Here is a 56,352-nt window from a genome sequence, read left to right on the forward strand (position 1 = left end):
GCGCAGATCCGTTCCCGAAGGTCCAAAGAATAGGGGTTGCCCATGATCCACCTCCCAGAAGAAGTGAATCAGAAAATCGGCACCATGTGAATCTCCGTCCGATTCAGATCAAACGCAAAACGCTTTAGTGTGACGCGTATCCGGCAGCGTTGAAGTATTCCCAGAACTCTTGCGGATCGTAGAGGTTGCAGATTTCGCCGATGGCTGCGAAGGCGGCGCCGTCCATGGCCCGCTTGATGACCGACGGCGCGATCGGGGCGTCATGGCTCAGCCGCTCGTTACATGGAACCCAACCTCGCAAACCCCTCACGGGGTTCCCTTGGCAACGGTGCTGGCATGACTTGGTCCTCCCGAACAGGGTGAACCAAAATTCTCGCGTCGGGGAAAGCGTCCGATCCAAACTGTCATCGAAACGCTGTCGCGATGATGATTTGCGCCCGCCCCGACAACTTGAAGCGAGTTCGGCGATGATCGGCGTTCGCCTTGCTGCTGTTCCCGCCTAGGCTTCGGCGCATCGCAAGGACAGACAGCCTGTCGATGCGCTCATGTGGAATATCCGGAATTCATCACGATTCCGAACACCGGATCAGCCGCGATGGCAGTCAGCCCGCTGCAGAATCCGACATCATCCGGCCGGTTCAGCGCGTGAATTTCTTGTATTTCACGCGCTTCGGCTCGATCGAATCCGGGCCCAGACGGCGGACCTTGTCGGCCTCGTAATCCTCGAAATTGCCCTCGAACCATTCGACATGGGCATCGCCCTCGAAGGCAAGGATATGGGTGCAGAGCCGGTCGAGGAAGAAGCGGTCGTGGCTGATGATCACCGCGCAGCCGGCGAAATCCTCAAGCGCGGCTTCCAGCGCCTGCAGGGTTTCCACGTCCAGATCGTTGGTCGGTTCGTCCAGCAGCAACACGTTGCCGCCCGATTTCAACAGCTTGGCCATGTGGACGCGGTTGCGTTCACCGCCCGACAGGAGCCCGACCTTTTTCTGCTGATCGCCGCCCTTGAAGTTGAAGGCGGAACAATAGGCGCGGCTGTTCAGTGTCGCATCGCCCAGTTCGATCTGCTCGGCGCCGCCGCTGATTTCCTCCCAGACGGTCTTGTTGGCGTCCAGCGCGTCGCGGGACTGATCGACATAGGACAGTTTCACCGTATCGCCAAGGGTGATCTCGCCGGCATCGGGTTTCTCGTTGCCGGTCAGCATGCGAAACAGCGTCGATTTGCCGGCGCCGTTCGGGCCGATCACGCCGACGATGCCCCCCGGCGGCAGGCTGAAGCTGAGATCCTCGATCAGCAGCTTGTCGCCCATCGCCTTTTTCAGGCCGGCGACCTCGATCACCTTGCTGCCAAGGCGCTCGCCATTGGGGATGATGATCTGGGCGCGGGACAGTTTTTCCCGCTCGGACTGGCCGGCCAGTTCGTTATAGGCGTTGATCCGGGCCTTTTGCTTGGCCTGACGGGCCTTGGCACCGGCGCGGATCCATTCCAGTTCCCGCTCAAGCGTTTTCTGCTTGGCCTTGTCCTCGCGCGCTTCCTGCTCCAGCCGCTTGGCCTTTTGCTCCAGCCAGCTTGAGTAGTTGCCCTCATAGGGGATGCCGCGGCCGCGATCCAGTTCCAGGATCCAGCCGGTGATATCGTCAAGGAAATAGCGGTCATGGGTCACGACCAGGATGGTGCCGGGATATTCGATCAGGTGCTTTTGCAGCCAGGCGATGGTTTCGGCATCCAGATGGTTTGTCGGCTCGTCCAGAAGCAGCATGTCGGGCGCCTCAAGCAGCAGCTTGCACAGCGCCACGCGGCGGCGTTCGCCGCCCGAAAGCGACGCGACATCGGCATCGTCTGGCGGGCAGCGCAGGGCCTCCATCGCGATGTCGATCTGGCTGTCCAGATCCCACAGGTTCTCGGCGTCGATCTGGTCCTGAAGCGCGGCCATCTCCTCGGCGGTTTCGTCCGAGTAATTCATCGCCAACTCGTTGAAGCGGTCGAGCTTGGCCTTTTTCGCGGCGACGCCCAGCATGACGTTTTCGCGCACGTTCAGCGATTCATCAAGCTGCGGTTCCTGCGGCAGATAGCCGACCTTGGCGCCTTTCGCGGCCCAAGCCTCGCCCGAGAAATCCCTGTCCATCCCGGCCATGATCTTCAGCAACGTGGACTTACCCGCACCATTGACGCCGACGACGCCGATCTTGACGCCGGGCAGAAAGTTCAGGCGGATATTTTCAAAGACCTTCTTGCCGCCGGGATAGGTCTTGGACACGCCATCCATATGATAGACGAATTCATAGGCTGCCATCGGACGCTCCTGTCAGGGAAAGAGATTTTGGCCGTGTTTAGGCGATCACGCGGCGAAGTTGAAGCGTTGCCGTGCGCGCAGCCTCGACAATCTTGCTTGCGGGCCGGTCGCGCGCCTTGTCACGCCCGCATGGAAAAGCGCCCCGGAAAGACCGGGGCGCACGATCTTGGGCGGGACATGGCCCCCCTCACTTCGGGTTATTCGGTTTCCCAGTCGCGCAACTCGCCATTCGGGGCATATTCCGCCTCGACCCAGTTACCCTGGGCGTCCACACCCTCGAACTCGAAACCATCGCTTTCCAGTTCGATCTTTTCAAAGCGGCCATCGACCGGAAAGCGCTCTGCATTCAGCAGGATATCGGGAAGTATCGCCCTGACTTCCGACACCGGGGCAAGATCGCTTCCCCCGACCTCGATTTCCTCCAGCGTGCCGTCGCGGTGAAAGTCGATTTCGACCATGGTGCCGCCGGGCAGGCGTCCCCTCAGATCCGGTCCCCGCCGGCGATCGCTGGTTCTGGGATCGGCATCGGTCAGCGCCAATGTCTCGATCGTCTTGTCCAGCGTCGCCCGATCGATCAGGGCGCGATCGCCCTGCGCAACGGCCGGCGCGGCAAGAAGGCTGCCGAGAATCAGCGGGTAAACAATCTTCATGACATCAACTCCTGAAGGGGAACCGACCGGCATGGAATTCCATGCGGTCTGTCGTTCATGGTTACCGGCCCCGAACGCGGCGGATTGGCAGAAGTTCCGGGCTGTCTTGGCCAGGACGGCGCGACCGGCTTGCCGGTCAGAGCCGTCCCCACAGGTCGTATTCGCCGGCCTCGTCCACCGTCACGGTGACGATATCGCCGGGGGCCAGCGCCTCGAATCCCTCGTCGATGAACAGGTTGCCGTCGATTTCGGGGGCATCGGCCCGGGTGCGGCAGGTGGCACCGCCCGCGTCCACCTCGTCCACGATCACCTCGATCTTTTGCCCGACCTTGGCGGCCAGTTTCGCCTCGGATATCGCCTGCGCCTTTTCCATGAAGCGGTTCCAGCGCTCCTGCTTGACCTCATCGGGGATGTGATCGGGCAGATCGTTGGCCCGCGCGCCGCGCACGTTTTCGTATTGAAAGCAGCCGACGCGATCCAGTTGCGCCTCGTCCAGCCAGTCCAGCAGGGTCTGGAATTCGGCCTCGGTCTCGCCCGGATAACCCACGATGAAGGTCGAGCGCAGGGTGATATCCGGGCATGCCGCGCGCCATGCGGCGATCTCGTCCAGCGTCTTTGCGGCCGCCGCAGGGCGGGCCATGCGTTTCAGCGTATCGGGGTGCGCGTGCTGGAACGGGATATCCAGATAGGGCAGCACGAGGCCATCAGCCATCAGCGGGATCAGATCGCGCACATGCGGATAGGGATAGACGTAGTGCAGCCGCACCCATGCGCCCAGCCCGCCCAGATCGCGGGCCAGATCGGTGATATGGGCGCGGTGGCCGCGTTCGGTCGCGAATTTGCGGTCCAGACCATAGGCGCTGGTATCCTGGCTGATTACCAGCAGTTCGCGCACGCCTGCCTCGACCAGCTTTTCGGCCTCGCGCATTACCGCATGGGCGGGGCGGCTGACCAGCTTGCCGCGCATGTCGGGGATGATGCAGAACCTGCAGGCGTGATTGCAGCCCTCGGAGATTTTCAGATAGCTGTAATGGCGCGGCGTCAGCTTGACGCCCGAGGCCGGCAGCAGGTCGATGAACGGGTCCGGGCTGGGCGGCACGGCGCCATGGACGGCATCCAGCACCTGCTCATATTGCTGCGGCCCGGTCACCGCCAGCACCGAGGGATGCGCGCCGGTGATATATTCCGGCTCGGCCCCCAGACAGCCGGTGACGATCACCTTGCCGTTCTCGGACAGCGCCTCGCCAATGGCCTGCAGCGATTCCGCCTTGGCGCTGTCCAGAAAACCGCAGGTATTCACGATCACCGCGCCCGCGCCCTTGTAATCGGGGCTGATCGCATAGCCCTCGGCCCGCAGGCGGGTCAGGATGCGTTCGCTGTCGACCAGCGCCTTGGGGCAGCCAAGGCTGACCATGCCGATGGTCGGCTGCCCGTCCCTTCGCGTGGTGTCGAAGACGGGGGCCGGGGCTAGATCGGGGCGCAGCAGGGGCGGGTTCTGGCTCATGGCCGGCATATAATGCGATCCGGGCGGCTTGTTAAGCATCCATGCACGCAAGCTACACCGGAACTTCATTTTGCTTTCGGCGTTGCCCCGTGCAATCTGCGCGCCATGACGACCAGGACGACCATGACCCGAGTGACCGCCGCCATCGGCCTGACCCTGACCCTGATGCTGGCGGCCTGCGTCGCCACCTCCAGCGCCCCGCCGGCCGAGGCCGCGCCGCGCGGCAAGCCCATCGTGATCCGCGACAATCGCGGCGGCAATGTGCTGGAGACGGTGAGATACCGCAACAAGCTGGCCGCCAGCGGCCGCCCGGTGCAGATCCGCGGCTATTGCCGTTCGGCCTGCACCATGCTGATCACCCTGCCGAATGCCTGCCTTGGCCGCGGCGCGACGATCGGCTTTCACGCGCCGCGCATCCCGAATACGACGATCATCCCGCCGCTGGTCGATCAGATCATGGCCAGCTATTACCGCAACGGCATCCGCGCCCGCTGGGATGCCGAGTGGAAATATTCGCTGGAGATGCAGAAGATCTCGGCCCGGGAATATGTGAAACTCGACCCGCAGACGCGGCTCTGCGGCGCATGATCGCCTTCATCGCAGGAGAATGACATGAAAGGTTTTCACTGGGCCGCCGCGCTGCTGCTTGGGTTTTCCACGCCGGCGCTGGCCGGCGCCCAGCTGAGCATATCGCTGGAAACCGGCGCCGGGGCCGAGATCGTCACCGCGAATTACGACTGCAGCGGCGCGGCGCCGCTGGAGGTGCAATATATCAACGCCGGCGAGAACAGCCTGGCGCTGGTGCCGGTCGAGGGCGAAGCGCTGGTCTTTGTCCAGGTGCCCAGCGGCTCGGGCGCGCGCTATGTGTCGGGGATCCATGAATGGTGGGACGATGGCGAGGGCGCGACGCTGAAAAACTCCCTGAACGAAGAAGAGATGTCGCTTTCCTGCTCCGTGATCCCGGCCGAGGGCGGGGGCGCGGCGGATCAGGAGGGTTAGCCCGCCACCACCCGCGCCCGGTCACGACCGGCCCGACGAGATCGATACGGCCCGCCCTGATCCGGCGGGCCGTCTTGTCCTTGCGTGATCTGGCCGGCGTTCAGCGCGCCGCCAGCAGTTCGGGCACCGACAGCAGGATGAATTCGTTATCCGCCGCGCGGCCGATCTCGCGCCCGCCCGAGAAGGGCAGGTTGTTGTCATTGGCAACGATGATATGGCTCTCGTCCAGCCGTGCCACATCCTCGATGGTGAAGAAGGGAAAGCTGAAATTCGCGCCCTCGGCGCTTGTGCCCGGCAGCGCCTTGCCGTCCGGGTCGGCGATATCCAGCAGGTTCACATGGCCGATGCGGCGGATATAGCCCTGCTCGTCCCGGCTGGCGGTATCGACCAGAACGATGTTCTTGACCCGCGCGGGCGCCGGGTAGCAGCCCGCCGGGTCGGCGCCCTCGGCGCAGGATTTCGCCGCATCGCCCTCGCCGTTGTCGCGCTCGATCACCAGCGCGCGGGTGCCGTCGATGAAGTTGAAATCCCCGATCGCGGTCGCCCCTTCGGTCAGGCGAAAGCGATAGCTGTCGCCGGTCCAGTCGCCGGCCCCGGTGTCAAAGGTCATCACGCGCAGGAAATCGCCCTCGGGCTGGCCGTCCTCGCCCAGCAGGGGCTTTTCCAGCATCGCCCAGAGCAGGCCGGTTTCGGGTTGCAGCGCCATGCCCTCGTAGCCGCCCGAGCGCTGGACCCGGAAATCCGTGCCGGGCTGGGCGGGCACCAGCATGCCGTCGGTATCGGGACCGGCCAGGATCTCGCCGTCCAGCCGGGTCGGAAACACCTCGAGCAGGCGACCGTCGCGGGCCACGCGCAGGATATAGGGGCCGAATTCCTCGCCGATCCAGAATTCGTCGTTCAGATACTGGATGCTTTCGGGGTCGAAATCCGCGCCGGTCAGATAGCGGCTGTCGGTCGCCTCATTGGCGATGCGAAAGGGCGCCTTGTGATCGGGGTCGCGCAGAAAGATGGTCTCGGCCCGGGTGACCGTGCCGGTCTGGAAATCGGGCTGCATGCGGTGCAGGAACAGCATCGCGTCGGGGCTGTTCACCTTGCGGCCGAAACCGTTATCGGTCAGCGTGAACCAGCTGCCATCCGCGGCCCGGTTCATGGCCAGGCCCGACATGCCCTGCAGCGGCTGGCCAAGAAAGGGCAGCGAGATGCCGGTCTTGTGGCTGCCATAGGTGGCGCCGGTATCGCCCTCGACGCTCATCGGGGTTTCGTTGCGGCTCTGGCCGGTGAACTTGCCCGAGATCCACAGATCGCGCGGCGCATCGGCGGGCGGCGCGATCAGCGAAAAGGCGGGCAGGACGGCATGGCCGGCCAGGGTGGCGGGGAACAGCTGTTCCTGTGGCGCTTCCTGCGGGGCCGCCTGTTCCTGCGCAAAGGCGGGGGCGGCGACGGCGCAGGCCAGCAGGGCGATGGAAAGACGCATGACGTGGCTCCTGTGCAAGCGATCGTCACACCCTGCTAATCGCCCGCCGTGACAGTTCCGCTGCAAAAGGGTGGCGAAACCGTGACGCGCCGGCCGTCACTCGCGCAGACGCCAGCCGGTCAGGAAGATCCGGCGGATCGCCGCCATGCAGATGGCGATGGTCAGCGCCACCGCGAACAGCGACAGCCCCACCGGCACATCGGCCAGCCCGAAAAACGACCAGCGAAAGCCCGAGATCAGGTAAAGCACCGGGTTCAGCTTGGCCACCCCCTCCCAGAAGGGCGGCAGCATCGAGGCCGAATAGAAGGCCCCGCCCAGAAACACCAGCGGCGTGATCACCATCATCGGAACGATCTGCAACTGCTCGAAATTCTTTGCCCAGAGCCCGATGATGAAGCCCAGCAGCGAAAAGGCCAGCGCCGTCAGGAACAGGAAGGCCAGCATCCAGACCGGATGCGCGATATGGACGCCGTTGAACCAGAAACTGGTCAGAAGGATCACCAGCGCGATCAGCACGGCCTTGGTCGCGGCGGCGCCGACAAAGCCCAGGGTGACCTCGACCCAGCCGGTCGGCGCCACGAGATATTCATAGATCGTGCCCGAGAATTTCGGGAAATAGATGCCGAAACTGGCATTGCTGACCGATTGCTGCAAGACCGTCAGCATCATCAGCCCGGGCACGATGAAGGCGCCATAGGGCACGCCCTCGACCGACTGGATGCGGCCGCCGATGGCGGCGCCGAAGACGACGAAATACAGCACCGTGGACAGCACCGGCGAGGCCAGCGACTGCCAGATCGTGCGAAAGAACCGCGCCATCTCATGACCGAAGATGGCGGCGACGGAACGCCAGTTCATGCCCGTTCCTCCTTGGCTTCTTCCTCGACCAGCGAGATGAAGATCTCTTCGAGGCTGCTTTGCTTGGTCGAGACATCGCGCACGGAAATGCCGTTCTGTGCCAGATCGGCCAGCAGATGCGCGATGCCGGTGCGCTCGGCGCGGGTGTCGTAATCATAGCCCAGCGACTGGCCGTCCGGGGCAAGCACCATCCCCCGGCCCTGCAGCGCGGCGGGCAGCGCGGAAAGCGGCTGGTCCAGCTGGATGGTCAGGCGCTTCTTGCCGAATTCGCCCATCAGCTGGTCCTTGGGCTGGCACAGCAGCAGCTGGCCGCGATTGATGACGCCGATGCGGTCGGCCATGTCCTCGGCCTCTTCCAGGTAATGGGTGGTCAGGATGATGGTGACGCCCTGCGCGCTGAGGTCGCGCATCACCGCCCACATCTCGCGCCGCAGGGCGACATCGACGCCGGCGGTCGGCTCGTCCAGGAACAGCACCTTGGGGCGATGCGCCAGCGCCTTGGCGATCAGCACCCGGCGCTTCATGCCGCCCGACAGCTCGCGCGTGCGGGCATTGCGCTTGTCCCAGAGCGCGAGACTGCGCAGAAGCTGCTCGAGATAGGCTTCGTCGCGCCCCTCGCCGTAAAGGCCGCGGGTAAAGCGCACGCAGTCGATGACATGCTCGAAAGGTTCAAGCAGGATTTCCTGCGGCACCAGACCGATCAGCTTGCGCGCCGCGCGCCAGTCGGTGCGGATGTCGTGGCCGCCGACGCGCACCGTGCCGCCGGTCGGCACCACCAGCCCGCAGATGATCGAGATCAGCGTGGTCTTGCCGGCGCCATTGGGGCCGAGCAGGGCCAGGATCTCGCCCTCGGCAATCTCCAGCGAGACATCGTTCAGCGCCACGGTGCCGCTGTCATAGCGTTTCGAGATATGGTCGATTTCGATGATCGGACGCATGCGCCCTCCTTCGGGTCGGGCCGAGGGCCGTTGCGCTACCACATCGTGCGGGCGGCGCGTTCGGGCCATTCGGCGTCATAAGCCGCTCCGCCGACCTCATCCGAGGACAGCACGGACAGGATTTCGCCCGGTGTGGGCAGGCTGGCGGAATCGTCATGCCCGTCCCACAGGCTGGCGCGGTTCACCGCCCGGGCGCATTGGAAATAGGCCTCGGCCACCCGCAAGACAATGACCGCGCGCGGAAGTTTTTCGCCGCGCGCGAATGTGGCGCGCAGATCGGCGTCGTCGGTGACACGGGCATGGCCGCGCAGACGCAGCACCGTGGCCGAGCCGCGGATCAGGAACATCAGGCTGGCGCGGCCATCGGCGACGATATTGGAAATGGAATCGATACGGTTATTGCCCTGCCAGTCGGGCAGCGCGACGTGATGCGGATCCAGCAGCCGCGCCACCGGGCCGTCATCGCCGCGCGGGCTGGCATCGGTACCGCGCGGCCCCTGCGTGGCCAGCACGCAAAAGCGCGAGGCAAGCAGCAGCCGCGCATATTCCGGCGTGACGCGATCCGCGACCTTGCGCAAGGCGGTCGCGCCGGGCGGGTCGTAGATCCCCGCCAGATCGTCTTCGGTCAGCCAGCGCATATCCGCCCCCATTGCCCATTCCCGCGCGGCGGCAGCTTCCGCGCCCGGGCCGGGAATGTCCATAGCGACGCGATTGGCCGCGGCGCGGGCATAAGCCCCGGTGCCGTCTGTCAGATATTTCAGGCTTTCCGTCAGGTTCTTGACCCATGCGGCGCCTCGGCAGGGTAACGTCATCGACGCTTCTGGCCCTAAACCGCCGGTGGGGAAACGCTCGGTGAACCGAAATGCCGATAGACCAGATCGGGTGGGTCTTGCCTTGCAGCGTCAACATCAAGTGTTGCGCCAAGAGGTTGCGCGAGCTTGCGGGAACGCAGGTTGTCCGGGTCGACATAGCTGACTAATGTGGGCAAGCGCCTGACGTTTTGAGCCCATATTAACGCGACCTTGCCGAACCTTCACTGCCCGTGCATTCGTCCGGTGTCAGCCCTTATATGCCCTTTTAAAAATCGTTCTATTTCTACTCGACCTCGGACTGGATCTGATAGCGCATGGCAATCGCGAGGCGGTTCCAGAGATTCATCAGGCCGATCAGCATGGTCAAATCCGCTATTTCCTTCGTGTCGAAAAGATCGACCAAGGCGTCATATTCGGCATCGGAAGCTCGGCTCCCGCCAATCTTCGTCACGGCTTCAGCCCAGCCGAGCGCAGCCCGCTCTCGCTCTGACCAAATCGCGGCTTCATGCCAGCCACCGAGTAAGATAAGTTTGCGTTCTGATACGCCCGCCTTGATCGCCGCTTGACTGTGCATGTCGAGGCAGAAGGCACACCCATTGATTTGAGAAATGCGAACTTTCACCAGCTCGATCAGGGCTTTGCCAAGTGAGGAACCGTAAAGCTTCTGGTCTACGACGGCGATCGCTTTGTAGATCTCGGGTGAAACTTGTTGCGGTGAGATACGGCCTGTACCAGTCAACTGCATGCTCCTTGATGTCTTCCTGTGCGGTCTACAGGGATAGCTAAAGATCGTCAAAGTCGGTTTTGTCCCGCATAGCAGCCGGCCAGCATGGGGCATCTCTGGCTGACCTTTGCGCTGGAAGTGCCTGACGCTTCCGCCTGTCAGGACCGGCGATACAGCGCCTCGTCAGTCAGCTATCTCAGGTATCTGACACCCGGGGCCGGGGCTGCCTAGCGCGCCGGAGGAGCAAGCTGGCCGCCGGCCTCGGCGAACAGGCGCAGGCTGGCGGCCTCGATGCGGTCCTCCAGGATCTCCATGACCGGTCCGGCGCGCTCGCCGGGCGGCAGGGGCGGCAGGAACTCGATCACCGCCGTGCCGCGCCGGATCGGATAGCCGCGCTTGGGCCAGAACATGCCGCAATTCACCGCCACCGGCACGATGGGCAGGCCGGTCGCGCGCTGGATCAGGCCGACACCGTGCTTGTAGGGGACGCTGGTGCCGGGGCGGGTGCGCGTGCCCTCGGGGTAGAAAATCAGCTGGCCGAGGCCATCGGGGCTGGCCATGGCGGCCTGCACCTCGGCGGCGATCTGCTTCATCGCCTCCTTGCCGCGCGCGCGGTCGATGGGAATGCTGCCGACCTTGCGCGCGAACCAGCCCATGACCGGCACGTTCAGCACCGCGCGCTTCATCACGAAGGCCCGGCGCGGGCAGGCCTGCGCCAGCGCCAGAATGTCCAGAAAGCTCTGATGTTTCGAGGCGATCAGGCAATCGCCGGCGGGGGGCGTGCCGCGAAACTCGACCCTGACGCCCAGGATGACCCGCGCCGCGCCCATCATCTGGCGCAGCCAGACGGTCGCCACGTGATTGGCATGCGCCCGCCCGCGCAGCCCCTGCGGCAGCCCCCAGAGGCCCAGAACCAGGGTCGCGAGCGCGATATAGAGGTAATAGGCCAGTGTACGGAGCCAATCCAGCGGCGAGGCCGGGCGCGGCCGGTAGTCGGTCATCAGCGCACCTCGCGCAGCATGCGCAGCGCCGCCCAGCGGGTGGCGACAAAGCCGATGGCGGCGGCCACCACCGGGATCAGGACCGGCAGCAGCCAGCCCCAGCCCCGAAAGCCGAGCCCGGTCAGAAAGCCGCCCGCCCCGTCGACCGAGGGCAGCGCCCAGATCGCCAGCATCCCCAGCACCGTGCCGCCGGCCGCCCCCAACGCCGCGCGGCGGGTAAAGCGGCGCACGAAGGCGGTGGCGATGGTGATGTCGCGCGCCCCGACCAGGCGCAGCACCCGGATCACCTGCCCGTTCGCGGCCAGCGCCGCCTTGGCCGCCAGCGTGATCATCGCCCCCGAGGCCGATGCGATCAGCAACAGCGAGAACAGCCCCAGGATGCGCAGCCGGTTCGCCGCGCTGACCAGCGGCTGGCGCCAGCGGGTATGGTCGTCCAGCACCGCGCCCGGCGCCTCGCCCTGCAGGCGCAGGCGCAGCGCCTCGGCATCGAAGCCCTCATCGGCCTCGACCAGTTCGATCAGCCGCGGGATCGGCAGCGCCTCGATCGGAAGATCGGGGCCGAACCAGGGCTCCAGCAGCTTTTCGACCTGCTCGTCGGGCAGGACCCTGGCTTCGGCGATGCCGGGCGTGGTGTCCAGCGCCGCCATCACGGCATTCACCTGCCGGTCGATCTGATCGGGCGGCGCCTGCACGCGCACGGTCATGGTCTGGGTCAGTTCGCTGGACCAGCGTTCCGCCAGCCGCCCGGTCGCCAACGCCAGCGCCATGGCGAACACGGCAAGAAACGCCATCGCGGCGGCGGAAAACAGCGTCAGCTGCGCGGTAAAGCCGGTCGGCGGCACCACGCGGTCGGCCCCCGCCGCATCGGGCCGGGTCAGCCCGCGCCACAGTGTCGCCAGGTCAAGCGATTTCAGTTCGGGTTTCCTCACAGGTCTGCCCCCGCAAGTTGCAGTTTCATGCCCGCGATGCGCAGCACCCTTGCCTGCACCTGCTGCTTGGCGGCGCGGACCAGGTTCAGGTCATGGGTGGCGATCAGCACCGCCTTGCCCGACCGGTTCAGCTCGATCAGCAGTTGCAGCAGGCGCATCGACATGTCCCAGTCCAGATTGCCGGTCGGCTCATCGGCCAGGATCAGGTCGGGTGCCATGATGACGGCGCGGGCCAGCGCCGCGCGCTGACGCTCGCCGCCCGACAGTTCCGGCGGCATGGCGCGGGCATGGCGCGACAGCTGCACCCAGGCCAGCAGATCGCCAAGCGCCGCCATGTCGACCGCCTGCCCGGAAATCATCAGCGGCAGGGCGATGTTTTCCGCCACCGGCATATGGTCCAGGAATTGCGGGTCCTGATGGACCACGCCGACCCGGCGGCGCAGCCCGGCAATGCCGTCGCGCGACAGCGCCCGGACATCCTGGCCAAAGGTCGACATGCGCCCGGCCGAGGGCAGCAGATCGGCGTAGCACAGCCGCAGAAAGGTCGTCTTGCCCGCCCCAGACGGCCCGGTCAGGAAATGAAAGGAACCCGGCTGAAGGCTCAGCGTCATGTCGGCCAGCAACGCTTCGCCGCCGCCATAGCCGAAGGACAGGTTCTGCATCTCGATCACGGTCCACTCCTCTGGCTGCCGCCCGCTTGGCGCGCGGTTCGCGGCTTGATAGAACAGTCTGGCGGCGAATGCGAGACGCCCGCTTGACCGAATTCGCAGCCGAGGAAAGTTGAAAGGACCCGCCCATGCGCCTGACCTGCCCCCGCTGCGCCGCCCAGTACGAGATTTCGGATGCGGCCATCATGGCGGCCGGGCGCGAGGTCGAATGTTCGGCCTGCGGCCATGTCTGGCACCAGCCGGGTCCGGCGAAAACCGCCAAAACGGCGATACCGGACACGCCCCGGCACAGCCCCCAGGACAGGCCCCAGGACAGGCCCTATGACCCCGACGAGCGCCCGGCGCTGAACCGGCCGCTGAACGAATCGGTCCTGTCGATCCTGCGCGAAGAGACCGCGCGCGAACTTGGCGCGCGCCGGGCCGCCCCCCCCGCGACCGGCCCGACGGTGGATCACATCCGCGCGAAGAAAGCGCCCGCCGCGATCTATGACCACATCCCGCCGCGCCGCGTGCCGCCCCTGGGTATCCACAGCGAAACCGCGCCGCCACCGGCGGCCGACCCGTCCGACAGCGAATGGCCGGCAACCACCGTCACCGCCGGCGCCGAGGGCATCCCGGCCGATCCGGTCACCCCGGCAGCACTGCCCGACGCCACGGAACTGGCGGCGACGCTGACCCGCACGGGGCCGCCCCTGCCGGCCGGCGATGCACCCGCTTTGACCGAAGGCCCGGCCCGGGCAGAAACCGTGGCCGATGCCGAGCCCCCGCCAACGAGCGACCGCCCTGCGGCCGATGCCGCGCCGCTGGCCACTGCTGCGGCCATCCCGGCCGCCACCCCGGTCCGAGGCGGCTCGGGCTATATGACGGGTTTCGGGCTGGCGGTCATGATCGCGCTCGGGGTCGTCGCGCTTTACGCGCTGGCGCCAAGGGTCGCCGCCGATGAGGAAGCGGGGTTCCTGTCGGTCTTCCGGCAGGAACTCGACCGCGGGCGGCTCTGGCTTCACGATCGCATCATCGGCGAAGAATAGCTCAGAACCGCTCCAGCAGGCGGCCCAGATAGTCGCGCTCGTCGCGCGGCCGTTCTCGCTCGCCGCTGCGCCGCCGGATCTCGTCCTGAAGATCGCGCGCCTTGCGCGAACGGTCTGCCCCTTCGGCCAGGGGATCGCCGCCGCTGAGCGTGCTGCCATCGCCCGACAGGGCACGCCCCAGCGGATCCATCTGCGGCGGCGTATCATAGGGCCGCTCGAGCGCGCGCTTGCCGCCCGGACCTTCGCGGAACCCCTCACTGCCGTCCTGCGCGCTTTCGCCCTGCTGGTCCGCGCCCGGCTGGCCTTCGCCCTGCTGCTGCTGACCCTCGGCCCCCGGCTGCGGGTTCTGGGCCAGCGCATTGCCAAGCGCGCGCATGCCTTCGCGCAGGGACTGGATCGCCTGCGCCTGACGGCCCATCGCGCCGCCGGGATCGCCCTGGCGCAGGGCCTCCTCGGCCTCTTCCATGGCGCGGCCGGCCTCGTCGAGATTGCGCCGCGCCTCCTCCCCCTGGTCGGTGCCGCGCCCGGGCAGCAGGCCGCGCTGACGGCCCAATTGCTCGCGCAGCTGGCGCTGGCGGTCGGCCAGTTCCTGATTCCCGGCGCTGCCCTGACCCTGCTGGCCCGGCTGCCACTGGCCGTACTGGTCCTGCATCTGGCGCATCGCCTCATCGGCCAGATCCTGCTGCTCGCGCAGCGTCTCGGCCAGTTGCCCCATCCGCCCCGAGCGCGCCGACGAGGACGGATCGTTGCTGTTCGTCACCCGCAGATTCTGCATCATGCGGTTGAACTGCTCCAGCAGTTCCTGCGCTTCGGCCATGCGGCCCTCGTTCATCAGGCGCTGGATCTCGTCCATCATCTGCTGGATCTGATCGCCGGTGATCTGCTGGTTCGCGCCCTGCGGCGAGCGGTCGAAGCGCTCGGAGGGATCCTCGCCCTGCCGCTGGGCCAGCATCTCGATATATTCGTCGGTGGCCTTGCTCAATTCATCCATCAGGCGCTGGATCTCGTCGGGACTGGCGCCGTTGCGGATCGCCTCGGACAGCCGCTCCTGCGCCTGCTGCATGCGTTCCAGCGCATCGGCAAGGCCGCCATCCTCAAGCTGGACCGCGGCGTCCCACAGCACCTGGGCCAGCCGGTTGCGCGCCTCCTCGGTCAGGTTGCCGGATTCCAGCGTGCCGACGGCGCCCCGCAGCCCGTTGTAAAGCTGTTCCTCCATGAAGCCGTCGGGCTGCCAGCTGATCGCGCGCAGGACCTCGGCACTGCGCCCGGCATTGTCGCGCGACCACAGAAGATCGCGCCGCAGCTCGATCAGCGCGGCGGCCAGCGGGTCGAAAAAGCGCCGGCCGGGCAGGATCATCGGCAGGGGCGGCGACGCGCCCTCCTGCCCGATCCCGTCGCTGACCTTCAACGAGACGGTCACCGGCAGATTGGCCCAGGGGTGGCGCGACAGATCCTCGACCAGCCGGCCGCGTATATCCTGGCGCCCGCCCGAGGCCGGCAGCGGCAGCACAAGCGTGATCGCGTCGCGCGGCTCGGGCTCGGCGGCAAGGCCGAAGCGGCGATCGACCGCGCCCATGTCCAGCGCGACGACCGCCTGCCCGCCCGCCACGCCGTTATCGTCGCCGGCGGTGAAATCCTGGATGAAGCGGCCGTCCGCGCGCCGCTCGGGGGCGGTGCCCGGCGCGACATGGGGGGCGGCATCGGGCAGGACGTTGATCGGGAACCGGCGGCCCGCGACCTCCAGCACGCCGTCGCGCTCGGCGGTGAATTCGGGCGCCGAGGGGTCGGCATCCGCAACGGCCGTGCCGATATCCTGCGTGATCCGCGACGGCCCGGCATAAAAGCGGAAACTCAGCACCGTGCCCTCGGGCAGTTCCAGCACCTCGCCCTCGGGCAGGGGGTTCAGGTAAATGGTCGGCCGGCGGGTATAGGCGGGCGGCTCGGCCCATCCTTCCCACATCGGCGCGGCCGGCACATCGGGGCGGATCTCGGGCGCGGGGCGAAAGGTCGCGCCAAGCGCCGCGATCCCCTGCCCAAGCCGGCCCGAGGGCGCAAAGATCAGCGCCATGACCAGCGCGACCAGCCCGACCAGCCGCAAGGCCGCCGGGTCGCGCCAGCGCAGCCGCGCATCCGGGGCAACCGGGCGGGCGGCCGAGGCCAGCTGCGCCATCCGCGCCAGATGCGCGCGCCACAGCCCGGCCGATCCGTCATCATCGGCCCCGACCGCGACCCGGTCGCGCAGCGCGGAAAGCGGCTGTCCCGGCAGGGTCGCATCGACCCTGAGCCGCGCGCCGTCCGCGCTTGGCAGACGGAACCGCCAGAGCCCCCGGCCCGCCAGTACCAGCACCACCAGACCCACCGCGACCATGATCCAGCGCAGCATCCGCGCCCCGAACAGATCGGCCGCGCCGAATGCCAGCGCCGCCAGCAGCAGGGCCAGCACCACCGCCAGCGGCCAGAAGGCCCGGGCAAGCGCCTCCCACCACATGCCGGCGCGGGTCAGGCCGACCGCGCGCGACGCCGCTGAGAGGTGCTGTCCCTGTTTCATGCGGCCAATATCCCACGGGCGCCCGGGGGTGTGGAACCCCCGGCAGGAATCCGGTGCAAGGAGCCGATCAAAGCCATGCGGGGATGGTATCGCGTCCCAGCATTTCCTCAAGCGTCGGCCTTGCCCGAATGACGGCGAATTGATCGCCGCTGACCAGCACCTCGGGCACCAGCGGCCGCGAATTGTATTCCGAGGCCATCACCGCCCCGTAAGCCCCGGCCGAGCGGAAAGCGACCAGATCCCCCGCCGCAAGCCCCGGCAATTCCACGGCCTTTGCAAAAGTATCGCCGGTTTCGCAGACCGGCCCCACCACGTCATGCGGCGCGAGATCCGCGCCGGGCGGGGTTTCGCGCAGCGGGACGATATCGTGATGCGCGCTGTACATGGCCGGGCGGATCAGGTCGTTCATCGCCGCGTCGAGGATCAGGAAGTCCCGCCCCTCGCCCTGTTTCGGATAGATGACGGAACTCAGCAGGATACCGGCATTGCCGGCAATGTTGCGCCCCGGCTCGATCTCGATCTCGCAGCCCAGATCGCCCACGGTGTCGCGAATCACCTGGCCGTATTCGATCGGCAGGGGCGGCGCGTTATTGTCGCGGCGATAGGGGATGCCCAGACCGCCGCCCATGTCCAGCCGGCGAATGTCATGGCCATCGGCGCGCAGGGCGCGGGTCAGTTCGGCCATCTTGGCATAGGCCTGACGGTAGGGGTCCAGATCGGTCAGCTGGCTGCCGATATGCATGTCGATGCCGACCACCTCGATCCCCGGCAGGCGGGCGGCATGGGCATAGACATCGCGCGCCCGCGCGATGGGGATGCCGAACTTGTTTTCCGATTTCCCGGTGGCGATCTTTTCATGCGTCTTTGCGTCGACGTCCGGGTTCACCCGCACGGCAATCGGCGCGCGCAGCCCCATGGAATGCGCGACGCGCGACAAAAGCGCCATCTCGGGCTCGGATTCGACGTTGAACTGGCGGATGCCGCCCTCGAGCGCCATGCGCATCTCGGATTCCAGCTTGCCCACGCCCGAGAACACGATCCGCTCGCCCGGCACGCCCGCCGCGCGTGCCCGGGCATATTCCCCGCCCGAGACGATATCCATGCCCGCGCCCAGATCGCCCAGCAGCTTGAGCACCGCGATATTCGAATTCGCCTTGACCGCGAAGCAGACCAGATGATCGGTCCAGTCCAGCGCCTGCTGAAACAGCTTGAAATGCCGGGTCAGCGTGGCGGCGGAATAGACATAGACCGGCGTGCCGACGGCCTGCGCGATGCGCGTCAGCGGCACGTCCTCGGCATGCAGCCAGCCATCCACATAGTTGAAGTGATCCATCAGGTAATCCTGCGAGAGCGGATGAAAAGATAAAGCGGCAGCGCGCAGCCGATGCCAAGCGCCAATGCCGGCAGGGTCCAGAGCGCGGCCCAGTTGCGCCGCACCATGGTCTCGGTCAGGCACCAGAGCGCCAGCGCGATCTGCGCCACGATCTCGGTCGCGCGGGTGCCGGCCCAAGGCAGATCGCCCTGCCACAGCGCCAGCGCCGCGCCCAGCAATGCCAGCACCAGCCAGCACAGCCGCAGGGGCGTCAGGTCAAAGGGTCGAGACAACACCGATACGTGCCTCACCGCTGATGTCCAGACCCGGCGCGGGCTGGTCGGTATCGGGCCGCGTGGGCGGACCATCCACGCCGCAGCCGGCAAGCGCCGCGACCAGTGCCAGGGCGATCAGGGGAGCATATCGGGTCATGCGCCTTCTCCGTTCAGCTTCTTTTGCCAGCGGGCGATCTGGGCGCGTACCTGCGCCGGCGCCGTGCCGCCATAGCTGGTCCGCGAGGCGACCGAGTTATGCACGCCCAGCACATTATAGATATCCTCGGTTATCGCCGGATTGACCGATTGCATCTGCTCCAGCGTCAGGTCGGGCAGATCGACGCCCGCCTGTTCGGCCATGGCAACCAGCGCGCCGGTGGCGTGATGGGCGTCGCGGAAGGGCAGGCCCGCCTCGCGCACCAGCCAGTCGGCCAGATCGGTGGCGGTGGAAAAGCCCGCGCCCGCCGCCGCCTCAAGCCGGTCGCGATTGGCGCTGAGGTCGGACAGCATGCCTTCCATCGCGGCCAGCGCCAGCATCAGGTTGTCGGCGGCGTCAAAGACCTGCTCCTTGTCCTCCTGCATGTCCTTGGAATAGGCCAAGGGCAGGCCCTTCATCACCACGAACAGAGCGACGGCCGCACCCAGAATCCGCCCGATCTTGGCCCGGATCAGTTCCGCCGCATCGGGGTTTTTCTTCTGCGGCATGATCGAGGACCCGGTCGAGAAACGATCCGACATGGTGACAAAACGGAACTGGGCCGAGGACCAGATCACCAGTTCCTCGGCCAGCCGCGACAGATGCACCGCGCAGATCGCGGCCGAGGACAGGAATTCCAGCGCGAAATCGCGGTCGCTGACCGCATCCAGGCTGTTGGCCATCGGCCGGTCGAAGCCAAGCGCCTGCGCCGTCGCCTCGCGGTCGATATCGAACCCGGTCCCGGCCAGCGCCGCCGCGCCCAGGGGCGATTCGTTCATCCGCCGGCGCGCATCCTGAAAGCGCGACAGGTCGCGGGCGAACATCTCGACATAGGCCATCATGTGATGCCCCCAGGTGACCGGCTGGGCGGTCTGAAGATGGGTGAACCCGGGCATGACCCAATCGGCCCCGGCCTCGGCCTGCGACAGGGCCGCGCGGATCAGTGCATCCAGCCCGGAAATCGCCGCATCGCACTGGTCGCGCACCCAGAGCCGGAAATCCGTCGCCACCTGATCGTTGCGCGACCGCGCCGTGTGCAGCCGGCCGGCCGGCTCGCCGACGATTTCCTTCAGCCGCGATTCCACATTCATGTGAATGTCTTCCAGCGCGGTGGAAAAGGGGAAATCCCCCGCCTCGATCTCTGACAAGACCGTGAGCAGCCCTTTCCCGATCGCCTCGGCATCGCTAGTGCTGATGATGCCTTGTGCGGCGAGCATCGCGGCATGGGCGCGGCTGCCCCGGATGTCCTGGGCATAAAGCCGCCGGTCGAAGCCGATCGAGGCATTGATCGCCTCCATGATCGCATCAGGTCCGGCGGCGAAACGTCCACCCCACATCTGGTTGGCGGTGTTGGCGGGCTGCTCGGTCATGACATGTCCTTCGGGGGGTAGAATGCTGCGTTGGCTGGTTCTTTATACGGCACTGGGGATCGGTGCAAATGCCGCTGCCGCCGGGGAAATCGACTGGCAGGCCGCGCATGAAGGCGGGCTGGCCAAGCTGGCGCAGACCGATCCGACCCCGGTCCCCGCGACCGAATTCACCGACCCCGAGGGCGGCACCCATTCGCTGGCCGATTACAAGGGCCAGGTGGTGCTGCTGAATTTCTGGGCGACCTGGTGCGCGCCCTGCCGCGAGGAAATGCCCTCGCTCGACGCGCTGCAGGCCGAAATGGGCGGCGAGGATTTTCAGGTCGTGACCATCGCCACAGGCCACAATCCCCCTGCCGCGATCACGAAATTCCTGACGGAAACCGGGATCGAGAACCTGCCCCTGCTGCTGGATCCGCGGCAGAAACTGGCCCGCGAAATGGGCGTTCTGGGCATGCCCGTGACCGTGCTGATCGACCGCGACGGCAATGAGATCGCGCGGCTGATCGGTGGCGCGGACTGGGCGTCCGAGACGGCGAAAACCCTTATCCGGCAGGCGACAGCGCCCTGATTTCCGCATGGCGCGGGCAGCCGGTCATGTGGTCGTTGACCAGCCCGCAGGCCTGCATGAAGGCATAGGTGATGACCGGGCCGCAGAACTTGAAACCTTGCTTTTTCAGCGCCTTGGACATGGCTTCGGATTCGGCGGTTCTTGTCGGGACCTGTGCCATGCCGGCGAAATCGTTCTGGATCGGGCGGCCGTTCACGAATGACCAGATAAAGGGGGAAAAACCTCCGTCCGCCTCGATCTCCAGATAGCGGCGCGCGCCGGTAACCGTGGCCTCGATCTTGCCGCGATGGCGGATGATGCCGGGGTTTTGCAGGGCTTTGGCGACCTGCGCCTCGCCCCAGGTCGCGACGCGTTCGGGGTCGAAACCCTCGAAACACTCGCGAAAGGCGTCGCGCTTGCGCAGGATGGTGATCCAGCTGAGACCCGCCTGGAACCCGTCCAGCACCAGCTTTTCCCAAAGCGCGCGCGAATCGTATTCGGGCACCCCCCATTCCGTGTCGTGATAGGCCACGTAAAGCGGATCGGTGCCGCACCAGGTGCAGCTTTGCGGGGTGTCGGTCATCTTCCGTTAACCTCGAATCCAGAAAGCATCTTGGGTTTACGCGATCTTAGGGGATGATCGCCAGAGTTCCGGCGATGACAGGAGCTTGGCATGACCGACAAAATCGATTCGCGCCCGGAATTCGGCTCGCCGCTGGATTTCGCGGTGGATCAGCAATCCCGCCTGACGATGGCCACGGTCAGGCGGTCGGTGGCCCGCGGTGACGCGGTGCTGGCCTATCAGCCGGTGGTGCAGTCGAATCGCACCCAGACCCCGGCCTTTCACGAGGGGCTGATCCGCATTCTCGACGAAACCGGACGGATCGTGCCGCTGCGCGACTTCCTTCCGCTCGCCGAAACGACCGAACTGGGGCGGCAGATCGACTGCCTGTCGCTGTCGCTCGGCCTCAAGGCGCTGGCCGAGGAGCCCTCGTTGCGGCTCTCGATCAATATGTCGGCGCGGTCGCTCGGCTATCCGGCCTGGCTGCGGACGCTGCGCTCCGGCATTGCCGGGGACGACCGGATCGCCGAGCGCCTGATCCTCGAGATCACCGAAAGCTCGGCCATGAGCATGCCGGAACTGGTCGGCCGTTGCATGCAGGAATTGCAGGCCCATGGCATCAGTTTCGCACTGGACGATTTCGGCGCCGGCTATACATCGTTTCGCTATCTGCGCGATTTCTGCTTCGACATGATCAAGATCGACGGGCAGTTCGTCCGCGAAATCGCATCGCATCGCGACAACCAGGTCCTGGCCCGTGCCTTGCAATCCATCGCGCATCATTTCGACATGTTCACGGTGGCGGAATCGGTCGAAACCGCCGATGACGCTGCGTTCCTGATCGATATGGGTATCGACTGCCTGCAGGGCTATTATTTCGGCGCCCCGACCATCGTCCCGCCGTGGAAAACCCCGAACAAAGCGGCTGCGAAAGGCTGAGCGTTCCGGCCGGGGGTGGGTGGCCGGCGGCCCGGACTCCGCTTGACCTCGGCAAATGAAATGGCGAACAGTTCTCCTGTCTCCGAGCAACTCGGCCATCATGAAAGGAGCCTGTCATGACCAAAGCCGTAATCGTATCTGCAGCCCGAACCCCCGTAGGCAGCTTTCTCGGATCCTATGCGAGCCTGCCCGCGCATGACCTTGGGGCGGTCGTCCTGAAAGCCGTCGTCGAACGCGCCGGGATCGACCCCTCGGAAATCTCGGAAACCATTCTGGGCCAGGTGCTGAGCGCCGGCCAGGGCCAGAACCCGGCCCGCCAGGCCCATATCAATGCCGGTTTTCCGCGCGAATCCGCCGCCTGGGGCATCAACCAGGTCTGCGGATCCGGTCTGCGCTCGGTGGCGCTGGCGGCGCAGCAGGTGCTGCTGGGCGACGCCACCATCGTTGCGGCGGGCGGACAGGAATCCATGTCGCTCTCGGTGCATGCCGCCTATATCCGCGCCGGCCAGAAAATGGGCGATATGAAGATGCTCGACACCATGATCCGTGACGGGCTCTGGGACGCATTCAACAATTACCACATGGGCCAGACAGCCGAGAACGTGGCCGAGAAATGGGGCATCACCCGCGAGGAGCAGGACGAATTCGCCGTCGCTTCCCAGAACAAGGCCGAAGCCGCGCAGAAGGAAGGCCGCTTCAAGGATGAAATCGCGCCGGTAACCGTCAAGACCCGCAAGGGCGATATCGTGGTCGATAGCGACGAATACATCCGCCTCGGTGCCACGCTGGACGCCATGCAGAAACTGAAACCCGCCTTCACCAAGGACGGCACGGTCACTGCCGCCAATGCCTCGGGCCTGAACGACGGTGCCGCCGCCGTGCTGGTCATGACCGAGGATGAGGCAAATCGTCGCGGCCTGACCCCGCTTGCGCGCATCGCCTCTTACGCGACGGCGGGGGTCGATCCGGCAATCATGGGCACGGGTCCCATTCCGGCCAGCCGCCGGGCACTTGAAAAGGCCGGCTGGAAAGTGGCCGATCTGGAACTGGTCGAGGCGAACGAGGCCTTTGCGGCTCAGGCCATCTCGGTCAACCGCGACATGGGCTGGGATCCGGCGATCGTGAACGTGAACGGCGGCGCCATTGCCATCGGCCACCCGATTGGCGCCTCGGGCGCGCGTATCCTGAATACGCTGCTGTTCGAGATGCAGCGCCGCGGCACCAGCAAGGGGCTGGCGACGCTCTGCATCGGCGGCGGCATGGGCGTTGCCATGTGCCTTGAACGCTGAGAAAGGTCTAAGCGGCAGGCGCGCGCAATTATCTTGCGCGCGCTGCACCATCTGGATAGCATAATTACAGGCGGAAGGCTCGGAGGGAGAAAATGGCAAAAGTGGCTCTTGTGACCGGCGGATCGCGTGGGATCGGCGCGGCGATTTCGAAAGCCCTGAAAGAGGCGGGGTATACTGTCGCGGCGAACTATGCCGGCAATGACGAGGCGGCGCGCGCCTTCACCGATGAAACCGGCATCAAGACCTACAAGTGGTCGGTCGCGGATTACGACGCCTGCGCCGCCGGCATCAAGCAGGTCGAGGAAGAACTGGGCCCCGTCGACGTGCTGGTCAACAATGCCGGCATCACACGCGATTCGATGTTCCACAAGATGACGCCGCAGCAGTGGAAAGAGGTTATCGACACCAATCTGACCGGCCTCTTCAACATGACCCATTCGGTCTGGGGCGGGATGCGCGATCGCAAATTCGGCCGCATCGTCAATATCAGTTCGGTCAATGGCCAGAAGGGACAGGCCGGACAGGCGAACTATTCCGCCGCCAAGGCCGGCGATATCGGCTTTACCCGCGCCCTGGCGCAGGAGGGCGCGCGCGCCAATATCACGGTGAACGCGATTGCGCCCGGCTATATCGGCACCGAAATGGTGCGCGCCATCGACGAGAAGGTGCTTAACGAGCGTATCATCCCGCAGATCCCGGTCGGACGCCTGGGCGAGCCCGAGGAAATCGCCCGCGCCGTCGTCTTTCTGGCTGCCGACGATGCCGGCTTCATCACCGGCGCGACCATCAGCGCGAATGGCGGTCAGTTCTTCAGCTGACGGGCGCAGGCGAGACACCCCCGAAAAGGCAACGGCCCGCGTCACTCGCGGGCCGTTTCTCTTATCCTTCCAGAAAGCTGCGGGCGGCGGCGCCGCCCGCAAGACCCGTCAGTGCGACAGGCGCGCGATCTCTTCCTTGAGGCGAAGTTTTTCCTTTTTCATCTGCGAGATGGCAAGGTCGTCCACACCCGGACTGCGATGTGCGTCCTCGATGGCGTTGGACAGTGATTGGTGTTTCCGGCGAAGCTCCTGCACGTGGGATTCAACCGACATTCAGTCCTCCTCTTGGATTGATCGAACCCAAGGATTGCAGCACAGAATCGTCATATTGTCACCGAAAATCGGCCCCCCCGCGCGAAAGCGCCGCAGCATCGCGCAAAACCGCCTGCGCGGCGGGGGTCAGGTCCTCTCCATCCCCGGAATGTGACGGTTTTTCATGCATGATAAAGGGGGCGAGCAGGCGCAGGGGCGCACGCGCGCCCTTGCGCGCCACGATGATGACGCGCCCGGCCTCGCGCCCCTCGCGGGGCGCCACTGGCAGGATTGTGATCGCCCCGGCCCGACCCTCCAGTGCCGACATCAGCATGCCCAGCCGTTCGGTGCGCTGGATCAGGGTCAGATGCCCGCCGGGACGCAGACGCCGCAACGCGGCATCGATCCAGACGGCAAGCGGGGTGTTCTCGTGCCGCGCGGTGCTGCGCCCGGCATCGGGCGCCGCCGTGCCGGCGGTGAAATAGGGCGGATTCGCCATCACATGGTCAAATACCGTATCACGCAGGGTCGCGGGCATCCGCGCCAGATCCCCCTGGAAGATCTGCGCGGCGATACCGTTGGCATCGGCATTGCGCCGCGCCAGTGCCGCATATTCGGGCTGCAATTCCAGCCCGCTCAGCATGATGCCCGGCACGCGAATGGCCACGCAAAGCATCGCCACACCGGCCCCGCAGCCCAGTTCCAGCAGGCTTTGCCCGGCACGGGCCGGGCAGGCCGCGGCCATCATCACCGCATCGGCCCCGGCGCGATAGCCGCCTGCGGGCTGGGTAATGCGCAGCCTGCCGCCCAGGAACCCGTCCTCGCGCAGGTCACTCATGATGAATGCGGTTGTCGCGCAGAATGGCACGCGCCAGGAACAGGTCGCGATCCGCGACCACCAGCCGGCGCGGCAGAATCCCCAGCGACCCTTCCAGCACGCTCATGTGCTGATCGAGCTGAAAGGACGTGATGCCCTCGGCCGCCAGCAGGTCGGCGGCGCGGGTAATCAGCAGGGGGTCGGTTGTGCGCAGGAGCTCTTTCATGTCTTCTCGAGGTTATGCGGCGGTTGCACAGGTGTCCATTGCATGGCAATGCCTTGCGGGAAATGGGGATGGCAGATGGGCATGAACGAAAACTTGTCAAAACCGCTTGACCGGCTTTCCGCTGAACTTGCCGGTGATATGGATCAGGTCAATGCCCTGATCCGCGAACGCATGGCCAGCCGGCATGCGCCCCGCATCCCCGAGGTCACCGCCCATCTGGTCGAGGCGGGCGGCAAGCGGCTGCGGCCGCTGCTGGTGCTGGCCGCCGCCCGGCTCTGCGGCTATTCCGGCGCGAACCATGTGCTGCTGGCCGCCGCTGTCGAGTTCATCCACACCGCGACGCTGCTGCATGACGATGTGGTCGATGAAAGCCGGCAAAGACGCGGGCGGCCGACGGCAAACCTGCTTTGGGACAACAAGACCTCGGTTCTGGTCGGCGACTATCTTTTCGCGCGCAGCTTCCAGTTGATGGCCGATACCGACAGCATGCGGGTCATGCGGATCCTGGCCAATGCCAGCGCCACCATCGCTGAGGGCGAGGTGCTGCAACTGACCGCCGCGCAGGACATCTCGACCAGCGAGGAAACCTATATCCAGATCGTGCGCGGCAAGACGGCGGCGCTGTTTTCCGCCGCGACCGAGGCCGGCTCGGTCATCGCCGGGGCGGATGAGGCCGTGCAGCGCGCGCTGTTCGATTATGGCGATGCATTGGGGATCGCCTTCCAGATCGTCGACGATCTGCTGGATTACGGCGGCATGAGTTCGACCATCGGCAAGAATATCGGCGACGATTTCCGCGAGCGCAAGCTGACCCTGCCGGTGATCAAGGCGATCGCCGCGGCCGGGCCGGATGAGCGCGCGTTCTGGGAACGCACCATCGGCCATGGCCGGCAGGACGAGGGCGATCTGGAGACCGCCCTGAGCCTGCTGAAACGGCACGACGCGCTGAAGGCCGCCCGCGCCGATGCCATCGACTGGGCGGCGCGCGCCAAGGCCGCTCTTGGCCCGGCGCCGGATCATCCGCTGCGCGCCATCCTGTCCGATCTGGCCGATTACGTCGTCTCGCGCATTTCCTGAGCCGATCCGCCCGGCGCATCAGAAAGCCCGGCGCGAGGCCGGGCTTTTTTCGTCTCAGGCACCCCTCAACTGTTATAGGCGTTCTCGCCATGGGTCGTGATATCCAGGCCCTGGCGCTCGTCGCTTTGCGAGACGCGCAGGCCGATCACCGCCTTGACGATCATCAGCGCCAGCCAGGACACGACGGCGGACCAGACCACCGCGACGCCCACGCCCAGCATCTGGGTCGTCACCTGCCCGGCGATGCTGTAGCCCGGGGCGACCGATCCGGTGGCGTAGTCATAGACGCCCGTGCCGCCCAGCGACGGCGCCGCGAATACGCCGGTCAGGATCGCGCCGATGATGCCGCCGACACCGTGGATGCCAAAGACATCAAGGCTTTCGTCGATCCCCAGCCGGGTCTTGAGGCTGACGACGAACCACATGCAGACCAGCCCCGCCACCAGACCGATCGCGATGGCGCCCATCGGCCCCACGAAACCGGCCGCCGGGGTTACCCCGACAAGCCCCGCGATCGCCCCCGAGACGCCGCCCAGAAGCGAGGGATGGCCCCGGAACGCCCATTCGGCAAAGGCCCAGGCAAGCGCCGCGGCGGCGGTCGCGACCACGGTGTTCAGGATCGCCATGGCGGCGGTGCCCGTGGCCTCCATGTTCGAGCCGGCGTTGAACCCGAACCAGCCGATCCACAGCAGGCAGCCGCCGATAAAGGTGAATGTCAGGTTATGCGGCGCGATCAGTTCGCGGCCATAGCCGACACGGGGGCCGACGACGATCGCGGCGACCAGGGCGGCGACACCGGCATTGATATGAATGACCGTGCCGCCGGCGAAATCCAGATCGCCATGACTGAACAGAAAGCCCGCCGGCGCGTCATGGGCACTGGGGCCGCCCCACCACCAGACCATATGGGCCATGGGCAGATAGGAAAAGACGAACCAGATCACCACGAAGGCCAGCATCGCGGTGAACTTCATCCGCTCGACCGTCGCGCCGACGATCAGCGCCGAGGCGATGCAGGCAAAGGCCATCTGGAACACGACAAAGACATATTCCGGGACAAAGACATTGGCGGTGAAGGTCTCGGCCAGCGAAGAGGTATCGACCCCCGCGAGGAACGCCTTGGAAAGCCCGCCGACAAAGGGCGTCAGCGCCGTCGCCGCATCGGCCGAGCCGGCGCCGGTAAAGGCCAGCGAATAGCCGAAGGCGACCCAGAGCAGCGCCACGACGCAGAAAATGGTCAGGACCTGCATCAGCACCGAGAGCATGTTCTTGGCCCGGACCAGGCCGCCATAGAAAAGCGCCAGCCCCGGAATGGACATGGCCATCACCAGGATGGCCGAGAGCATCATCCAGGTCGTATCGCCCTTGTCCACGATGGGCGCGACGGTGTCAGCGGTGACGGCCGCGGCTGCGGGCCCGGCGTCCTGTGCCAGCACCGGCGCCGCCAACCCGATCAGCGGCAGGGCAAGCGCCGGGATCAGGGGATGGATCGCGGTTGGTCTGTTCATGTTTCCTGCACCTTCTTTCTGCATTGCAGCAGTTTCCTGTCGGTTCAGGAAATGCCGCACGATCCTTCGGGCACAAGTTTCGCGCAGGCTCCGGCCGCCCCGGCGCGGTTCCTGCCCGGATTTCAGGCAGCAGCCGGGCGGATTGCGGCCGCATGAGGCAGTTCACCGATAGGTCATCCATGTTCTCAAGCCCCGCGCTTTGCTGTATGTTGCCGCGAAACAGGCCACAGGACTTGGCCGGGCAGGATAACAGGCATGAAGAAACCGACCGGCAAAGGCCGAATTGTGGCGGATAAGCGCAACTTCGACCAAGCGCCTCAGAAAAAACAGAAACAGGGCCCCGGCCCTGCCCGCAAACGCACGCGCCCGGGCCGTCGCGGCAATGTCATCACGCGTGGAATCAGCGGCCTCGTCTTGCTCTTGTGGCGGGTGGTCTGGGGGTCGTTCTGGCGGCTGGGCCTGACCGTGGCGCTGATCGTCGGCCTGGCCAGCTTCTACTATTATACCACCTTGCCCGAGCCTTCGGCGCTGTTCGACGGCCGCGCGCGCGGCTCGGTCACCATGCTCGACAACGGGGGCCGCGTCTTCGCCTGGCGGGGCGAGACCTTTGGCATGGTCAGCGCCGACAAGATCGCGCCGGAGCTGAAAAACGCCGTGGTCGCGACCGAGGACAAGCGCTTTTACGGCCATTTCGGGGTTTCGCCGCGCGGCATCGCCAGCGCCATCAGGATCAACATGGCTGAAGGCCGCGGCCCGCTCGAGGGCAATGGCGGCTCGACCATCACGCAGCAGGTCGCCAAGCTTCTGTGCCTGGGCGAGACCTTCGACCCGATCCGCTGGAAATCCGAGGCGGAATTCGAGGCGGAATGCCGCAAGTCCTCGATCTGGCGCAAGGTCAAGGAGGTTCCCTATGCCTTCGCGATGGAGGCGAAATATTCCAAGCAGGACATCCTCAACATCTATATGAACCGCTCGTATCTCGGCGCCGGCGCGCGCGGCTTCGAGGCGGCGGCGCAGCGCTATTTCGGCAAATCCGCGGCCGAGGTGAACGCGGCCGAGGCGGCGATGCTGGCCGGCCTGCTCAAGGCGCCCAGCTATTTCGCGCCGACCTCGAACCTGCAGCGCTCGCAGGACCGGGCCAGCGTCATTCTGGGCCTGATGCGCGAACAGGACTATCTGGACGACGCGCAATTCGCCCAGGCCAAGGCCAATCCGGCGGTGCTGTCCAAGGCGGCGGCGGACCGCGCGGGCGGTTATTTCGCCGATTGGGTGATGGAATCGGGTCCCGGTTTCCTGACCTCGGAAACGACCGAGGACGTGACCATCACCACCACCTTCGATCAGCGCGTGCAGCGCGCCGCCGAACGCGCGCTCAAGCGGGTCTTCGACGAGAAGGTGGCGCCGGGCTCCAAGGCCGAGGCGGCGGTGATCGTCATGTCGCCCGACGGCGCGGTGCGCGCCATGCTTGGCGGGCGCGACACGCAGGTGATCGGCACCTTCAACCGCGCGACCCAGGCCAAGCGCCAGACCGGGTCCAGCTTCAAGCCCTTTGTCTATGCCGCCGCGCTGGATCAGGGTTACGGGCCGAACGATCTGATCCTGGATGCGCCGCTGACGATCAATGTCCGCGGCTCGGGGCCGTGGTCGCCGCAGAACTATACGCGCAAATATTCCGGTGAGATCACGCTGACCCGCGCGCTGTCGCAATCCCTGAATACCGCGACGGTCCGGTTGCAGGAAATCGCCGGCCGCGATGCGGTGCGCCGCGTGGCGCGTGATTTCGGCGTCTCGGACGATCTGGCGAGCGGCCCCTCGCTGGGCCTGGGCGTCTCGGAATCGACGCTGTTGAACATGACCGGCGCCTATGCCGGCATCCGCAATGGCGGCACCGCCGTCAGCCCCTATGGTCTGGTCGAACTACGCATCAAGGGCGACGATCAGGCGCTGATCGGTCAGGCCGGCGGCATGGGGCAGCGCGTCATTTCGCAAAAGGCGGCGGGTGAACTGATCGGTATGATGCAGCGCGTGATCGAGGGCGGCACCGGCGGCCGCGCCAGGCTGGCGGGCCGGCCCGCCGCCGGCAAGACCGGCACGACATCGAGCTATCGCGATGCCTGGTTCATCGGCTTCACCGGCCAGTATGTCACCGGCGTCTGGATGGGGTATGACGACAACACGCCGCTCAAGGGGGTGACCGGCGGCGGGCTGCCGGCCGAGATCTGGCAGGCCGTCATGACCGAGATCCATGACGGGCTGCCGGTCGAATCGCTGGGCAATTTCGTCTTTGACGCCGAGAGTGCGGTGCCGCAGGTGGTCAGCACCAGCACCGATGGCGCCCCCGATCCCCTGGCCGAGGCGCTGGCGCAGGCGCTTGGCCAGGCCGCGCCGCAACAGCAGGCCCCGGCCGCCCCGGCCGCCGGGCGGCGCCTGCCCGACCCCGGCACGCAGGGCAATGCCGGGCCGCCCACCTTCCCGGCCGAGACCGTGACCAGCGGCCCGGCCGGCGATCTGCCCCCCGCCGATGGCGGCGGCCTCGAGGACGCGCTGACCCAGGCCCTGCGCGGCATTCCGGGCGTCTTTCCGGAATAACGCCCCCGCACGGGCAAACGAAAAGGCCGGCCCCGAAAGGGCCGGCCTTTTCCATCCGCGCCTGCCTGCCTATCCCGCCTTTTGCAGATCGGCGGTCAGCCCGGCCAGATCCCCGCCACGCCGCGCCAGCATGGCGCCGATCTCGGCCCGCTCCGAGGCAAGCATGTTCACCCCCTCGATGATGATATTGAAATAGCGGCTCTGCCCGGACTTGTCCGAGACATGCCATTCCACCTCCATCGGGCTGCGGCCATTGAGATAGGCGACCGAGGTCACGGCATAGAAGGATTTGACCTGCCTCGCGCCGGTCACCTCGATCTTCGAGCCGATGAACTCGCGAAAGCGCTTGCCGTATTTGCGCCCGATATAGCCCTGAAACGCCTGCCTGTACGCGGCAAACTCGGCCGCGCCGGCCTGACGCGCGGCAGGCCCGAGCGCCGAGCGCGCGATGATATCGACATCGGCATAGCGCGCGAAAATCGTCTCGAAGGCCTTGTACATCTGCGCCGGCGACTGGCCGGAATTGATCACCGCATAAACCTCGTCCAAGGATTTCTGGACAAGCGCGCGCGCCTGATCGGTGCTCAGCGCCCGCGCCGGCAGGGCGGCAAGCGCCAGTCCGCCAGCCATCAGGCCCAGAAAACCGCGGCGGGTCTCATTCGGCATAAGGATCAATATAATCTCCCTCCTCGCCCAGTTCGTAACGGCGATGCTGCAGCCAGATCAGCCGTGTCTGACTGTAACTATCGGCACTTTCATACAGGATGGAATCCACGGAATCGCCGAAACGCGCCCGATCACCGGCTTTTGACACGACGCGCGCGCCAAATCCGATCAGCCGCTCGTCGCGGTTCAGCCGGCTGTTCAGCGGGTCGATCACCAGATCGACCACCCGCCCGGTCGCGTCGCGCAGGGTCGAGGGGCCGATCAGCGGCAGTTCCAGATAGGGCCCCTCGCCGACCCCCCAGCTGGCCAGGGTCTCGCCGAAATCTGTATCCTCCTCGGGCAGGGCGAAATCCTTGCCGGCGGGGTCGAGAAAACCCGCCAAACCCAGGCTGGAATTCAGCAGAAAGCGAAAGGTCATGCGCGTGGCGGGCAAGGGTCTGCCCTGCAGCAGATGGTTCACCGCCTTGCCGGGCAGCGACAGGTTCGAGCCGAAATTCCCGATCGCCTCGACGGCCTTGCCGCCTGCGCCGCCCTCTGCCGCCCCTCCGGCGCCCTCGCTCAGCGGCTTGACCAGATTCTTGTCCAGACCGCGATTGAAGGCGTGAACCTTGCGGTTCATCGGCTCGAACGGGTCGTTGATTCCATCGCCCGGCCGGTCCGCGGCACAGGCGGACAGCGTGGCGGTCAGGCCAAGCGCGGCCAGAAAGTTCCTCGCAGGCAAGCTTGTGATAACCTTTTCCCGTTATGACGATCCGTGAGCACACGATTCGTGTTCCCGGCTCAAAGTGGCAATCGGGCTGTTTCACAGCCCCGGTTTGGGATATGCGCTGCGGGGATGCCGGGCAAGCCCCGGCGAACGGATCAGGAAGGAGCCGGCATGGCCTTGCCGCCGACGCGACATGACGGTGAGCGTGAATTGCGCGAGGCGCGTGGAATCGCGTGGAAGCTCTATGCCGTGGTGGGGCTGTTTTCCTTTGCGGTGAATGTGCTGATGCTGACCGGCCCGCTGTTCATGATGCAGGTCTATGACCGCGTGCTTGGCAGTCGCTCGGTCGAAACGCTGACCGCCCTGTTCCTGCTGGTGGTGTTTCTTTTCGCGATGATGGGCGTGCTGGATCTGGCGCGAAACCGTGTCATGTCGCGCATTGCCGCCCGCTTTCAGGAGCGGATGGAGGGGCGGGTGTTCACCGCCGCCTTGCAGGACGGAAACGCGTCCGGCTCGGACATCGCGGTGCGCGGCGGCATGCGCGATCTCGAGGCGGTGCAGCGCCTGATCGGCTCGCCCGTGCTGATGGCGCTGTTCGATCTGCCATGGGCGCCGTTTTTTCTGGCGGCCGTCTATATTTTCCACCCCATCCTGGGCGCGGTGGCGACCGCCGGATTGGCGGTGCTGGTGATCTCGACCCTGCTCAACCAATGGCTCAGCCGCGATTCGCTGCAGCAGGCGGCGATCGCGGGGCAATCTGCCGAACGCATGTCCGACCTCTATCGCGACGAGGGCGAGCTGATCGGCTCGCTCGGCATGCGCGCCGCCGCCTTCCACCGCTGGCAGATCGCCCGCGACCGCGCGACCGAGGCGACCATCCAGGGCGCCGACCGCGCCACCGGATTTACCGTGTTTTCCCGCACTTTTCGGCTGTTTCTGCAAAGCGCCCTACTGGCCGCCGGCGCCTGGCTGGTGCTGCGCCAGGAGGTGACGCCCGGGGCGATGATCGCCTCATCGATCCTGATGGGGCGCGCGCTCGCGCCGGTCGAACAGGTCGTCGGCGGCTGGTCCATCGTTCAGCGCGCGCAGGACGGCTGGAAACGACTTGCCGCCCTGCTGACCCGGCGGCCCGCGCTGGCCCCGCGCACGCCCCTGCCACGCCCGGCGGCGCGGCTCGAGATACGCAATCTCACCGTGATCCCGCCCGGCCAGAATGCGCCCACGCTGCGCGGCATCAGTTTCGATCTGGGTCCGGGGCAGGCTCTGGGCGTGATCGGCCCTTCGGGCGCCGGCAAGACGACGCTGGCCCGCGCCCTGATCAGCGCATGGCCCATCTCGGGCGGTTCCATCCGGCTGGATGGTGCGACGCTGGATCAATACGACCCGGACGTGCTGGGCGGCCTGATCGGCTATCTGCCGCAGCAGGTCACGCTGTTCGACGGCACCATTGCCGAGAACATCGCCCGGCTCTCGATCAGCCCCGACCCGCAGCGCATCGTCGCCGCCGCCACCGCCGCGGCGGCGCATCGGATGATTCTCGACCTGCCGCAGGGCTATGACACCCAGGTCACGCAGGGCGGCGGACGGCTTTCCGGCGGCCAGATCCAGCGCATCGGCCTCGCGCGCGCGCTCTATGCCGATCCGGCGATCTTCGTTCTCGACGAGCCCAATTCCAATCTCGACAATGAAGGTTCGACCGCGCTCAATTCCGCGATCCGGAACATCAAGGCACGCGGCGGCGCGGTGATCATCATGGCGCACCGGCCGGCCGCCATTTCGGAATGTGAACTGCTGCTGGTGATGGATCAGGGCACGCGCCGCGCCTTCGGCCCCCGCGACGAGGTCCTGAAATCCCTGGTCAAGAATGCCGAGCAGATCACCCGCGCCCAGGGCCAGGGTGGAGGTGTGACATGACCGATCCCGATCGACTGGGCCGCGCGCCCATCGCGAAACTGTCCAACGACACCAAACCGTCCGCCGGCGAAACCACACCGCGCTTTCGTGCGCAGCGCAGCGCCAGTCCGGCGCCGCAGACCCCGCCCGCGCGGCAGCGCCCGGACTGGTCGGCACGCGGCGCGATCCTGCTTGGAATCTTTGCGCTTTTCCTCTTGGTCGGCGGCTTCGGCTTCTGGTCGTGGACGGCCCGGATCGCCGGCGCCGTCGTCGCCAGCGGCCAGGTCGAGGTCGAACAGCGCCGTCAGGTCGTCCAGCATCCGGATGGCGGCGTGGTCTCGGAAATCCTCGTCCATGACAGCGAATCGGTGGTGGCCGGGCAGCCGCTGATCCGCCTGGACGGCGCGCTTCTGAACACGGAATTCACCATCGTCGAGGGGCAGTATTTCGAAATTCTGGCCCGGCGCGGCCGGCTCGAGGCCGAGCGCGCCGAAAGCACCCAGATCACCTTCCCCGAAGAACTGATCACCGTCGCCGCCACCGATCCCCAATACGAAACCTTGATGCAGGGCCAGCGCAGCCTTTTCGCCGCAAGGCTCGATACGCTGGAGCAATCGCTGGGCCAGCTTGCCAAACAGTCGGACCAGATCGAATCGCAGATCAGCGGCATCGATGCCCAGAACCAGGCCCTGCAACGGCAGCGCGAACTGATCTCGCAGGAACTGCGCGATCAACGCTCGCTTCTGGAAAAAGGGCTTGCCCAGGCGCCTCGGGTGCTGGCCCTGGAACGCGAGGCCGCGCGGCTTGACGGCCAGCTTGGCGAAATGACGGCGACCCGCGCCCGCGCGGTCACGCAGCTGGCCGAAATCGACCTTCTGCGGTTGGAAAAGATCGCCACCCGCCGCGAGGCGGCTGAAACGGAACTCCGCGATCTCGGCTACCGAGAACTGGAGCTGGCCGAACGCCGGCGCTCGCTGAGCGAACAGATCTCCCGGCTTGAAATCCGCGCGCCGGTATCGGGCGTGGTGCAGGAGTTGCAGGTCACGACGCCCCGCTCGGTCATCCGTGCCGCCGATCCGATCCTCTACATCATCCCGCAGGACCGCCCGCTGGTCGTAGCCGCCCGCGTCGCCACCATCAATATCGACGAAATCCATCCGGGCCAGGAGGTGGTGTTGCGATTCTCCTCCTTCTCCTCGCGCACCACGCCCGAGATCGACGGCGTTCTCAGCCGCGTCTCGGCCGATACGCTGATCGACGAGGCGACCCAGATCCCCTATTACCGCGCCGAGGTCACCATCCCGGCAAGCGAACTCAAGAAGCTTCAGGGCCTGGACCTGATCCCCGGCATGCCGGTCGAGGTTTATATCCAGACCGGCGAACGCAGCCCGATTGCCTATCTGGTGAAACCGCTCAGCGACTATTTCACCCGTGCCTTTCGCGAAAACTGACGAGGGGCGCGGCCCCTGTGACGCAGCCTCGTCTTTATCTGAGGCACCCCGGGGAATACCCGCAAGGCCGGGCTTCGTATCTTGTCCGGTCTGATATCGCCTCAAGTGGTTTGATACCGGAAATTACCCTACCGTTGACGGAATTATGCTCGCCGCGCCGGGTCGGGGGCCAACCTTTTCGGCGCCATGACAGGTATCCAACTTCATGCGGTGACGCCCGATCAATAGTTCGGCTGTCGCCGCAAGTTCCTGATCGCGATGCTTTTGAGTCCAGTTCAGAACATCGGCTGTGATATCAGCGATGCGGGACAGATCGCGCAAGGACAGGCGGCCGGTCACGGCAATCGCACTGCGCCGCATCACGATGTCAGCCAGACCGACAACGCGTTCATGCCCGGCAATCCAGGCGAATTCTTCAAGACTATAATCCGGGGCATGCGTCAGCATTCGGGGGGATGCACCTTCGGTCCCGGCGATTGCTTCGGCCTTGGTTCCGTAACGGTTCAGCAGGGAAAGAACCCGATCCGCACGTGCCCCGCTGGCGTTCACGATCCTCGACACCCAGGCATCCAGGGCGGCCCCGGCAGCCGGAAGGTCGCGCCCCCCCCCGATGGGCAATTCGCGGGTAGAAACCTGGCGTGGGCGCTCGAGGCGCTTCAGGATCGTATCGGCCACTTCTTCGGCGAATCCACGGAAAGTGGTCCATTTACCTCCGACCAGCGAGATGATCGGCCATTTCCGGTCACCCTCGGCTTCGGCCACGGGGGCCGAATGATCGCGGCTGATCAGACCCGGCGCCGTGCCGCCACTTGCCGGCAAAGGGCGGATGCCGGAATAGGCATAGACGATCTGATCACGTGAAAAAGCCAGCCCCGGCAGCAGGCTGCGAAGCGCATCGATGAAATAATCTATCTCATCATCCTCGCAGGCAACGGTATCGGGATCGTCGGCACGAATATCGGTCGAGCCGACCAGCGCCCGGCCCAGATAATCAAAGACCAAACAGATCCGACCGTCATCAGCCTCGAAATAGATCATGCGCCCGTCGAGCGCCGCCAGCAACGCCGGATGGTCCAGCAGGATATGCGATCCCTTGGTGCCGCCGATCATCCTTGAGGGCGCGCCAAGCACCGCATTCACCCGGTCGATCCACGGTCCTGCCGCATTGACGACAAGGCGCGGGCAAAGCTGCCTTGGGCCATCGGGCGAAGAAAGCCTGATTTCATGACCGTCAGTGCCCAAGATATCGGTATAGTTCAGCGCCTCGGACGCGGGCTGCGCCCGCATTCCATCGGCCAGCAATTCCCAGACCAGACGCTCCGGCTGGGTGACAGTGGCATCATAATAATGGCCCGCAGCGACGACAGCCGGCGTCAGCGGCGGGATTTCGCGCAGAGCCCGTCTCCGCGACCATAATTGGTGACGGGGCATGACGCGGGCGCGCCGACCATAGAAATCATACATGGTCAGCCCGATCTTCATCAGCACCGCGCCCCGGCTGCGCGGCGCGGTGGTCGATCCCAGCAGCGTCCGCAAAGCCGGTCCGATCCCCTTTAGCCAGGAAAAGATCGGGATGACGGTGGGCAGCGGACGCACCAGATGCGGCGCGTTCTTCAGCAGCAGATTCCGCTCAAGCGTGGATTGCGCGACCAGCCCCAACTCACCTGTTTCCAGATATTTGATCCCGCCATGGATCAGCCGGGAGGGCGCCGCCGAGGTCCCGCCACCGAAATCGCCCTTGTCGGTGATCACGCAACGCAGCCCCTGTTCGCACAGGTCGCGAAACAACCCCGCACCATTGATCCCCGCGCCGATGATCAGCACGTCGATATCCTGTGTCCCGCTCATGTCCTTGCCTCGCTCAGCGTCTCGATCCGGGGCCAGATGGGCGCAAGCGCCCGCGCCAGTTCGGTGAATATTCCGTATCGCGCCTCCAGATCGGCACTGCGGACCGGATCGGGGACATAGTGCCGCGTCAGCGCCGTCAGGTCGCGCGGGTCGTCGCGTGCCGAGCGATAGAGCCCCACCGCCGATCCCGCACAAAGCGCGGCACCCCAGGCCGCGGCCTCATCGGTGTCACTGACGCTGACCGGCATCCGCAGGACATCGGCGAAAAGCTGGGCAAAGAGCGGGCTCCGGGATATGCCGCCGGTCAGCCTGACCTTTTCCGGCGCAAAGCCATCGCGCAGCGCATCGACATGGCTGCGATGGTTGAAGGCGATCCCCTCGATCACCGCGCGCAGCATGTCGCCCCGGTCCTGCCAGCCACGCAGCCCGAAAAATCCCGCGCTGGCGACCGGACCCTGTGGCGAGCCAAACAGATAGGGGTGAAAGATCGCAGTCGAGGGACGCGCCATTGCGGCCTCGATCTCGGGTATGATCTCGGCGTGGAAGGCACGGCCCGCGGTCTCGGCGGCGCGGCGTTCGACACCGCAGAGCGTATCGAGGAACCAGTCATAATTCGTCGCCGATGCCGGCGAAATCGCCATGCTGTTCCATTCGCCGCACCGCAACCCGTTGCGGCAGAACCAGCGTGCATCGGTTTTCGGCCGATCCGAGACGGTTTCGTTGATCGAATAGGTTCCCGCGACGATCGCCACGACACCGCGGCGATAGCCCCCCGCACCAAGTGACGAGGCGGTGACGTCATGCAGACCGGCAGCGACCGGCGTTCCGGGGATCAGCCCGGTGAGACGCGCCGCAGCCTCGGTCACGGTCCCGGCCAGCGCATCGGGCGCGACGATGGGCGGCAGCGCGCGCGACAGCGCATCAAGGCCGAAAATCGGCAGAATATCGGCGGCGTAGCCCTGCGTGGCCAGGTCGGTGAACGAGGTGCTCGCCTCGGTCAGATCGGTCGCGATTTCACCTGTCAGACAAAAGCGCAGCCAGTCCTTGCAGGCCAGCACATGCGCGATGCGGCCAAAGCGGTCCGGATCGTGCCGCTGCATCCATGCCAACAATGCGGATGGGGCCGAGGCATGGGGCGTCTGCCCGGTTCGGTCCAGAGCCACGGCTGCTGTCCCGTCCTTGTCCCAGCCGGCGGCGACCTCGCCGGCGCGGCTGTCCAGCGACAGGATGCCGGGACCCAGCGGCTGGCGGTCGCCGCCCAGCAGGTAAAGACCATCGCCATGCGCGGTCGCCGCGATGCAGGCAATCTCGGATGCGGGTCGGGGACAGTTCGCGACGGCTTCGGCAATGGCCGCCGCGGTTTGCTGCCACAGCACACCCATATCGCGCTCGACATGGCGGGGCTTCGGCATCAGTTGCGGCACACGCCGTCTTGCCGTCGCCAAAGCGGCGCCCGCTTCATCAAAGATCACCGCCTTGGTGACGGTCAGTCCGTTGTCGATGCCAAGCAGCAGGGGCATGGGCGTCGGGCCTCTTGTTCGGTGGGGCGTGCCGGGTCGCGGCGCGCCAGGTCATCCGGATAAGTCGCTCCGGAAGTGCAAGGGCTTGGGCTTGCAAATGACAGGTGAGGAAAAGCCGGGGCGCGGCCGACGCCGCGCCCCCATTTGACGATCACTCTTCCAGCACGAAGGCCGAGGTGTATTTGTCGGCATTCTCGGCGGTGATCAGCAGGCAGTCGAAAAGCTGCTTTTCCGATGCCGCGCCGGTTTCCCCGGTCTTGATGAAATTGTCGGCCTGGCGCACGGCTTCTTCGGCGAAAACGGCGACGGGCTGCAGAACGGTGTACTGCATTTCGCCGGCCTTCACCGCCTCGACCGCATCGGGCGAGCCGTCAAAGCCGCCGACCTTGACCTGATCCAGCTTGCCGGCCTCTTTCAGCGCAGCAATGGCGCCCAGTGCCATTTCATCATTACCCGAGATGATCCCGATCACGTCAGGGTTCGCCTGCAGGAGGGACTGCGTCTTCTGATAGCCCTGCGTGCGGTCCCAGTTTGCGACTTCCTGACCTGCCTTGTTCAGATCGGGATACTGGCTCAGCACCGTTTCAAAGCCGTTCGAGCGGGTCTGTGCGTTGTTGTCGGCGGGGTTGCCGAACAGTTCGACATAATTGCCGCTGTCGCCCACCGCTTCGACCCATTGCATCGCGCCAAGGGCCGCGCCCTGCGCGTTATTGGATACGAGCTGCGCCTTGGCCAGACCTTCCTGATTGATCTCGGCATTGACCAGAAACACCGGAATGCCCGCATCGACAGCCTTCTTGACCGCCCCGATCGAGCCATCGGCATTGGCCGGGTCAAGAATGATCGCAACCGACCGGTTGGTGATCGCAGTGTCGATCAGCGTGCTTTCGGTATTGGTATCGCCCTTATGGGCCGAGACATTCGCCTCATATCCCAATTCCTCGGCGGTGGCCTTGGCGACCTCGCCTTCGGTGAACCAGTAGGGGTTCGCCGGATCGGTGACGATGATCGAAATCAGCCCCTCGGCCCAGGCGGAACCGGCCATCAGCGGCACGGTGGCGGCCGCAGCCAGCAACAGACGGCGCGTCATCTTGATCATGTTATCTTCTCCCTTTGGGTTGGTGGATCTGCCGTTTGGGCAGGCTTTCCGCCCGGCCTTGTTCTGTTTGCGGCCGGGCGGGGAGGTCTGGGGACAGGTCAGCTTTTGCGGCCACTGCGCCCGTATTGAAGCGAGTTCATCAGCACCGCCAGCACGATCACGGCGCCGGTGAAAACGGTCTGCCAGTAGGACGAGACGCCGATGATGACCAGGCCATCCGACAGAAAGCCGATCACGAAGGCCCCAAGCATGGTGCCGCGGATGGTGCCTCGCCCGCCGGTCAGCGCCGCGCCGCCGATGACGACCGCCGCGATCGCGGTCAGCTCATATGTGATTCCCGCGGTGGGGCCGGCCGAGGTCAGCTGCGATGACAGCACCAGACCGGCAATGGCCGAAAGAATACCCGACAGCGTATAGACGGTGATCTTGACCCGGCGGGTCGGCACGCCCGACAGTTCCGCCGCGCGCTCATTGCCGCCCGAGGCGTAGAGCCAGCGTCCAAAGGCCGAGCGGGACAGCATCAGCCCGGTCAGCACTGCCAGCACGGCAAGAACGATGACCGAAATCGGCACGCCTGCGATGCGGTTGAAGCCCAGCCAGTCAAAGCCGGTATTGCCCAGTTCGGGCCGCCCCGACAGGTTGTTATAGGTCAGCCCGTTGGTCATCAGCAGCGCGATGCCCCGGGCGACATACATGACGCCCAGCGTGGCCACGAAGGCCGGAACCTTGAAGACCGAAATCAGCACGCCGTTGACGGCACCGACCAGCGCACCCAGCGTGCAGGTCAGGACGACCACGGCCCAGACCGGCGGATACAGGATCACGCCCAGCGCCTGAAGCTCGATCCCCTGCATCATGGCGCCCGCGCTGACCCCCGCCAGCGCCAGAATCGAACCCACGGACAGATCAATTCCGCCATTCAGGATGACCAGCAGCATACCGATCGCGAGAATGCCATAGATCGCGACATGGCTGGACATGATCAGAAGGTTGCCGACGGTCAGATAGTTCGGCGACAGGACGGAAAAGACGATGATGATCGCGATCAGCGCAAAGAAGGCGCGGCCTTCCAGCAGCAGGCGCCCGATGCTGAAATCGCTTTTCTTCACGGGGCGGGTGACGGTGGTATCCGACATTTCTCAGGTCTCCCTCACTCTCGTCCCTCAGGCGGCCACGGACTCGCCCGAGGCGGCCATGATCTTTTCCTTGGTGACGGTTGAATCGAATTCGGCCGAAATCCGGCCCTTGTGCATGACGATGATCCGATGCGCGATGGACAGGCATTCGCTGACCTCGGAGGTCGAATAGAGCACGGCGAGCCCCCGCCGGGCCTCTTCGGCCAGCAGCCTGAACACCTCGGCCTTGGCGCCGATATCAATGCCGCGAGAAGGCTCGTCCAGCATGATCACATGCGGTTTGGTGGCAAGGATCTTGCCGATGACGACCTTCTGCTGGTTACCCCCGGACAGCGATCCGATGGCCGCATCCGGTCCCGAGGTCTTTACGGTCACTTCGCGGATGCTGTCCTCGATCAGGTCACGCTCGGCCCGTTTCCGGGTGAACAGGCCCCTGGTAAAGCTGGAAATCGAGGCCAGAGACAGGTTTTCGCCCACGCTCATGGTCTGAACCAGACCGTCGCGCTGACGGTCTTCGGGAACCAGCGCAAGGCCGCGGGCAATGCGCTCCGCGATGGACAGATGCGACACTTCGCGCCCTTCCAGCACGATCTCGCCCCCTGAGGCATGCAGCCGCCCCGCGCAGGTTTCCAGCAATTCGGTCCGGCCCGCCCCCATGAGCCCGTAGATGCAGACGATCTCGCCCGCGCGGACATCCAGCGACAGCCCCTCGACCAGATTGAAGCCACCTGCCGGATCGGGCACCGTCAGATTGCGGATCGACAGCGCGGCTTCGCCCTTGTCGCTGTCGGGGGGGCTGCCCAGATCGTAATTGTCGCCCACCATATTACGCACGATCCATTCCAGATCGATATCGCGGCGCGGCGCATAGGCCGTCATATTGCCGTCGCGCAGCACCACGGCATGATCGGTGATGGTCAGCGCTTCTTCCAGGTGATGTGAGATATAGACGATGGAAACGCCGCGCGAGGTCAGGTCGCGGATCACCTTGAACAGCACCTCGACCTCGCTGGCCGAAAGGGCGCTGGTCGGTTCGTCCATGATCAGGATACGGCTGTCCACAGACAGGGCGCGGGCGATTTCGACGATCTGCTGTTGACCCAGGCGCAATTCCTCGACCGGGGTCAGCGGATCGATATCCTCTTCCAACTCTTCCATCAGGGCGCGGGTCTGACGCTCTTCCTCGGCGAAGTTGACGCCGCCGGGACCGATGATCTCGCGGCCCATGAAGATATTGTCGCGCACCGAAAGGTTGGGGGCGAGGCTGAGCTCCTGATGGATGATCGAGATGCCGCGGTCGCGCGCCTCGGTCGAATTGTGGAACGTGACCGGCTCGCCGTCCAGGATGATCTCGCCCGCGCTCGGCTGAATGACGCCCGACAGGATCTTCATAAGCGTCGATTTTCCGGCGCCGTTTTCGCCGAACAGCGTGGTCACCTGGCCGCGATGAATGTCGAAATTGACGCCTTTCAGCGCATGGACCTGACCATAGGACTTGGCGACGTTGCGGGCGGCCAGAACGACTTCGCGCAGATCTGGATTGCCGCCGGGGATCGGGGTTTCCGGGCTCATTGGACGGTGACCTCCACCGGGGTGATCATCCAGTTCTTCGGGTTGATCAGGCGGAAAGCGCCGGTGACCTGCAATGTCCTGCCGGTCAGATTGGCGGTGTCGATGCCGTCGAGCACAGCCGCCTTCATCGCCCGGTTGATGCCCGATCCGGCGTCCTGATATTCGATCTGGTTCTTGAAAGCGCCGAATTCGATATCGCCCGGCGCATCGCGCAGATCGGTTCCGTTGATCGCGGGGCCGGTCTGAACGCGGACGGTGATATCGTCCGGCACGCCTTGCACGGCAAGCGTATAGACGCCGGATTTCGCCTCGCCCGCGGTGCCGGTCAGGGTCACGAACATGATCGCGCCGGTCGAGGCGGGGGTGCCATATTGTTCCGCCGCAGCGTTCTTGTCGTCAAGAACCGCCGCCGCGAGCGTGGCCGCATCCACCGCCTTATCCTTTACGAAAGCCTGAATCCGGGGGAACTCGGCTTGGCCGTAAGAGTCGGGCGAGAAGGCCTGCTGACGGACATCCGCCTCCGAGCCGATCGACACGACGGTCGTATCCAATGCGATGCCGATCAAAACGGCGGCCGCAACCCCCGCGCTGATCATCAGGCCGCGGCGCGAAGGTGCCGGGGCCTTGGGTGCAGATGTGTTCATGGTCTGGGCCATTGCTCGCCTCGGTCAGGAATTACATGATTGCGATGAAGTGATGGCGCGGCCTGTCGCTATGCCGCTGCCGCGATTCGCGCGGCATCCGGCTGGACGCCGTGAACGGCTGCTGGAATTCGATCGGCGCCCTGGATTCTGTTCATTTCCCGCCCCTCCCCTGGCTGGCTATGCGACCGCAGAAGGATGTCCTTCCGGCGCGACAAGAATGTTCGGATGGACCTCGCCTCTCCTCGCGATTCCATCCCGATCAGCCCACCTTATCTGAAATTTTTTTCTGTGTCTGTAAAAAAATTCATTCACCGGACCGTCGTTTTCGGCTATGCAAAAAAGACGAGGGGTTTCGCCACGGCCCGATCCGGGACTACGGCGCCGCCGCCTGACTTGCCCCAAACAGGCAATTCAAACGCGAAGGGAGGGGACGATGAACCACCACGATCCTGCACGGAACGGTCCGGCCCCGGGCATGGAGTATCACGATGGCCGGCACTGATATCATTATCGGAATCGACGCAGGCACGTCGGTCATCAAGGCCGTGGCCTTTGATCTTTCGGGGCGACAGCTGGGCGCGGCCTCGGTTCCCAATCACTATGCCACGGGCAAGGACGGATCGGCCACGCAGCCGCTGCTGCGGACCTGGCAGGATTGCGCGGCCGCGATTCGCGGGCTGGGTGAAAAGCTGCCCGATCTCGCGACCCGCACGGCGGCGCTGTCGGTGACGGCACAGGGCGATGGCACCTGGCTGGTCGGCCCGAATGGCCCGGTCGGCGATGCCTGGCTGTGGCTGGATGCCCGCGCCGCGCCGACGGTGGAAAGACTGGCGGCGACGCCGGCAAACCGGAGCCGCTTCAAAGCCACCGGCACCGGGCTGAACACCTGTCAGCAGGGCAGCCAGATGGCGCATATGGACGCCCATGTACCCGAACTTCTGGACAGCGCGGAGGTCGCCTTGCATTGCAAGGACTGGCTGTATCTGAACCTGACGGGCATTCGCGCAACCGATCCCTCCGAGGCCAGCTTTACCTTCGGAAATTTCCGTAACCGTCAATATGATGATGGGGTTATCGACGCGCTTGGCCTGACGCATCGCCGTGCCCTGCTGCCGGAAATCGTCGACGGCACCCAGATAACCCATCCGCTGACGCAAGGGGCCGCCCGCCAGACCGGCCTGCGCCCCGGAACCCCGGTCAGCCTGGGTTATGTCGATATGGTCATGACCGCGCTTGGCGCCGGGGTCTATGATTCGGGCGCGGGCGATGTGGCCTGCTCGACCGTCGGATCGACCGGGGTGCATATGCGGGCGGTAAAATCGGCCGAACTCTGCCTGAACGATCAGGGGACCGGCTATGTCATCTGTCTGCCCATCCCCGATATCGTGACGCAGGTGCAGACCAATATGGCCGCCACGCTGAACCTCGACTGGGTCCTTGCCGTCGCTGCGGGCATTCTGTCGGATGTCGGCCAGCCGGTCACGCATCGCGATCTCATAGCCCATGTCGACGGCTGGCTGGCAGCCTCGGATCCAGGGCAGATCGTCTACATGCCCTATATCTCTGACGCGGGCGAGCGGGGGCCCTTCGTGAACGCCAATGCCCGCGCGGGATTTACCGGCCTATCTGCGGGCCATCGCTATCCCGATCTGGTCCGTGCGGTAACCGAAGGGCTGGCCATGGCGATGCGCGATTGCTACGCCGCGATGGGACCGCTGCCCGGCGAATTGCGGCTGACCGGCGGTGCCGCGCGCTCGCAAAGCCTGCGCGGCATCCTGTCGGCCAGCCTGAACGCACCGATCCGCGTTTCGCAACGCGATGAGGCAGGCGCAGCGGGTGCCGCGATGATGGCGGCCGTCGCCATTGGCGCCTATCCCGACATGCAATCCTGCATCGCCGAATGGGTCACCCCCCTGCTGGGCCGGCCCGAGCCGCCCGACCCCGGACTTGTCGCAGCCTATGACCGGTTGTTCCCCGCATTCACGGCAGCGCGGCAGGCCCTGCCTCCGGCATGGGACGCACTTACAGCAACCCGCGCCGCCTTTCCGAAAGGACATTAAGATGAGCAAGGATACCGACATGATCGACCTTTTCGTCATCGGCGGCGGGATCAACGGCGCCGGCATGGCCCGCGATGCCGCCGGCCGCGGTCTCAGCGTCGTTCTGTGCGAAAAGGACGATCTGGCCGAGGGCACCTCGTCACGCTCCGGCAAGCTGGTTCATGGCGGGCTGCGCTATCTGGAATATTACGAGTTCCGGCTGGTCCGCGAAGCGCTGATCGAGCGCGAGGTTCTGATGAAATCGGCCCCGCATATCATCTGGCCAATGCGCTTCGTTCTGCCTCACAGCCCGCAAGACCGGCCGGCATGGCTGGTGCGCCTGGGCCTGTTTCTTTACGATCACCTGGGCGGGCGCAAGAAACTGCCCGGCACCCGAACGCTGGACCTGCGTCGGGACCCGGAGGGCGCGCCGCTGCTGGACCAGTACACCAAGGGGTTCGAGTATTCCGATTGCTGGGTCGATGATGCGCGGCTGGTGGTGCTGAACGCCGTCGATGCCGCCGAGCGCGGCGCCCGGGTGCTGACCCGCAGCCCGTGCATCTCGGCCCGCCGCGAAGATGGCGCCTGGACGGTCGAGACCCGGAACGAGATCACCGGCGAGATCCGCAGTTTCCGCGCACGCTGTCTGGTCAATTGCGCCGGCCCCTGGGTCAGCGACATCATCACCCGCGTGGCAGGGGCGAATTCGACCCGCAATGTCCGGCTGGTCAAGGGCAGCCACATCATCGTGCCGAAATTCTGGGCAGGCAACAACGCCTACCTGGTCCAGAACAACGACAAGCGCGTGATCTTCATCAACCCCTACGAGGGCGACAAGGCGCTGATCGGAACCACCGACATCGCCTATGACGGCAGGGCCGAAGAGGTCCAGGCCGACCCATCCGAGATCGATTATCTGATCGGCGTCGTGAACCGCTATTTCAAGGAAAAGCTGCGGCGCGAGGATGTGCTGACCTCGTTTTCGGGGGTGCGCCCGCTGTTCGACGACGGTCAGGGCAATCCTTCGGCGGTCACGCGGGATTACGTCTTCGATCTGGACGAGACCGGCGGCGCGCCGCTGCTGAATGTCTTTGGCGGCAAGATCACGACCTTCCGCGAACTGGCCGAACGCGGCATGCACAGGCTGAAGGGGATCTTTCCGGGCATGGGTCCCGACTGGACCGAGACCGCAACCCTGCCCGGCGGCGAGATCGCGAATGCCGATTACGAAAGCTTTGTCGAAACCCTGCGGAGCGGATATCCCTGGATGCCGCGCAAGCTGGTCCATCACTATGGCCGGCTTTATGGCGCACGGACGCCGGATCTGCTGGGCGGTGCCCGCGACCTGGCCGGGTTGGGGCGGCATTTCGGCGGCCAGCTTTACGAGGCCGAGATCCGCTATCTGGTGGCCAAGGAATGGGCCCTGCGTCCCGAGGACATCCTTTACCGGCGGACCAAGCATTACCTGCACCTGACCAAAGACCAGATCGGCGCGTTCGCGGACTGGTTCCACCAGTCCGATCTGGCCAAGGCGGCCTGAGGAGCAAGCCATGCCGATGACCCTGTCGCTGAACACGAACCCGCTGGTGAACCGCTTTGCCGAGCCGGATGACCTGATCGAAACCGTCGCCCGTGATCTGCGCTTGCGCGATCTGCAGCTGACACATGAATTCATCAATCCCGGCTGGCCCGCGCCGGTGATCCGGCGCCTGACCCGCCAGATGGGCGCCGCGCTGAACCGTACCGGCGTCCGTGTGACCAGCGGCATGACCGGCCCTTACGGGCGGCTGAACCATTTCGGCCATCCCGACCGCGACGTGCGGCGCTATTATGTCGACTGGTTCAAGACCTTTGCCGATATCATCGGCGATCTGGGCGGCAATTCGGTCGGCACACAATTCGCGATCTTCACCTATCGCGACTATGACGATCCGCACCGGCGCGAGGAACTGATCCGGATCGCCATCGACTGCTGGGCAGAGGTCGCGGAACACGCCAGGGCCGCCGGCCTGAAATATGTCTTTTGGGAGCCGATGAGCGTGGGGCGCGAATTCGGCGAAACCATCGCCGAATGCATGGCGCTGCAAGACCGGCTGACGGCGGCCGATATGGCCGTGCCGATGTGGATGATGGCCGATATCGACCATGGCGATGTGACCAGCGCGAACCCGGGCGATTACGACCCCTATGCCTGGGCGCGCGCGGTGCCGCGCGTCTCGCCCATCATTCACATCAAGCAATCGCTGATGGACAAGGGCGGCCACCGCCCGTTCACCGCCGAATTCAACGCCCGCGGCCGTATCCAGCCCGAGCCCTTGCTGGACGCCCTTGCGGAAGGCGGGGCGCGGGACAACGAGATCTGCCTGGAACTCAGCTTCAAGGAACGCGAGCCGAATGATCGCGAGGTCATTCCCCAGATCGCCGAAAGCGTGGCATTCTGGGCGCCGTATATCGACACCGGGGCAGACAGGCTGAATATCTGATGCCGGAGATCTTGTGATGGCAAAGCGCGCGGTTCCGGACCCGGAACAAAGCCTCGCAACCCGTGCCGCCTGGCTGCACTATGTCGGCGGCATGACACAGGCCGCGGTGGCCAAGCGGCTTGGCCTGCCCTCGCTCAAGGCGCACAGGCTGATTGCACGCGCCGTCGCGGACGGGATGGTCAAGGTTTCGATCGACGGCGAGATCGTCGAATGCGTCGAGCTCGAGGACCGCATCTGCGCCAAATTCGGGCTGGATTTCTGCGAAGTCGCCCCCGATCTGGGCGAAGGCGACCAGCCGCTGCGCGCGCTTGGCATGGCGGGCGCGGGGCTGTTGCGGCGGGCGATCGAAAGCCGCGAACATCAGGTGATCGGACTGGGCCATGGCAGCACGCTGGCTGCAGCGGTAAGCCAGTTGCCGCGCTTCGATGCGCCGGGCATGCGCTTCGTGTCGCTGCTGGGCGGCTTGACGCGCAGTTATTCGGCCATCCCGCATGACGTGATGCACAGCCTTGCCGCCAAGACCGGCGCACAGGCGCATGTGCTTCCCGTGCCGTTTTTCGCCAATTCCGAACATGACCGCGCCATCCTTCTGGAACAGCCCGGCGTGCGTGAAATCTTTGAAATGTCCAACGCCGCCTCGCTGAAGATCGCCGGAATCGGCTCGGTCGGGCCGGACGCGCAGCTGGTCACTTCGGGCATGATCGAACCGCATGAGATCGAGGAAATCAGGAATGCCGGCGCGGTCGGCGAGGTGTTGGGACATTTCTTCGATGCCGGGGGGCAGGTGCTTGAAACCACGCTCAGCGCCCGGACGCTGGCCGCGGATCTTGAGCGGACCGAAGGCAGCCATTTTGTCGCCATCGCCGGCGGGCCGGCGAAATACGATGCCATCCGCGCCGTTCTGAAAAGCGGATGGCTGTCAGGGCTGGTCACGGACGAGGCGACGGCGCGGGTGCTGACCGCGCCGTCCTGAACGCTCAGGCCGCGTAGCGCGTCGCCATGCTGGCCAGCGGCAGGGGCCGGATCTTCGAGGCATTTCCCGCCGTTCCGAAGGCCTCGAACCTTGCCTTGCAGACCTCGGCCATCATTGCCATCGCAGGCTTCAGATATTTGCGCGGATCGAATTCCGACGGGTCCTCGGTCAGGGTCTTGCGGATCGCCGCCGTCATCGCCAGCCGGTTGTCGGTGTCGATATTCACCTTGCGCACGCCCGAGCGGATCCCGCGCTGGATCTCCTCGACCGGGACGCCCCAGGTCGGGCGAATATCGCCCCCGTAGGAGTTGATGATCCGCTGCAGATCCTCGGGCACCGAGGATGAGCCATGCATCACCAGATGGGTGTCGGGCAGACGCGCATGGATCGCCTCGATCACGTTCATCGCCAGAATGTCGCCATCCGGCTTGCGCGTGAACTTATAGGCGCCATGGCTGGTCCCCATGGCCACCGCCAGCGCATCGACGCCGGTATCGGCGACGAAGCGTTCCGCCTCGGCCGGATCGGTCAGCAGCTGTTCCTCGGACAGTTGCCCGGTCGCGCCATGGCCGTCCTCCTGATCGCCCATGCCGGTTTCCAGACTGCCCAGCACGCCCAGTTCGCCCTCGACCGAGACGCCGCAGGCATGGGCCATCTCGACCACCCGCGCGGTGATGCCGGCGTTATAGGCATAGTCGGCGGGGGTCTTGCCATCGGCCTTCAGCGAGCCATCCATCATCACGCTGGTGAAGCCGTTCTGGATCGCCGTGGCACAGGTCGCCAGCCCGTTGCCATGGTCCAGATGCATGCAGACAGGAATCTGGGGAAATGCGCGGGCAAAGCCCTCGATCAGGCCGGCCAGCACCAGATCATTGGCATAGGCCCGCGCGCCCCGGCTGGCCTGCAGGATGACCGGCGAGTCGGTCGCCTGCGCCGCCTGCATGACAGCCAGCCCCTGCTCCATATTGTTGATATTGAAGGCGGGAACGGCATAGCCATGCTCGGCCGCGTGGTCCAGAAGCTGTCGAAGGGTGATCATCGCCATAGCGGTTATCCTTTGCTGGGCGCGAGGTAAAAGAGGATCGTTTCCACCTCGTCCCGCGCGCCGAAAATCAGGGGTGTCATGTCGTGCAGCCCGTCAGGCTGGCGGTCGAGGATCGCGACCCGCCCGTCCGAGGCCGCCCCGCCCGCCTGTTCGATCAGAAAGGCGATCGGGACGCATTCATAGATCAGCCGCAGCCGGCCGTTTTCATATCCTGCGCGCCGGTCGGCTGGATATAGAAACGCCCCGCCCTGCAACAGGATCCGGTGCAGTTCGCCCACCGCCGCCGCCAGCCAGCGCATGTTGAAATCGCGCCCCCTCGGGCCGTCGCGCCCCAGCCGCAGATCATGCAACCAGGCCTGCAGACCCTCGTGCCAATGCCTTTCGTTCGAGGCGTTATAGGCGATGGTCGATGCGGTCGGCTTCAGCACGATGTTTTCGCGCGTGAGGCGAAAGGCATCGGCTGCCGCGTCATAGGTGGCGATATGCACGCCATCGCCCAGCGACCAGCCGAAATCCAGCGAATGCCCGAACGAGGCATAGCCCGCCGCGACGACCGCCCGGCCCGGGCGCAGAAAGCCCTGGGGCGCGGCGGGCAGCACGCTGAACAGCATGCCCAGCGGCGCGCCGATACCGATGCTGCCAGATCCGTCGATCGGGTCGATGGCGACATCGAACGCGCCGTCGGGGTTCAGCACGATGATATTCTCGGCCTCTTCCGACAGGACCTGCCGCACGCCCGCCGCATCAAGCGCGGCGAGCATGTGGTCATGTGCCGCGACATCCAGCGCCTTTTGCCTGTCGCCGCTGTCATTCACGCCGACGATATGTGCCGGATCGCCATACAGCCGGCCCGCCGCCAGCCGCGCCGAGACGGGCGGCAGGGCCTGCGCGAGGGCAAGCACGATGGCCGCCGGGCCCTTGCCCGTCAAGACATGCGCGACCGGCCGGCCCGTCGCGGGGCCGTCATTGGGCAATTTCAGCATCAGGGTCCTTCCGGCGCTCAGGCCTTGCTGTATTTCGCATCGACCTCGTCGATGGCATTCACATTCCCGGCCGAGCGGCCATTGGCGTCGAAATTCTGCGTCTCGGCCAGCCATGCATCGGCGATGGTCTTGGCGACCTCTGCCCCGATCACCCGCGAGCCCATGGTGATGATCTGGGCATTGTTCGACAGCGCGGCGCGTTCCGCCGAATAGGTGTCATGGGTCAGCGCGGCGCGGATGCCCGGCACCTTGTTGGCCGCGATGCAGACCCCGATTCCGGTGCCGCAGACCAGGATCGCACGGTCATAGGTGCCGGCCAGCACCTCGTTCGCGACGCGGTCCGACAGATTCGCATAGAAGGCATCGGGGCCGGCATCGGTGCGGCTGATCTCGGCCACCTCATGCCTGTCCTTCAGGTAATCGGCCAGCACCTTGGCCAGACCTTCGCCCGCGCTGTCGCCTGCGATTGCCAGTTTCATGTCGTCTCTCCTTCAGATGGTTGCGGCGCAGCGCGCCAGAATGTCCAGATATCCCTCGGCCTTCCAGGCCGAGCGTCCGATGAACAGCCCGTCGATATGCGGACATGCGATCAGTTCCTCGCAATTCCCCGGATTGACCGAGCCGCCATAGAGGCAGGGAATCCGCCGTCCGAGCAGATCCAGAGCCACCGCGATGATCTCGGCCTGCCGCGCATCGGCATAATCCGAGGTGGCGGGGATACCATGCTCGCCGATGGCCCAGACGGGTTCATAGGCCAGCAGGATTTCGGCGGATTTCTGATCCTCCGACAGCTTTCCCAGGGCGCCGCGAACCTGCGCCTCGAGCACCTCTTGCGCGCGGCCCGCCTCGCGCTGTTCCAGCGTCTCGCCGATGCAGATCAGCGGGATCAGCCCGTGACGCACCGCGGCTTCGGTCTTCAGCCCGACCGTTTCGTCGGTTTCGCCGAAATGCTCGCGCCGCTCGGAATGGCCAAGCTCGACGAGATCGAGGCCGCAATCGGTCAGCATCGGGGCCGAGATCTCGCCCGTCCAGGCGCCCTGATCGGCCCAATGCATGTTCTGCGCACCGACCTTGACCGAGGTGTCGGCCAGGATCGCCTTGATCTCGCGCACCAGCGTAAAGGGCGGGATGACAAAGCGCTGGATGCGGGGATCGCGACCGGCCTCGGCGGCGGCCAGCGCTTCGGCAAAGGCGCGTCCCTCGGCCAATCCCTTGTTCATTTTCCAGCTTGTGCCGATCCAGAAATCCGCCATGTTCCTATTCCCCTGCTATGGTCAGCGCGATCCCGGCCCGGTCGGTCGCGGCGCGATCCTCGGGCGCCGGGGCAGCATCGGTGATGATTGCGTCGAACTCGGCCAGATCGGCCAGCACATGCAGGGCCGAGCGGCCGAAACGCTGATGGTTCACCAGCAGCACATTGCGCTCTGCCGCCCGCATCATCGCCCGCTTGGCACGCACCACCGCGTCGTCCATGTGAAAGGCCTGTATCCCGGCCAGCGCAGGGGTCGAGACAAAGGCCAGATCGGCCCGCAGCCGTGACAGCGCGTGTTCCGTGACCACGCCGAAAAACCCGTTGAACTTGGCGTTATAGATGCCGCCAAGCGCGATCAGCGTGATCCGCGGCGCATCCTTCAGCCGGTCGATCACCGCCGCATTATTGGTGATCACCGTCAGCGGCGCCTTTTCCGTCAGGCTGGCGCCCAGCAGGGCCGCCATCGAGCCGTCATTGATCATCACGGTCATCCCCGGCTCGACCAGTTCCAGCGCCGCACGCGCCATCCGGCCCTTGGCATCGCCATCCTGCAAGGCGCGGATGCGAAAATCGCTTTCGAACCGGGTGCCGGCCTCGATCGTCGCACCGCCACGCACCTTGCGCAGAAATCCGGCCTGTTCCAGATCGTCCAGATCGCGGTGGATGGTCATCTTGGAAACGCCGAAACGATCCGCCAGAGCGTCCAGATCGACGGCGCGGGCCTCGACCAGCAGATCCATGATCGCCTGCCTGCGTTCCTCGCGCTTCACCGGCATTCCCCCTTTTGGCCGATTCCGTCTCGGCATGGCTGTTTGTAACACCACAGCCGGTTTAATCAACATGAATTTTGTGATTTTGTGATTTAACATTGTTACTTTCAACTTTCTCGTTTATGCAACCGCCAACAGAGGAGAACCGGACATGCCATTGGACACCCCAAAAGACCCCGCAATCGCCGCCAAGGCCGCGCTTGACCCGGAGAATTTCGCGCTGGCGAACTGCATCCGCGCGCTGTCCATCGACGCGGTGAATGCCGCCAATTCCGGCCATCCCGGCGCCCCCATGGGCATGGCGGATGCGGCCACCGTCCTGTTCCGCAACCATCTGAAATTCGATGCCAAAAACCCCGACTGGCCGGATCGCGACCGGTTCGTGCTGTCGAACGGTCATGCCTCGATGCTGCAATACAGCCTGCTGCATCTGACCGGTTACGAGGACATGACGCTGGATCAGGTCCGGAATTTCCGCCAATGGGGGGCGATCACCGCGGGCCATCCGGAATATGGCCATGCCAAGGGGATCGAGCTGACCACCGGCCCACTGGGCCAGGGGCTGGCCATGGCGGTCGGCATGGCGCTGGCCGAGCGTCGCCTGGCCGCCGAATTCGGGGGTGATCTGGTCGATCACCGGGTCTATGTCATGCTGGGCGATGGCTGCCTGCAGGAAGGCATCGGGCAAGAGGCGATCAGCCTTGCCGGCCATCTGGGGCTGGGCAAGCTGATCGTGCTGTATGACGACAATTCGATCACCATCGACGGCCCCACCTCGGTCAGCTTTTCCGAGGACGTGCCGGCCCGGCTGGCCGCCTGCGGCTGGCATGTGCAAAGCTGCGACGGCCATGACGGCCGCGCGCTGGATGCGGCGATTGCGGCGGCCCGGGCCGAGACCGCAAAGCCCTCGCTGATCGCGATGAAGACGGTGATCGGCTTCGGCTCACCCAACAAGGCAGGCAGCCATGACGCCCATGGCGCACCGTTGGGCACCGACGAGGCCGCGCTGACCAAAGAGGCGCTTGCCTGGGCCGCCGCGCCCTTCGAGATCCCCTCAGATCTGGCGCAGAAATGGCGCGATATCGGCATCCGCGGTGCCAGCGATCGCGAGGCGTGGGAGGCGCGGCTGGCCGCGAAACCCGCCGAACTGCGCGATGAATTCGCCCGTCGCCTGTCAGGTACGCTGCCCGCCGGTTACGAGGACACGGTCAAGGCGGCCCGCGATGCGCTGTTCGCCGGGCCGCAAACGGTCGCCACACGCAAGGCCAGCCAGATGGCGCTGGAATCCCTGACCGCCGCCCTGCCCGAGATGCTCGGCGGCTCGGCCGATCTGACCGGGTCCAATCTGACCCGCGTCAAGGCGGTGGACAGCCAGTATACGCGCGAGGCGCCGGGCCGCTATATCGGCTATGGCGTGCGCGAATTCGGCATGTCGGCGGCGATGAACGGGATCGCGCTGCATGGCGGCTTCATCCCCTATGGCGGCACTTTCCTCGTCTTCTCGGACTATGCCCGCAACGCCATCCGGCTGTCGGCGCTGATGGGAGTCGGGCCGATCTATGTCATGACTCATGACAGCATCGGGCTGGGCGAGGACGGCCCGACCCATCAGCCGATTGAGCATCTGGCCAGCCTGCGCGCGATCCCCGGCCTGACCGTGCTGCGCCCCGCCGATACCGTCGAGACGCTGGAGGCCTGGGACATCGCCATTCGCAACCGCCATACGCCCTCGCTTCTGGCCCTGTCGCGGCAGGCCGTGCCGCAGCTGCGGCTCGAGGCCGGCGATGAGAACCTGACCGCGAAAGGCGCCTATGTCATCCGGCGGTTCGGCGAAGGCCGCGACCTGACCCTGATCGCCACCGGCACCGAGGTCGCGCTGGCGGTCGAGGCCGCCCAGGCGCTGCATGCCGAAGGCATGAGCGTCGCGGTTGTCTCGATGCCGTCGTGGGAGCTGTTCGACGCGCAGCCCGAGGCTTACCGCCAGGCCACGCTGGGTGACGCGCCGCGCATCGCGATCGAGGCAGCGGGGGTCTTTGGCTGGACCCGCTATGTGGCCAGCGAAGAGCATGTGATCGGCATGAAAGGCTTCGGGGCCTCTGCCCCGGCGGAAAGGCTGTATCAGGAGTTCGGGATCACAGCTGCCCGGATCGTCGAGCGCGCCAGAACCCTCGCCCTGGCCAGTCCCGCCAGTCAGGTCCTGGGCTGACATCGGGGCATAGCTGTCGCCCCCGCTTTTCGATGCCCTTCGAAGATGCGCCCCGTAACGCGCCACGCTGGGAGGCGGGATCAATGCCCGGCAGCGCAAGCTGGGCGGCTGCAGCCATGCGGACGCCAAGGAGTTCACGGCCCGCCCCGCCGCCTTGTCGCGACATCCCGGCAGATCCTATCCCCTATCGGGGACAGGTTCATCCGGCACCGCTGGTTTTCATTAATGAAGACTGGCTGAAGACGAACACGGCGTCCTTGCGCGACCGAACCCGTTGATCAGACATTTCCCGATTTCATTGGTCCGAAACGCGCGCCGGCATCAAACCATTTCAGAACCGTCAGGCGCCGCCGCCCCTATACCGCCAGACACCAGCGCATGACGGCCTTTTGCGCGTGCAGCCGGTTTTCGGCCTCATCGAAGATGACCGAATTCGGCCCGTCCATGACCTCGCTCGTGACCTCGTCATCGCGATGCGCCGGCAGGCAATGCATGAACAGAGCGTCCGGTTTGGCCTGCCCCATCAGCAGCTTGTTCACCTGATAGCCACGCAGCTGATTGTGCCGCCGCTCGCGCGCGGATTGCGGGTCATGCATCGAAACCCAGGTATCGGTCACCACCAGATCGGCGCCTTCGACGGCCTTCATCGGGTCGCGCTCGATCACCGCCTGCACCCCCTGGGCGCGGGCGAAATCCAGCGCCTCGCGTTCGGGATCCAGCGGCTGCGGCCCGGTAAAGGTGAAATCGAACCCGAATTGCCCGGCGCCATGGATCATGCTGGCGCAGACATTGTTGCCATCCCCGGACCAGACCACCTTTTTCCCGGCAATCGGGCCGCGATGCTCCTCGAAGGTCATCACATCGGCCATGATCTGGCAGGGATGCGTGCGGTTGGTCAGCCCGTTGATCACCGGCACGCTGGCATATTCCGCCATCTCGAGCAGCGTCACCTCTTCGAAGGTGCGGATCATGATCAGATCGACATAGCGCGACAGGACGCGGGCGGTATCGGCGATGGTTTCGCCGTGACCCAGCTGCATTTCCTTGCCCGACAGAACCATGGTCTGCCCGCCCATCTGGCGCACGCCCAGATCGAAACTGACCCGGGTCCGGGTCGAAGGCTTTTCAAAGATCAGCGCGACCATCCGGTTCCTGAGCGGCTGTTCCGCATCGGGGGCGCCCCTGGGCTGGCCGGCGCGGGCGTCCTTCATCGCGCGCGCGGCATCAATCATGCGCCGCAAATCTGCCTTGTCGGTGGTGTCGATACCTAGAAAACTGTTCATGTCTGGCTGTCTTTCGGAATGATCGGACAAGCAAGCCGCTTTACCGATACGAGGTCAAGGCCCAAGCCGGAGGCGGCAAGGGTTCCCAAGGCGGATTCCCTGCTGACCGACGCATCGGTGCCGCGCCAGCACGCCCGGCACCCGCCCGATTCCCGAAACACCACACCGGCGCGTGGCAGCCGACCCGCCGGACAGATGGAACCAAGGCCGCATGCGCTAGCCCTGAAGCCGCGCGGCGGCGCGATCCAGCCGGGCGACGGCCTCGCCGATTTCCTCATCGGTGATGGTCAGCGGCGGCAAGAGACGCAGGGTGTTGTCCGCCGCGGCCACGGTCAGGACATGCTCGGCATAGCCCGCCCGGACCAGATCCGCCGGCGCCACCTTGCATTTCAGCCCCAGCATCAGCCCCTGCCCGCGCACCAGCTCGAAAACATCGGGATGCGCGGCGACCAGACCTTCCAGCTTTTGCCGCAGCAGGCCGGCCTTGCGGTTCACCTCGGCCAGAAAGGCGGGCTCGGTCACGATCTCCATGACCCGGGTCCCGACCGCGCAGGCAAGCGGATTGCCGCCATAGGTCGA

52 protein-coding genes (1 of these 52 only partly in view) are annotated in these 56,352 nt (G+C 65.5%); 16 read left to right on the forward strand and 36 right to left on the reverse strand.

Annotation, left to right across the window (positions count from 1 at the left end; all coding sequences use genetic code 11):
* Nucleotides 1-638: 638 nt before the first annotated feature.
* From ettA to rimO, 3 genes are all read right to left on the reverse strand, one after another.
* The gene (ettA, locus tag IT41_RS11835; protein WP_036741571.1) at nucleotides 639-2,294 is read right to left on the reverse strand and encodes an energy-dependent translational throttle protein EttA; all 1,656 of its coding nucleotides are present in this window, start codon (nucleotides 2,292-2,294) and stop codon (nucleotides 639-641) included.
* A 197-nt stretch (nucleotides 2,295-2,491) separates the two neighbouring features.
* Complete coding sequence (locus IT41_RS11840; RefSeq protein ID WP_036741575.1) at nucleotides 2,492-2,944, reverse strand: hypothetical protein; 453 nt, start codon at nucleotides 2,942-2,944, stop codon at nucleotides 2,492-2,494.
* Nucleotides 2,945-3,080: 136 nt separating this feature from the next.
* Nucleotides 3,081-4,448 (reverse strand): 30S ribosomal protein S12 methylthiotransferase RimO, encoded by a 1,368-nt coding sequence (rimO, locus tag IT41_RS11845; protein WP_036741697.1) that lies wholly within the window; start codon nucleotides 4,446-4,448, stop codon nucleotides 3,081-3,083.
* Nucleotides 4,449-4,571: 123 nt separating this feature from the next.
* Here rimO and IT41_RS11850 point away from each other — a divergent pair, with 123 nt between their 5' ends.
* Nucleotides 4,572-5,036, forward strand: coding sequence for a hypothetical protein (locus tag IT41_RS11850; protein ID WP_231564739.1), 465 nt, complete (start codon nucleotides 4,572-4,574; stop codon nucleotides 5,034-5,036).
* A gap of 24 nt (nucleotides 5,037-5,060) precedes the next feature.
* Entirely contained in the window at nucleotides 5,061-5,447 is a 387-nt protein-coding gene (locus IT41_RS19480) for an MliC family protein (RefSeq protein WP_052081467.1), read from the forward strand.
* Nucleotides 5,448-5,547: 100 nt separating this feature from the next.
* On the opposite strand, the gene IT41_RS11860 is transcribed toward IT41_RS19480, so the two are convergent.
* The 8 genes from IT41_RS11860 to IT41_RS11895 all read right to left on the reverse strand — a co-directional run bounded on the left by IT41_RS11860 (nucleotide 5,548) and on the right by IT41_RS11895 (nucleotide 12,854).
* The gene (locus IT41_RS11860) at nucleotides 5,548-6,921 is read right to left on the reverse strand and encodes an esterase-like activity of phytase family protein (protein ID WP_036741578.1); all 1,374 of its coding nucleotides are present in this window, start codon (nucleotides 6,919-6,921) and stop codon (nucleotides 5,548-5,550) included.
* Nucleotides 6,922-7,017: 96 nt separating this feature from the next.
* On the reverse strand, nucleotides 7,018-7,779 hold the full coding sequence (locus IT41_RS11865) for an ABC transporter permease (RefSeq protein WP_036741581.1): 762 nt from the start codon (nucleotides 7,777-7,779) through the stop codon (nucleotides 7,018-7,020).
* Nucleotides 7,776-8,717, reverse strand: a complete 942-nt coding sequence (locus IT41_RS11870; RefSeq protein ID WP_036741583.1) for an ABC transporter ATP-binding protein — start codon at nucleotides 8,715-8,717, stop codon at nucleotides 7,776-7,778. The genes IT41_RS11865 and IT41_RS11870 overlap by 4 nt, the downstream gene beginning before the upstream one ends.
* Before the next feature lie 35 nt (nucleotides 8,718-8,752).
* Entirely contained in the window at nucleotides 8,753-9,529 is a 777-nt protein-coding gene (locus IT41_RS11875; protein ID WP_331435309.1) for an MSMEG_1061 family FMN-dependent PPOX-type flavoprotein, read from the reverse strand.
* Between the two features lie 283 nt (nucleotides 9,530-9,812).
* Nucleotides 9,813-10,274, reverse strand: coding sequence for a carboxymuconolactone decarboxylase family protein (locus tag IT41_RS11880; RefSeq protein WP_036741586.1), 462 nt, complete (start codon nucleotides 10,272-10,274; stop codon nucleotides 9,813-9,815).
* A 206-nt stretch (nucleotides 10,275-10,480) separates the two neighbouring features.
* Nucleotides 10,481-11,254, reverse strand: coding sequence for a lysophospholipid acyltransferase family protein (locus IT41_RS11885; RefSeq protein ID WP_036741589.1), 774 nt, complete (start codon nucleotides 11,252-11,254; stop codon nucleotides 10,481-10,483).
* Complete coding sequence (locus tag IT41_RS11890; RefSeq protein ID WP_036741592.1) at nucleotides 11,254-12,183, reverse strand: cell division protein FtsX; 930 nt, start codon at nucleotides 12,181-12,183, stop codon at nucleotides 11,254-11,256. The genes IT41_RS11885 and IT41_RS11890 overlap by 1 nt, the downstream gene beginning before the upstream one ends.
* The gene (locus tag IT41_RS11895; RefSeq protein ID WP_036741594.1) at nucleotides 12,180-12,854 is read right to left on the reverse strand and encodes a cell division ATP-binding protein FtsE; all 675 of its coding nucleotides are present in this window, start codon (nucleotides 12,852-12,854) and stop codon (nucleotides 12,180-12,182) included. The genes IT41_RS11890 and IT41_RS11895 overlap by 4 nt, the downstream gene beginning before the upstream one ends.
* A gap of 125 nt (nucleotides 12,855-12,979) precedes the next feature.
* Between IT41_RS11895 and IT41_RS11900 the strand changes: the two genes are divergently transcribed.
* Nucleotides 12,980-13,879, forward strand: a complete 900-nt coding sequence (locus tag IT41_RS11900; RefSeq protein ID WP_036741595.1) for a zinc-ribbon domain-containing protein — start codon at nucleotides 12,980-12,982, stop codon at nucleotides 13,877-13,879.
* 1 nt (nucleotide 13,880) lies between these two features.
* Here the strand turns inward: IT41_RS11900 and IT41_RS11905 are convergent, their stop codons facing one another.
* The 5 genes from IT41_RS11905 to argH all read right to left on the reverse strand — a co-directional run bounded on the left by IT41_RS11905 (nucleotide 13,881) and on the right by argH (nucleotide 19,580).
* Nucleotides 13,881-16,427 carry a DUF4175 domain-containing protein gene (locus tag IT41_RS11905; protein WP_036741596.1) on the reverse strand — a complete coding sequence of 849 codons (2,547 nt, stop codon included), beginning with the start codon at nucleotides 16,425-16,427 and terminating at the stop codon, nucleotides 13,881-13,883.
* A 67-nt stretch (nucleotides 16,428-16,494) separates the two neighbouring features.
* On the reverse strand, nucleotides 16,495-17,760 hold the full coding sequence (gene lysA / locus IT41_RS11910; RefSeq protein WP_036741597.1) for a diaminopimelate decarboxylase: 1,266 nt from the start codon (nucleotides 17,758-17,760) through the stop codon (nucleotides 16,495-16,497).
* Nucleotides 17,760-18,035 carry a DUF2834 domain-containing protein gene (locus IT41_RS11915; protein ID WP_036741598.1) on the reverse strand — a complete coding sequence of 92 codons (276 nt, stop codon included), beginning with the start codon at nucleotides 18,033-18,035 and terminating at the stop codon, nucleotides 17,760-17,762. The genes lysA and IT41_RS11915 overlap by 1 nt, the downstream gene beginning before the upstream one ends.
* Nucleotides 18,016-18,171 (reverse strand): lipoprotein, encoded by a 156-nt coding sequence (locus tag IT41_RS21315; protein ID WP_175496415.1) that lies wholly within the window; start codon nucleotides 18,169-18,171, stop codon nucleotides 18,016-18,018. The genes IT41_RS11915 and IT41_RS21315 overlap by 20 nt, the downstream gene beginning before the upstream one ends.
* On the reverse strand, nucleotides 18,168-19,580 hold the full coding sequence (gene argH, locus IT41_RS11920) for an argininosuccinate lyase (RefSeq protein ID WP_036741600.1): 1,413 nt from the start codon (nucleotides 19,578-19,580) through the stop codon (nucleotides 18,168-18,170). Before argH ends, IT41_RS21315 begins: the two co-directional genes overlap by 4 nt.
* Before the next feature lie 25 nt (nucleotides 19,581-19,605).
* Between argH and IT41_RS11925 the strand changes: the two genes are divergently transcribed.
* A complete protein-coding gene (locus IT41_RS11925; RefSeq protein ID WP_231564742.1) occupies nucleotides 19,606-20,148 on the forward strand; it encodes a TlpA family protein disulfide reductase in 543 nt (180 codons plus the stop codon).
* On the opposite strand, the gene IT41_RS11930 is transcribed toward IT41_RS11925, so the two are convergent.
* Complete coding sequence (locus IT41_RS11930) at nucleotides 20,123-20,710, reverse strand: DNA-3-methyladenine glycosylase I (protein WP_036741603.1); 588 nt, start codon at nucleotides 20,708-20,710, stop codon at nucleotides 20,123-20,125. The two genes, IT41_RS11925 and IT41_RS11930, sit on opposite strands and share 26 nt — an antisense overlap.
* Before the next feature lie 90 nt (nucleotides 20,711-20,800).
* Here IT41_RS11930 and IT41_RS11935 point away from each other — a divergent pair, with 90 nt between their 5' ends.
* The 3 genes from IT41_RS11935 (at nucleotide 20,801) to phbB (ending at nucleotide 23,735) form a co-directional block, all read left to right on the forward strand.
* Entirely contained in the window at nucleotides 20,801-21,628 is an 828-nt protein-coding gene (locus IT41_RS11935; protein ID WP_036741605.1) for an EAL domain-containing protein, read from the forward strand.
* 116 nt (nucleotides 21,629-21,744) lie between these two features.
* Complete coding sequence (locus IT41_RS11940; RefSeq protein ID WP_036741606.1) at nucleotides 21,745-22,917, forward strand: acetyl-CoA C-acetyltransferase; 1,173 nt, start codon at nucleotides 21,745-21,747, stop codon at nucleotides 22,915-22,917.
* Nucleotides 22,918-23,009: 92 nt separating this feature from the next.
* Nucleotides 23,010-23,735 (forward strand): acetoacetyl-CoA reductase, encoded by a 726-nt coding sequence (gene phbB / locus IT41_RS11945; RefSeq protein WP_036741607.1) that lies wholly within the window; start codon nucleotides 23,010-23,012, stop codon nucleotides 23,733-23,735.
* A gap of 108 nt (nucleotides 23,736-23,843) precedes the next feature.
* On the opposite strand, the gene IT41_RS19935 is transcribed toward phbB, so the two are convergent.
* The 3 genes from IT41_RS19935 to IT41_RS11955 are packed head-to-tail and all read right to left on the reverse strand — an operon-like array spanning nucleotide 23,844 to nucleotide 25,030.
* On the reverse strand, nucleotides 23,844-24,008 hold the full coding sequence (locus tag IT41_RS19935) for a YdcH family protein (protein ID WP_074948107.1): 165 nt from the start codon (nucleotides 24,006-24,008) through the stop codon (nucleotides 23,844-23,846).
* A 58-nt stretch (nucleotides 24,009-24,066) separates the two neighbouring features.
* Nucleotides 24,067-24,825, reverse strand: a complete 759-nt coding sequence (locus tag IT41_RS11950) for a tRNA1(Val) (adenine(37)-N6)-methyltransferase (RefSeq protein ID WP_036741609.1) — start codon at nucleotides 24,823-24,825, stop codon at nucleotides 24,067-24,069.
* Nucleotides 24,818-25,030, reverse strand: a complete 213-nt coding sequence (locus IT41_RS11955; RefSeq protein ID WP_036741610.1) for a putative signal transducing protein — start codon at nucleotides 25,028-25,030, stop codon at nucleotides 24,818-24,820. Before IT41_RS11955 ends, IT41_RS11950 begins: the two co-directional genes overlap by 8 nt.
* A 75-nt stretch (nucleotides 25,031-25,105) precedes the next feature.
* Here IT41_RS11955 and IT41_RS11960 point away from each other — a divergent pair, with 75 nt between their 5' ends.
* Nucleotides 25,106-26,107, forward strand: coding sequence for a polyprenyl synthetase family protein (locus IT41_RS11960; RefSeq protein ID WP_036741613.1), 1,002 nt, complete (start codon nucleotides 25,106-25,108; stop codon nucleotides 26,105-26,107).
* Between the two features lie 65 nt (nucleotides 26,108-26,172).
* On the opposite strand, the gene IT41_RS11965 is transcribed toward IT41_RS11960, so the two are convergent.
* Nucleotides 26,173-27,615, reverse strand: coding sequence for an ammonium transporter (locus IT41_RS11965; protein WP_052081481.1), 1,443 nt, complete (start codon nucleotides 27,613-27,615; stop codon nucleotides 26,173-26,175).
* A 255-nt stretch (nucleotides 27,616-27,870) separates the two neighbouring features.
* Here IT41_RS11965 and IT41_RS11970 point away from each other — a divergent pair, with 255 nt between their 5' ends.
* The gene (locus IT41_RS11970; protein ID WP_036741615.1) at nucleotides 27,871-30,204 is read left to right on the forward strand and encodes a transglycosylase domain-containing protein; all 2,334 of its coding nucleotides are present in this window, start codon (nucleotides 27,871-27,873) and stop codon (nucleotides 30,202-30,204) included.
* Between the two features lie 69 nt (nucleotides 30,205-30,273).
* On the opposite strand, the gene IT41_RS11975 is transcribed toward IT41_RS11970, so the two are convergent.
* Together IT41_RS11975 and IT41_RS11980 are read right to left on the reverse strand one after the other, a co-directional pair.
* Entirely contained in the window at nucleotides 30,274-30,870 is a 597-nt protein-coding gene (locus IT41_RS11975; RefSeq protein WP_036741617.1) for an MlaC/ttg2D family ABC transporter substrate-binding protein, read from the reverse strand.
* Nucleotides 30,860-31,591, reverse strand: coding sequence for an MlaA family lipoprotein (locus IT41_RS11980; protein ID WP_052081468.1), 732 nt, complete (start codon nucleotides 31,589-31,591; stop codon nucleotides 30,860-30,862). Before IT41_RS11980 ends, IT41_RS11975 begins: the two co-directional genes overlap by 11 nt.
* 156 nt (nucleotides 31,592-31,747) lie before the next feature.
* Between IT41_RS11980 and IT41_RS11985 the strand changes: the two genes are divergently transcribed.
* The gene (locus IT41_RS11985; protein ID WP_036741705.1) at nucleotides 31,748-33,490 is read left to right on the forward strand and encodes a type I secretion system permease/ATPase; all 1,743 of its coding nucleotides are present in this window, start codon (nucleotides 31,748-31,750) and stop codon (nucleotides 33,488-33,490) included.
* Complete coding sequence (locus tag IT41_RS11990; RefSeq protein ID WP_081967543.1) at nucleotides 33,487-34,920, forward strand: HlyD family type I secretion periplasmic adaptor subunit; 1,434 nt, start codon at nucleotides 33,487-33,489, stop codon at nucleotides 34,918-34,920. Before IT41_RS11985 ends, IT41_RS11990 begins: the two co-directional genes overlap by 4 nt.
* 123 nt (nucleotides 34,921-35,043) lie before the next feature.
* Here the strand turns inward: IT41_RS11990 and IT41_RS11995 are convergent, their stop codons facing one another.
* The 6 genes from IT41_RS11995 to IT41_RS12020 form a co-directional block, all read right to left on the reverse strand.
* Nucleotides 35,044-36,768 carry a glycerol-3-phosphate dehydrogenase/oxidase gene (locus IT41_RS11995; RefSeq protein ID WP_052081470.1) on the reverse strand — a complete coding sequence of 575 codons (1,725 nt, stop codon included), beginning with the start codon at nucleotides 36,766-36,768 and terminating at the stop codon, nucleotides 35,044-35,046.
* Nucleotides 36,765-38,288, reverse strand: a complete 1,524-nt coding sequence (locus IT41_RS12000; protein WP_036741619.1) for an FGGY-family carbohydrate kinase — start codon at nucleotides 38,286-38,288, stop codon at nucleotides 36,765-36,767. The genes IT41_RS11995 and IT41_RS12000 overlap by 4 nt, the downstream gene beginning before the upstream one ends.
* Nucleotides 38,289-38,439: 151 nt before the next feature.
* A complete protein-coding gene (locus IT41_RS12005) occupies nucleotides 38,440-39,387 on the reverse strand; it encodes a D-ribose ABC transporter substrate-binding protein (protein ID WP_036741620.1) in 948 nt (315 codons plus the stop codon).
* A 98-nt stretch (nucleotides 39,388-39,485) separates the two neighbouring features.
* Nucleotides 39,486-40,523, reverse strand: a complete 1,038-nt coding sequence (locus IT41_RS12010; RefSeq protein ID WP_036741621.1) for an ABC transporter permease — start codon at nucleotides 40,521-40,523, stop codon at nucleotides 39,486-39,488.
* A gap of 27 nt (nucleotides 40,524-40,550) precedes the next feature.
* Entirely contained in the window at nucleotides 40,551-42,095 is a 1,545-nt protein-coding gene (locus tag IT41_RS12015; protein WP_052081472.1) for a sugar ABC transporter ATP-binding protein, read from the reverse strand.
* The gene (locus IT41_RS12020; protein ID WP_036741711.1) at nucleotides 42,092-42,739 is read right to left on the reverse strand and encodes a DUF2291 family protein; all 648 of its coding nucleotides are present in this window, start codon (nucleotides 42,737-42,739) and stop codon (nucleotides 42,092-42,094) included. The genes IT41_RS12015 and IT41_RS12020 overlap by 4 nt, the downstream gene beginning before the upstream one ends.
* Before the next feature lie 488 nt (nucleotides 42,740-43,227).
* Here IT41_RS12020 and IT41_RS12025 point away from each other — a divergent pair, with 488 nt between their 5' ends.
* From IT41_RS12025 to IT41_RS12040, 4 genes are read left to right on the forward strand one after another with little or no spacing between them, the layout of a single operon-like run.
* Nucleotides 43,228-44,799 carry an FGGY-family carbohydrate kinase gene (locus IT41_RS12025; protein WP_036741624.1) on the forward strand — a complete coding sequence of 524 codons (1,572 nt, stop codon included), beginning with the start codon at nucleotides 43,228-43,230 and terminating at the stop codon, nucleotides 44,797-44,799.
* A 1-nt stretch (nucleotide 44,800) separates the two neighbouring features.
* Complete coding sequence (locus IT41_RS12030) at nucleotides 44,801-46,318, forward strand: glycerol-3-phosphate dehydrogenase (protein WP_036741627.1); 1,518 nt, start codon at nucleotides 44,801-44,803, stop codon at nucleotides 46,316-46,318.
* 10 nt (nucleotides 46,319-46,328) lie between these two features.
* The gene (locus tag IT41_RS12035; protein WP_036741628.1) at nucleotides 46,329-47,261 is read left to right on the forward strand and encodes a sugar phosphate isomerase/epimerase family protein; all 933 of its coding nucleotides are present in this window, start codon (nucleotides 46,329-46,331) and stop codon (nucleotides 47,259-47,261) included.
* Nucleotides 47,262-47,277: 16 nt separating this feature from the next.
* Nucleotides 47,278-48,234 (forward strand): sugar-binding transcriptional regulator, encoded by a 957-nt coding sequence (locus IT41_RS12040; protein ID WP_036741630.1) that lies wholly within the window; start codon nucleotides 47,278-47,280, stop codon nucleotides 48,232-48,234.
* A gap of 4 nt (nucleotides 48,235-48,238) precedes the next feature.
* Here IT41_RS12040 and fba read toward each other — a convergent pair whose 3' ends face one another.
* From fba to IT41_RS12065, 5 genes are read right to left on the reverse strand one after another with little or no spacing between them, the layout of a single operon-like run.
* Nucleotides 48,239-49,279: a class II fructose-bisphosphate aldolase gene (gene fba / locus IT41_RS12045; RefSeq protein ID WP_036741632.1), complete on the reverse strand. Its 1,041-nt coding sequence runs from the start codon at nucleotides 49,277-49,279 to the stop codon at nucleotides 48,239-48,241.
* Between the two features lie 5 nt (nucleotides 49,280-49,284).
* On the reverse strand, nucleotides 49,285-50,262 hold the full coding sequence (locus tag IT41_RS12050; RefSeq protein ID WP_036741634.1) for a class 1 fructose-bisphosphatase: 978 nt from the start codon (nucleotides 50,260-50,262) through the stop codon (nucleotides 49,285-49,287).
* 17 nt (nucleotides 50,263-50,279) lie between these two features.
* A complete protein-coding gene (gene derI, locus IT41_RS12055) occupies nucleotides 50,280-50,741 on the reverse strand; it encodes a D-erythrulose-4-phosphate isomerase (protein WP_036741636.1) in 462 nt (153 codons plus the stop codon).
* 12 nt (nucleotides 50,742-50,753) lie between these two features.
* Nucleotides 50,754-51,515 (reverse strand): triose-phosphate isomerase, encoded by a 762-nt coding sequence (locus tag IT41_RS12060; protein WP_036741639.1) that lies wholly within the window; start codon nucleotides 51,513-51,515, stop codon nucleotides 50,754-50,756.
* Nucleotides 51,516-51,519: 4 nt separating this feature from the next.
* Nucleotides 51,520-52,290, reverse strand: a complete 771-nt coding sequence (locus IT41_RS12065; RefSeq protein ID WP_231564740.1) for a DeoR/GlpR family DNA-binding transcription regulator — start codon at nucleotides 52,288-52,290, stop codon at nucleotides 51,520-51,522.
* A 145-nt stretch (nucleotides 52,291-52,435) separates the two neighbouring features.
* Here IT41_RS12065 and tkt point away from each other — a divergent pair, with 145 nt between their 5' ends.
* Nucleotides 52,436-54,490 (forward strand): transketolase, encoded by a 2,055-nt coding sequence (gene tkt / locus IT41_RS12070; RefSeq protein WP_036741641.1) that lies wholly within the window; start codon nucleotides 52,436-52,438, stop codon nucleotides 54,488-54,490.
* Nucleotides 54,491-54,846: 356 nt separating this feature from the next.
* Here tkt and argF read toward each other — a convergent pair whose 3' ends face one another.
* A complete protein-coding gene (gene argF / locus IT41_RS12075; protein ID WP_036741643.1) occupies nucleotides 54,847-55,773 on the reverse strand; it encodes an ornithine carbamoyltransferase in 927 nt (308 codons plus the stop codon).
* Nucleotides 55,774-55,989: 216 nt separating this feature from the next.
* Nucleotides 55,990-56,352: the 3' end of an aspartate aminotransferase family protein gene (locus IT41_RS12080; protein ID WP_036741645.1), read on the reverse strand. It continues 810 nt past the right edge of the window; the window shows 363 of its 1,173 coding nt (coding positions 811-1,173); the start codon falls outside the window, past its right edge; the stop codon is at nucleotides 55,990-55,992.

Source organism: Paracoccus halophilus, from assembly GCF_000763905.1.
Classification (GTDB): Bacteria; Pseudomonadota; Alphaproteobacteria; order Rhodobacterales; family Rhodobacteraceae; genus Paracoccus; species Paracoccus halophilus.

Excerpts from the sequence above, each read along its gene's own strand:
- ettA (WP_036741571.1), bottom strand. The coding sequence starts at position 2,294 with ATGGCAGCCTATGAATTCGTCTATCATATGGATGGCGTGTCCAAGACC.
- IT41_RS11840 (WP_036741575.1), bottom strand. The coding sequence starts at position 2,944 with ATGAAGATTGTTTACCCGCTGATTCTCGGCAGCCTTCTTGCCGCGCCG.
- rimO (WP_036741697.1), bottom strand. The coding sequence starts at position 4,448 with ATGAGCCAGAACCCGCCCCTGCTGCGCCCCGATCTAGCCCCGGCCCCC.
- IT41_RS11850 (WP_231564739.1), top strand. The coding sequence starts at position 4,572 with ATGACCCGAGTGACCGCCGCCATCGGCCTGACCCTGACCCTGATGCTG.
- IT41_RS19480 (WP_052081467.1), top strand. The coding sequence starts at position 5,061 with ATGAAAGGTTTTCACTGGGCCGCCGCGCTGCTGCTTGGGTTTTCCACG.
- IT41_RS11860 (WP_036741578.1), bottom strand. The coding sequence starts at position 6,921 with ATGCGTCTTTCCATCGCCCTGCTGGCCTGCGCCGTCGCCGCCCCCGCC.
- IT41_RS11865 (WP_036741581.1), bottom strand. The coding sequence starts at position 7,779 with ATGAACTGGCGTTCCGTCGCCGCCATCTTCGGTCATGAGATGGCGCGG.
- IT41_RS11870 (WP_036741583.1), bottom strand. The coding sequence starts at position 8,717 with ATGCGTCCGATCATCGAAATCGACCATATCTCGAAACGCTATGACAGC.
- IT41_RS11875 (WP_331435309.1), bottom strand. The coding sequence starts at position 9,529 with ATGACGTTACCCTGCCGAGGCGCCGCATGGGTCAAGAACCTGACGGAA.
- IT41_RS11880 (WP_036741586.1), bottom strand. The coding sequence starts at position 10,274 with ATGCAGTTGACTGGTACAGGCCGTATCTCACCGCAACAAGTTTCACCC.
- IT41_RS11885 (WP_036741589.1), bottom strand. The coding sequence starts at position 11,254 with ATGACCGACTACCGGCCGCGCCCGGCCTCGCCGCTGGATTGGCTCCGT.
- IT41_RS11900 (WP_036741595.1), top strand. The coding sequence starts at position 12,980 with ATGCGCCTGACCTGCCCCCGCTGCGCCGCCCAGTACGAGATTTCGGAT.
- IT41_RS11905 (WP_036741596.1), bottom strand. The coding sequence starts at position 16,427 with ATGAAACAGGGACAGCACCTCTCAGCGGCGTCGCGCGCGGTCGGCCTG.
- lysA (WP_036741597.1), bottom strand. The coding sequence starts at position 17,760 with ATGGATCACTTCAACTATGTGGATGGCTGGCTGCATGCCGAGGACGTG.
- IT41_RS21315 (WP_175496415.1), bottom strand. The coding sequence starts at position 18,171 with ATGACCCGATATGCTCCCCTGATCGCCCTGGCACTGGTCGCGGCGCTT.
- argH (WP_036741600.1), bottom strand. The coding sequence starts at position 19,580 with ATGACCGAGCAGCCCGCCAACACCGCCAACCAGATGTGGGGTGGACGT.
- IT41_RS11930 (WP_036741603.1), bottom strand. The coding sequence starts at position 20,710 with ATGACCGACACCCCGCAAAGCTGCACCTGGTGCGGCACCGATCCGCTT.
- IT41_RS11935 (WP_036741605.1), top strand. The coding sequence starts at position 20,801 with ATGACCGACAAAATCGATTCGCGCCCGGAATTCGGCTCGCCGCTGGAT.
- IT41_RS11940 (WP_036741606.1), top strand. The coding sequence starts at position 21,745 with ATGACCAAAGCCGTAATCGTATCTGCAGCCCGAACCCCCGTAGGCAGC.
- phbB (WP_036741607.1), top strand. The coding sequence starts at position 23,010 with ATGGCAAAAGTGGCTCTTGTGACCGGCGGATCGCGTGGGATCGGCGCG.
- IT41_RS19935 (WP_074948107.1), bottom strand. The coding sequence starts at position 24,008 with ATGTCGGTTGAATCCCACGTGCAGGAGCTTCGCCGGAAACACCAATCA.
- IT41_RS11950 (WP_036741609.1), bottom strand. The coding sequence starts at position 24,825 with ATGAGTGACCTGCGCGAGGACGGGTTCCTGGGCGGCAGGCTGCGCATT.
- IT41_RS11955 (WP_036741610.1), bottom strand. The coding sequence starts at position 25,030 with ATGAAAGAGCTCCTGCGCACAACCGACCCCCTGCTGATTACCCGCGCC.
- IT41_RS11960 (WP_036741613.1), top strand. The coding sequence starts at position 25,106 with ATGGGCATGAACGAAAACTTGTCAAAACCGCTTGACCGGCTTTCCGCT.
- IT41_RS11965 (WP_052081481.1), bottom strand. The coding sequence starts at position 27,615 with ATGAACAGACCAACCGCGATCCATCCCCTGATCCCGGCGCTTGCCCTG.
- IT41_RS11970 (WP_036741615.1), top strand. The coding sequence starts at position 27,871 with ATGAAGAAACCGACCGGCAAAGGCCGAATTGTGGCGGATAAGCGCAAC.
- IT41_RS11975 (WP_036741617.1), bottom strand. The coding sequence starts at position 30,870 with ATGCCGAATGAGACCCGCCGCGGTTTTCTGGGCCTGATGGCTGGCGGA.
- IT41_RS11985 (WP_036741705.1), top strand. The coding sequence starts at position 31,748 with ATGGCCTTGCCGCCGACGCGACATGACGGTGAGCGTGAATTGCGCGAG.
- IT41_RS11990 (WP_081967543.1), top strand. The coding sequence starts at position 33,487 with ATGACCGATCCCGATCGACTGGGCCGCGCGCCCATCGCGAAACTGTCC.
- IT41_RS11995 (WP_052081470.1), bottom strand. The coding sequence starts at position 36,768 with ATGAGCGGGACACAGGATATCGACGTGCTGATCATCGGCGCGGGGATC.
- IT41_RS12000 (WP_036741619.1), bottom strand. The coding sequence starts at position 38,288 with ATGCCCCTGCTGCTTGGCATCGACAACGGACTGACCGTCACCAAGGCG.
- IT41_RS12005 (WP_036741620.1), bottom strand. The coding sequence starts at position 39,387 with ATGATCAAGATGACGCGCCGTCTGTTGCTGGCTGCGGCCGCCACCGTG.
- IT41_RS12010 (WP_036741621.1), bottom strand. The coding sequence starts at position 40,523 with ATGTCGGATACCACCGTCACCCGCCCCGTGAAGAAAAGCGATTTCAGC.
- IT41_RS12015 (WP_052081472.1), bottom strand. The coding sequence starts at position 42,095 with ATGAGCCCGGAAACCCCGATCCCCGGCGGCAATCCAGATCTGCGCGAA.
- IT41_RS12020 (WP_036741711.1), bottom strand. The coding sequence starts at position 42,739 with ATGAACACATCTGCACCCAAGGCCCCGGCACCTTCGCGCCGCGGCCTG.
- IT41_RS12025 (WP_036741624.1), top strand. The coding sequence starts at position 43,228 with ATGGCCGGCACTGATATCATTATCGGAATCGACGCAGGCACGTCGGTC.
- IT41_RS12030 (WP_036741627.1), top strand. The coding sequence starts at position 44,801 with ATGAGCAAGGATACCGACATGATCGACCTTTTCGTCATCGGCGGCGGG.
- IT41_RS12035 (WP_036741628.1), top strand. The coding sequence starts at position 46,329 with ATGCCGATGACCCTGTCGCTGAACACGAACCCGCTGGTGAACCGCTTT.
- IT41_RS12040 (WP_036741630.1), top strand. The coding sequence starts at position 47,278 with ATGGCAAAGCGCGCGGTTCCGGACCCGGAACAAAGCCTCGCAACCCGT.
- fba (WP_036741632.1), bottom strand. The coding sequence starts at position 49,279 with ATGGCGATGATCACCCTTCGACAGCTTCTGGACCACGCGGCCGAGCAT.
- IT41_RS12050 (WP_036741634.1), bottom strand. The coding sequence starts at position 50,262 with ATGCTGAAATTGCCCAATGACGGCCCCGCGACGGGCCGGCCGGTCGCG.
- derI (WP_036741636.1), bottom strand. The coding sequence starts at position 50,741 with ATGAAACTGGCAATCGCAGGCGACAGCGCGGGCGAAGGTCTGGCCAAG.
- IT41_RS12060 (WP_036741639.1), bottom strand. The coding sequence starts at position 51,515 with ATGGCGGATTTCTGGATCGGCACAAGCTGGAAAATGAACAAGGGATTG.
- IT41_RS12065 (WP_231564740.1), bottom strand. The coding sequence starts at position 52,290 with ATGCCGGTGAAGCGCGAGGAACGCAGGCAGGCGATCATGGATCTGCTG.
- tkt (WP_036741641.1), top strand. The coding sequence starts at position 52,436 with ATGCCATTGGACACCCCAAAAGACCCCGCAATCGCCGCCAAGGCCGCG.
- argF (WP_036741643.1), bottom strand. The coding sequence starts at position 55,773 with ATGAACAGTTTTCTAGGTATCGACACCACCGACAAGGCAGATTTGCGG.